The sequence below is a fragment of the Buchnera aphidicola (Hyperomyzus lactucae) genome (assembly GCF_005081705.1).
GTDB classification, from domain to species: Bacteria; Pseudomonadota; Gammaproteobacteria; order Enterobacterales; family Enterobacteriaceae; genus Buchnera; species Buchnera aphidicola_Y.
On the sequence record NZ_CP034876.1, the window covers coordinates 173,014 to 230,684 of the forward strand.

The following is a 57,671-nucleotide window of genomic DNA, read 5'->3' on the forward strand; positions in this document are numbered from 1 at the left end:
GCAGGTTTAGCTGTTTGCCATAGACATCCTTTTGATCAACCTGAATCTGAACAAGAATTAGCTGATGGTTATCATATTGAATATTCAGGGATGAAATTTGGTTTATTTTTTATTGGAGAATATATTTCTATTATTACAATTTCATCATTAATAGTAACATTTTTTTTTGGTGGTTGGCTCGGTCCTTGGTTGCCCGGTTTTATTTGGTTTTTTTTAAAAACATTTTTTTTTATTTTTATGTTTATTTTAATTCGAGCCTCTTTGCCAAGACCTAGATACGATCAAGTGTTATCATTTGGATGGAAATTTTGTTTACCATTAACATTATTTAATTTGTTTTTAACTGCTTTTTTTCTATTGTTATAATTTTTCTAAGAGATTTTTTATTTATGATTTTTAAAAATATTATTATTGGGTTTTTTACGCAAATAAGAAGCATTTTAATGATTGGTGCAAATATTTTTTCAAAAGTTGAAACTAAATCATACCCAGAAGAAAAAGTCAATCTTTCTCCTCGTTATCGAGGACGTATTATATTAACTCGTAATATAGATGGAAAAGAGCGCTGTGTGGCTTGTAATTTATGTGCAGCAGTTTGTCCTGTTGATTGTATTTCTTTGCAAAAATCTGAAAAAACTGATGGTCGTTGGTATCCAGAGTTTTTTAGAATTAATTTTTCTCGTTGTATATTTTGCGGTTTTTGTGAAGAAGCATGTCCTACAGCGGCTATTCAATTAATGCCTGATTTTGAATTAGCTGATTTTAAAAGAAAAGATTTAGTATATGAAAAGAAAGATTTATTAATTTCCGGTCCAGGTAAATATCCAGATTATGATTTTTATAATTTTTCTGGGGTAGTTCTTCAAGGTAAAAAAACGGGTCACTTAGATATAGAAGAAGAACCTGTTAATGTAAAAAATTTATTGCCATAAGGGGGGTTTTGTGGAATTGGTTTTTTATATATGTTCATGTGTAGCAGTAATTTCTACTTTATGTGTAGTTTTACAAAGAAATGCAGTATACGCGTTATTATATTTAATTATTTCTCTTTTATCAATAGCAGGTGTTTTTTTTTCTCTTGGTGCTTTTTTTGCTGGTTCTTTAGAAGTTATTATTTACGCTGGAGCCATTATAGTATTGTTTGTTTTTGTTATTATGATGCTTAATCTTAGTGATAAATATTATATACAAGAAAATAATTATTTAAAATCCATTTTTTGGATCGGTCCTATCATTTTATCATTAATATTATTCTTATCAATGACTTATGCAATATTTTTTTTAAAAGAAAAACAAATAGAAGGATTGTTAATAGATACAAAAATGATAGGAATTAATCTGTTTGGTCCTTATGTACTATTAGTTGAATTATCTTCAATGCTTTTATTATCTGCTTTAGTGGTTGTTTTTCATATTGGTACGGAAAAAAATATTACACATAAAAATAAATAATTATAAATAAAATTTATTAAGGATCATAATACATGGTTTCTTTATTTCACGGATTATTTCTATCGCTGATATTATTTATTTTAGGTTTAACATCTTTAATTATTAGACGTAACATATTATTTATATTAATTAGTTTAGAAATAATGATGAATGCTGCTGCATTGGCATTAATAGTAGTAGGTAGTTACTGGCATCAAGTCGATGGTCAAATCATGTATATATTTTCCATTACTTTAGCTGCATCAGAAGCGAGTATAGCCTTAGCATTATTACTTCAAATTTATAGACGCTATAAAACGTTAAATATTGATATATTAAGTGAGATGCATGGATGAACATTATTTTCTTGATCATTTTATCTCCACTAATTGGATTTTTGTTGTTATCTTTTACACAAGATTTTATTTCTAAAAAAAATATTTCAAAAATAGGTATTCTTTCAATATTTATATCATTTATTATAACTTCTTGGTATGGTCTAAGCTTTATAAAAAATACTAATCAAGTTTTTACTCAGAGACTATGGAACTGGTTATCTATTAATGAATTAAAAATTGATTTTACTGTTTTTTTAGATGGATTATCGTTAAGTATGTTATTTGTAGTAACAGGTATTGGATTACTAATACATGTTTTTTCTTCTTGGTATATGAAAGGTAAAGAAGGTTATTCACGTTTTTTTGGATATACTAATTTATTTATAGCAAGTATGTCTATTTTAGTATTAGCTGATAATTTTTTATTTATGTATTTAGGGTGGGAAGGAGTTAGTGTATGTTCTTATCTACTTATTAGTTTTTATTATACTGAAAATAAGAATTGTTATTCAGCTTTTAAAGCTTTTATTTTCACTAGAATTTCTGATGTTTTTTTGATAATCGGAATATTTTTAGTATACAAAGAATATGGCACTTTAAACTTTCAAGAAATTAAGTTTTTATCAACTTTTTTAAATGTAGAAAATTTTTACGATCTAAATTTTATTACTTTTTTTTTATTAGTAGGTGTTATTGGAAAGTCGGCGCAATTACCATTACAAACTTGGTTATCTGATGCGATGGTAGGCCCAACTCCTGTTTCAGCTTTGATACATGCAGCGACCATGGTAACAGCTGGAGTTTATTTAGTATCAAGAACATATTTTTTATTTTTATTGACTCCGGATATATTATATTTTATAGGTTTTATTGGTACATTCACAATATTAATTTCTAGTTTTTCTGCTTTAGTTCAAACAGATATAAAACGTATTTTAGCTTATTCTACTATGAGTCAAATAGGATATATGTTTTTAGCTTTAGGTGTACAAGCATGGACTGCAGCAATTACGCATTTAATTGTACATGCAATTTTTAAGGCATTATTATTTTTATCTGCAGGTTCATTAATTATATCATGTAAAAATGAAAAAAATATATTTAAAATGGGTGGTTTGCGTAAAAAATTACCTTTTTTATATATTAATTTTATAGTTGGAGGTGCATCATTAATCTCTTTTCCTGTAGTTACATCCGGATTTTATAGTAAAGGTAATATTTTATTTAGTGTTTTACAAAGTGGTTATATTAATTTATTTTTAATTGCATTATTTTGTTCTTTTTTAACAGCTCTATATACATTTAGAATGATTTTTGTTGTTTTTCATGGAAATAATGTGCATAAAGTAGTTTCTGCTAATCAATTAGCACATAATATTCCATTACTAGTTCTTTTGTTTTTTTCTACTGTATTCGGTTCATATATATCTCCGCCATTATTAAATATATTTCCTCCATCTAATCTATTGAATAATGATAAGTTTATATTTGAAATAATATGCAGTATATTATCTATCTCTGGAATATGTTTTTCTTATTATTTTTGGATTAAAAATTCGTATTGGATTGATGAAATATTTAAATTTAAACTAATAAGAGATATACATTATTTTTTTTTAACGGGATGGGGTTTTGATTGGTTTTACAATATATTTTTTATAAAATTTTATTTATTTTTATCTAAAATGATATCTCGTGATCCATTTAATAAAATTATTAATTATTTCTTACACATTATTCAAATAATGAATATTTATTTATTAAAAACTAGCAATGGCTATATAAGATGGTATGTGACTTCAATGATATTAGGTATTAATTCTATTTTTATTTTGATTTATTGGTTGAATGTAAAATAGTTTTTATATAATTCAATTTATCTTTTTCTAAATTTAAAAACATCATTTCATTGATTAAAATAGTTGTAGTAAATAATAGGAATATACATGCAATGTTACTTTCTTTATTAATTATCATTCCATTTTTTAGTGGTTTTTTTTCTTTTTTTTCTTGTAGATTTAATAAAAATTTTCCTCGTTGGATTGCATTAATAGGAATATTTTGCATATTATTAGTTGTCATGCAAATATTAATTCAAGATAATTATTATTTTTTTCAAACAGGATGTCATCCTAATTGGGATCGTCAATTAATTGTACCTTGGATACCAAGATTTGGTATTGAGTTCAACATTGCCGTAGATGGTTTTTCAATTGTTATGCTTATTTTTTCTTCTTTTTTATCTATTATAGCAGTTTTATGTTCGTGGAATGACATTAAAAAAAATACAGGTTTTTTTTATTTGAATTTTATGCTTGTTTTGAGTGGAGTAATAGGTGTTTTTATTTCAATTGATCTATTTTTGTTTTTTTGTTTTTGGGAATTAATGTTAGTTCCAATGTATTTTTTAATTACTTTATGGAGTGATCAATCTGAAAAAAAGAAAATTATTTTTGCTGCTAATAAATTTTTTATATATGCACAGACTTCTGGTTTAATATTATTATCTTCTATTTTATTATTAGTTTTTAGTTATTATCACGTTACTAACATATTAACGTTTAATTATAACTCATTACTTACGCAACCCATTAATAAACACATAGAATATGTTGTTATGATAGGTTTTTTTTTGGCATTTGCTATAAAAATGCCAATTGTTCCATTTCACGGTTGGTTACCAGATACTCATGCTCAATCTATATCTTGTGGTACTATTGAAATTATTGGTTTATTAATAAAAACTGCTCCTTATTCTCTTTTACGATATAATTTAGTTCTCTTTCCTTTTTCAACAAAAGATTTTGCGCCAATTGCTATTGTTTTAGGTGTTATAAGTATATTTTATGGGGCTTTTTTAGCTTTTTCTCAAACAAATATTAAAAAACTAATTGCCTATTCTTCTCTTTCTCATATGGGGCTAATTTTAATTGGTATTTATAGCAATAATGAAATAGCACTTCAAGGAGTAATCATTCAAATATTATCTAATAGTGTATCTACAACGGCTCTGTGTATTTTATCCGGACAACTTTATAGACGCTTTAAAACTCAAGATATGAATAAATTGGGGGGGTTGTGGTCTTGCGTTTATTGGATTCCGGGTTTTTCTTTATTTTTTTCTCTTGCAAATTTAGGTATTCCTGGTACAGGAAATTTTATTGGTGAGTTTTTAATTTTATTTGGTACTTTTCAACAGTTTCCTTTTATATGTATGTTGGTAACAACAGGTATCATTTTTTCTGCTATTTATTCTTTAAATATAATTCAAAAAATTTTCTATGGTGCATATAAGAAAAATTTTACGATTTTTTTTATTAATAAACAAGAACTATGGACAATACTGGCCTTAGTTTTTGTATTGATTTTTTTAGGAATTAATCCTCAGAAAATTATCGATCTTTCATATCCTTCTATACATAATTTTCAAAAATAATGTAAAAATTCTATTTTCAAGATAAGGTTTTAATTAATAATGACAATAAATTTACAACAATTAACAGCTTTGCTGCCTTTGTTGATAGTAATGTTCACTGCAATTACAGTCATATTATCTATTTCTTATAATCGAAATCATTTTTTTATTGCTGTTTTTAGCATATTAGGTTTTATATCTTCATTTTTTTCACTATACTTGTTAACTAGCATTGTTCCCATAGACATTACGGGTTTATTTCATATTGACAGTTATGCTATCTTATATATTGGAATGATTATAATTTCTAGTATTAGCACATGTATTTTTGCATATCCATGGTTAGTGAAATATCGTTTTAATAAAGAGGAATTTTATTTATTGATAATATTTTCAACTTTAGGTGCGATATCGTTAATTATTTCAAATCATATGGCATCATTTTTTATTAATATTGAACTAATATCTTTACCAATTTTTGGTTTAATTGCTTATTCTAATAATGAGAAATATTCCTTAGAAGCTTCATTTAAATATATTATCTTATCTGGTATTGCATCCAGTTTTTTTTTACTTGGTACTGCATGGGTTTATTCTGTTTCTGGAAATCTTGGTTTTATATCTTTAACTCAAATATTAAAAATAGCATCTGAAAATGAACAATTACTAGTATTATTTGGGATTATCATGATGCTCTTTTCTTTATTTTTTAAATTATCTATTGTACCTTTTCATTTATGGACTCCAGATATTTATCAAGGTACTCCTCTTCCAGTATTATCTTTTTTTTCTACTGTCGGTAAAATTTCTATTTTTACTGCATTGTTACATTTTTTATCACATATTGCTGATTCAAATAATAGAATATTGTACTTTATATTATCTGCAATGACTGTTCTTTCTATATTAATTGGTAATTTTATGGCTCTTTTCCAAGATAATATTAAAAGATTTTTTGGGTATTCATCTATATCTCAACTAGGATATGTTTTAATAGTATTACTTGCGTCAGATAAGAACTATACATTTTCTTTAGAAGCTTCAGGAATATATTTATCTAGCTATTTATTTAGTAATATAGCATTTTTTGGTATTATCCATTTGATTTCAAATACCAATAACAAAAAGTTTGATCATTCCATTTCTTCATATAAAGGATTGTTTTGGTTGCAACCAATTTTATCTAGTATATTGACGATTGTCTTTCTTTCTTTAGCAGGAATTCCAATGACTATGGGATTTATTGGAAAATTTTATATATTATCAATTATTATAAAAGAAAATTTATGGATAATGGGTATTACTTTTTTTATTGGAACTATATTAGGTTTTTATTCTTACTTAAGAATTATTTTGAACTTATATTTAAATCCATCACGATCTTTAAAAAAAGATTTGAATATACAAAATTATTGGTTTTACACTCCTTCTGGAATAGTTATATTTATTTCGGGAGTAATATTATTAATACTAGGTGTATATCCAAATCCTTTAATTACTTTAGTTAGATTATCTGAATTGTGTTAGCATTAAAAATTTGTTTATTTTTTACAATATTTGAAAAATAAATTTGTTAGGAAAACAATAAATTATATTATAGTTTTTTATAATTTTGAAATATCTAAAGTTTGTATAAAAATGTATGAGTAGATTTACTCTTAATAAAGATTTTTTTAATTTTTTCTTTTCAAAAAATTAAAATTTAATAGAACATTCTACCTTTAGAAAAATATTATTGCTATTTTTTATTTTTAAGTTTATCAAACTATCTTATTATTCAATATAAATGATAAGCTTTCTAATTTTTATTAAGTTTTAAAAAGTTTCTATTGCTTAAAATATTACTTTTTTAAAAATATTTATACTTTCTTTTTTTATATATCATTAATAGCGTTTAATGCTGTAAAAAACATTGAATGTAATTATTAAAAAATTCTTGAAAATTAACATAGTAAAATATATATAATTTTTATATTTTTTTATTTTAGACTATAACAATCTATTAATTGTAATTTTGCATATTACATTCTATTAAAAATTATAAAAGAGATATGATTAATACAAATTATTCTTTTTCTATGTGGCTTAAATATTTAGAAAATTTAGATAAAAAAATTATACTCAATTTGAATGAACTAAAATTTATTGCAAAAAAATTAGATTTATTAAATTTGGAAGCTTTTATTTTTACTGTCGGAGGAACTAATGGTAAAGGTACAACTTGTGCAATGTTAGAAAGATTATTATTAAATTCAGGTTATAAAGTAGGATTGTATACTTCTCCTCATCTTATTAATTATGTCGAAAGAGTTCGAATTAATGGTCATGTACTTGATGAAAATGAACATATTTTTGCTTTTCAGAATGTAGAATTAGCAAGAGATTCAATTTTTCTAACTTATTTTGAATTTATTACACTTTCAGCATTGATCTTGTTTAAAAAATATTCATTAGATGTAATAATACTAGAAGTCGGTTTGGGGGGAAGATTAGATGCTACTAATATTGTAAATTCTAATTTATCTATAATAACTAATATAGGTTTAGATCATACTTCTATATTAGGAAAAGATCGTCTAAGTATTGCACGTGAAAAATCTGGTATTTTTAGAAAAAATAGAATTGCCGTAATCGGAGATATAGATCTTCCAGACTCTATAAACCAGGTGGCTAGAGAAAAAAAAACGATATTAAAAAAAATTAATGTAGATTGGTCGTGGCAAAGAAAAGAAAATTATTGGAATTTTTTTCATTCAGATCTTCAATTATATAATTTACCTATAACTTACATACCATTATCTAATGCAGCTATTGCATTGGCTTCTTTATATTATACAAAATTTAAAATCAATGAAAATATTATAAGAAAATCTATTGCTAGTGTGCAATTACCAGGTAGATTTCAAATATTTTCTATTCATCCTTACGTTATTGTTGATGTAGCACATAATCTCGATTCATCTTTGTATTTGTCTAAAAAAATAAACGAAATAGATATACGAGGAAAAATATATGCAGTGGTGGGTGTACTAAAAGATAAAGATATTGAGGGAATAATTTATCCTTTAAAAGATAAAATCTATTATTGGTATGTTGCGCCTTTACAAACATCTCGAACTGCTAGTAAAGATCAATTGAAAAACGCTTTTCCAGCATCTAATACATCTTTATTAGATAATATTGAAAAAGCTTATGAAAAAGCATTTATGTCAGCAAAAAAAGAGGATGCCATTTTGATTTTTGGTTCTTTTTTTACTGTTTCAGAATTTCTTATTTCTAATATACAAAAAAAATGATAAGCATGTAAAAAAATATAATTCTGGTAAATTTATGTTTCTAATAGATTATATTATAATATTTACTATTATTACTTCAGTTTTATTAGGTTTATTACGTGGTTTTTATCAAGAATTAGTTTCAACTTGTTTTTGGTTTTTTAATTTTTATTTTTTTAATGAATATTATTATTTTAGTTCTTTTTATGTAGATGCTATGCCAAATTTTTTTTTAAAAAATAATATACTTATATTAGTTATGATCATTTTTTTTTTATTATAAAAAAAATATTGCATTTTTCTTTAGAAAAAATTATTAAAAAAATTAAACTTTCTTATTATAATATTATATTAGGAGGTTTATTTGGAATCTTTCGTAGTGTAATATTAGTCTTGTTGTTTCTTTTCGTTTTTAGTCTTATAAGCAAGAATAATTATAATTTTTATATAAGTCATTCAATATTAATTTCTATTTTTTTTAAAACAATTAAATATTTTTTATTGATTTTTGATGATTTTTAAAAAAACTAAGCACATTATTGATATTTTCATAAACAATTATAGTGTGCTTAGAATTACGGATTGAAAACTACAATAAAAAATATTTAATGTTCAAACATGGCAGAAATAGATTCTTCATTGCTAATTCTTCTTATAGCTTCTGATAACATACCAGCTAAAGTCAATGTACGTACATTAGGTAAAAGTTCAATTTTTTCTGATAGTGGAATGGTATCACATACAACTACTTCGTCAATTACGGAGTTTTTTAAATTAATTGCAGCATCTCCAGAAAAAATAGGATGTGTTGCGTATGCAAAAACTCTTTTAGCACCTCTTTCTTTAAGAGCTTCTGCAGCCTTACAAAGAGTACCTCCTGTATCTATCATATCATCAACTAAAATACAATCACGATTTGCTACATCTCCAATAATATGCATAATTTGAGATACATTAGCACGTGGTCTTCTTTTGTCAATAATAGCCATATCAGTATCATAAAGAAGTTTGGCAATAGCTCTTGCTCTTACTACTCCTCCAATATCAGGGGAAACTACAATTGGATTTTTTAGTTCTCTTTGCAACATGTCTTCTAACAGAATTAAACTTCCAAAAACATTATCAACAGGTACATCAAAAAAACCCTGAATCTGTTCTGCATGAAGATCTACTGTTAATACACGATCTACTCCAATGCTTGACAAAAAATCAGCTACAACTTTCGCCGTTATAGGAACACGTGCTGATCTAACTCGACGGTCTTGACGAGCATATCCAAAATATGGTATTACTGCAGTAATCCTACCTGCAGAAGCTCTTCTTAAAGCATCAACCATGACAACTAGTTCCATTATATTATCATTAGTGGGATAACAAGTGGACTGAATGATAAAAATATCACCACCTCTTACATTTTCATTAATTTGAACACTAATTTCACCATCACTAAATCGACCTACAGCTGCATTTCCTAAATTAATATACAATCTATTGGCAATAAATTTTGCTAATTTTGGAACAGAATTTCCAGCAAAAAGTTTCATATCAGGCATATAAAAACCTTTTTTTATTTATATTTTAAATTAAGAGTATTTTTTCTGTATGTAAGCATAATATTTCTTTATTATAAATTTTTTTAAAATATTTAAATAAATTGACATAAATATACTTGTTTTTTAATTAAGAAATAGATGTTGTCTTTTATAAAGAGTTTTATGTAATGGTGAAATATTAACACTTTTTGCTATAAATCCTTGCATATTTTTGGGTAGTAAAGAAAATATTTTTTGTGCAGAACGTTTATCATTAAATTCAGAAAAAACACAAGATCCTGTACCAGTCATCCGTGATGGTGCATGTGAAGAAAGCATTAAAATCAATTGTTTTATTTCAATAAACTTTTTTTTTGCTATTTTTTCAAAATCGTTAGTAAAAGGTAACATTAAAAGTTTTTTAAGAGATTTTTTGGAAGTATTACTCATTAAAAAAGGGCTTGAAAACATATTTTCTGTAGATATTTGTATATTAGGATATACAACTAAATACCATTTTTTATGTCTTTTTATGGGATGTAGTATATTTCCTATTCCTTCAATAACAGCTGTTTTTCCAAGAATAAAACCAGGTATATCTGTTCCTATTTTAAGACTAAATGAAGCCAGTTCTTGTAACGTAAATTGTGTATTCCATAACTTGTTTAAAACAACTAAAGTAGTTGCAGCATTAGAAGAACCTCCTCCCAATCCACTTCCTATTGGTATTTTTTTATTCAAAAATATCTTTGCTCCGTAATGAAATGTAGATATCTTACCATAAGATAGTGCTTTTTCTTTTAATAGTTCAGCGGAAGAAATAATACTATTATTTTCATTAATAAGAATCTTTTTTTTGGTAAATAATTGAATCTTACCTGTTTTATTGGGAATTATTTTTAATGTATCACCATAATTAAGAAATTGGAATAAAGTCTGTATCTCGTGATATTTATCTGGACGAATACCAGTAACATATAGAAATAGATTAATTTTTGCAGGAGATGGCCATGTATAAATCATTTTTATTTTTTCTATTTTAATTTAAATATTTTTATATTAGTGTTTATTAAAATTACAATGAAAACACTTAAAATGATATAATCATTGTAGTTAGATGTTATAAATTCATGATTTTTTTAAATAATTTAAAATATATTTTAATTTTTTTCATTATATTGATAATGCAATATTCTATACTAGAAAAATGTCTTTAAAAAATACTGATCAGTAGAAGGATTTTATGAATAATTCCATCTTAAATAAATTAAAATCTTTACGAAATCGCTATCAAGAAATAGAAATTATGCTTACTCAGAAAGATATTCTATCAAATCAAGACAATTTAAAAAAATTATCTCAAGAATATTTAAAACTTTCTAAAATTATTAAATTTTTTATAGAATGGGAACAATTAGAAATTGATATTAAAAATATTAATTCTTTATTGCATGACATAGAAATGCGAGATATGGTAGAAGAGGAATTACATCTTTTTAACAAAAAAAAGCAAAAATTAGAAAAAAAAATTCATCAATTATTATTACCTGAAGATCCTAATGATAAACATAGTTGCTTTATTGAAATCAGAGCTGCAACAGGTGGAGATGAATCTTCAATTTTTGCTGGTGAATTATTTAGAATGTATACGCGGTATGCTGAATCTCATTTGTGGAAAATGGAAGTAATGAATACTAGCGAAAGCGAAAAAGGAGGTTTTAAAGAAATAATTTCAAAAATTACGGGAAGAGGTGCTTGTGGTCGTTTAAAATTTGAATCTGGTGGACATCGTGTGCAACGAGTTCCGGAAACAGAATCACAAGGAAGAATTCATACATCTACTTGTACTGTTGCTGTTATGCCAGTTACCCCTGAAACTGAAAAAGAAGAAATTAATTTATCTGATTTAAAAATTGATACTTTTCGTTCTTCTGGTGCTGGTGGACAGCACGTGAATACTACCGATTCTGCTATTCGTATTACTCATATTCCCACTGGAAATGTAGTAGAATGTCAAGATGAAAGATCACAGCATAAAAATAAAGCTAAAGCTTTATCTATTTTATCAGCACGTGTTTATGCGGCTAAATTAGAAAAAAATCATCAAGAAAATTCTTCTATGAGAAGAATTTTATTAGGTAGTGGTCAACGATCAGATAGAATTAGAACGTATAATTTTCCCCAAAATAGAATTACAGATCATAGGATTAATCTTACTATATATAAATTAGATGAAGTATTAGAAGGAAAATTAGACTTACTTATTGATCCTATTACTCAAGAATATCAAGCAGATATGCTTTCTTCTTTATCTAAATCAGAACTATGAATATTCAACAGTGGATAAAAAGATCTATCAAAAAATTATCAAATGTAGATAATCCTCAATATGAAGCTGAGTTGTTGCTAAGTTATGTATCACGATGCGATCGTAGTTTTATTATAACATCTGATAATATTGAATTAAGTCATGAACAAAATGAACATTTAAATGATTTAATTTATCGTAGATCTTTAGGGGAACCTATAGCTTATATAATAGAAGAAAAAGAATTTTGGTCTTTGTCTTTACGTGTCTCATATGATACTCTTATTCCAAGGCCTGATACAGAAATTCTAGTAGAATGTGTATTATCTAAAATTCATAGTAAATCGACTTCTATCCTCGATTTAGGTACTGGATGTGGAGCTATTTCTCTAGCTTTAGCTAGCACTTGTTCTGATTGGAATATTATTGGCATTGATAAATCAGAAAAAGCTCTTAATATAGCCAATATTAATGCAATTAAGTTAAATTTAAAAAACGTTTCTTTCTTTTTTAGTAACTGGTTTTCACATATTAATCAAAAATTTAATATTATTGTCAGTAATCCACCTTATATTAGTAAAAAAGAATTGGATTTTTTAAAAAAAGATATTTTTTTTGAGCCATGGGATGCTTTAATTTCAAATAATAATGGATTATCAGATATTGAAAATATCATAAAACAATCAAATCACTATTTATTTATAGGGGGATGGTTATTAATCGAGCACGGATGGAAGCAAAAATCACAAGTACAATCTTTATTTAAGAAATATAATTTTTTTGAAATAGAATCTTATCAAGACTATGGAGGTAACGATCGTGTGACAGTTGGAAAAAAAATATAATATATATATAAAATTTATAATATTTTAATGATTTCTAGTAAACATAAAAAATATTATATTAAAAATAATTAAAAAATTTATATATTAATATAAAAAATATTAATCATATAACCACTCATATAATTTAAATTTTTAACTATTTAAAAATATTGCTATTACTAATAACATGAAATCTCTTTCTAATATTGATTTTTCTAAATTATCACTTTTTGAATCTATTATTATTGCTTTTCAAGCGATTCGAAAAGATTTTCCTACAAATCTTGTTCTATCTGAATTACAAAATAGAACAAAAGAAGCTAAATCTTATATTGCATCTGAACATGAACCAAAGAAAAAGCTAGAAAAATTATTAAAATTATTTTATACGCATTGGAATTTTGGTGGTGCAAGCGGTATTTATAATCTTTCAGATGCACTATGGATTGATAATGTATTAAAAACACATCAAGGTACTGCAGCATCTTTAGGAATTATTATTCTTCATATTGCTCAAGAATTAAAATTGCCATTAAATCCAGTAGTATTTCCTACTCAACTTATTTTAAGAGCAGATTGGATTAATAAAAAAAAATGGCTTATTAATCCCTTTAATGGAGATATACTAGATCGACATACATTAGAAGTCTGGATAAAAGGCAATATCAGTCCAACAGCAGAATTGTACGAAAATGATTTATATACAGCTGAACCTATTACTGTAATTCGAAAAATGTTAGATACTTTAAAATCTGCATTAATGGAAGAAAAGAAAATGGAATTAGCATTAAATGTCACTAATGTTATACTGCATATTGATCCTAATGATCCGTACGAAATTCGTGATAGAGGACTAATATATGCGCAATTAGAATGTAATCATGTTGCTCTAACAGATTTAATTTATTTTGTAGAACATTGTCCTGAAGATCCAATTAGTGAAATTATTAAAGTTCAAATTCATTCTATTGAACAAAAAAAAATTATTTTACATTAAAATATATTGTTTTATTGTGTAACTGGTAGATTTCGTTTATGTAATGTTTTTAAATATAATTGTTCAATAATTTTTTGACTTTTAATATCTATTTTTTCTCCTTCTAAATAAGCATCAATTATATTGTATGTTACGCCTAAAATAGATTCGTCTTCTTGTTGTGGTTTTTCGTCCTCTAGATCTGCCATGGGTTTTTTTAGATATAGATGTTTAGGACAATTTAATTTTTGTAATAATAATCGACCCTGTTTTTTGTTCAGTTTAGAAATGGGATTAATATCTGTTCCGTTATCTCCATATTTTGTAAAAAATCCAGTTATATTTTCCGCTGCATTTCCTGTTCCAACTACAAGACCGTTTTTTACAGCAGCAACACTATATTGTACTTTCATTCTTTCTCTGGCTTTTTCGTTACCTCTAATATAATCCGAAATAGTAATACCTGATTTTTTTAAAGATTCTTCGCTTTTTAAAATTGCCGGTTTGATATTAATATTAAAAACTTGATCTGGACGTATAAAATCAATAACATCTTGACAATCTTCTTCATCATATTGCACTCCATATGGTAGTCGTAATGCAATAAATTTGTAATTTTTTTCCTTTGTTTCATTTCTTATTTTTTCTGCAGTTATTTGACATAATTTTCCAGTTAATGTGGAGTCTTGTCCTCCACTAATCGCAACTATTAAAGTTTTTAAATGGAGATGATTTAGCAAATACGTTTTTAAAAAATCAATACAATTTTTAATTTCTACTTCTGGTATAATTACTGGTCTTACCCCCAATAACTTAATAATTTTTTTTTGCGTGCTCATATATTTTCCTGATTTTTTTTAAATTATAAATTTTTCATATATATTAGATGCTGAATGTATTTTGTATAATTAATTTTATAAGATATTATTGACTATAAAAAATGGATAAAAAATTGAATAATTTGATTCTTGTATTAAATTGTGGTAGTTCTTCTATAAAATTTGCGATATTAAATCCTGATAATGAAAAAAAATATTTATCGGGCTTAGTAGAATGTTTATTTTTATCAGAAACATATATTAAATGGGAGTGTTTAGGAATAAAGTATAAAAAGAAAATAGGTTCGCATATAGGCCATGAAAACGCTTTAAACTTTATTATAGATCAAGTATTATCGGAACAACAAGATATTTTAAAAAATGTAATAGGAATAGGACATAGAGTAGTTCATGGTGGAATAAAAATAAAAAAATCTATGTTAATTGATAAAAATGTTATTAAAAATATTCAAGATGCGGTTTCTTTTGCCCCGTTACATAATCCAGTAAATTTAATTGGGATTAAAATACTTATAGAAAACTATACTAGTTTATCTAAAAAAAATGTAGCAGTTTTTGATACATCTTTTTATCAAAAGATGCCTGAAACTTCTTTTTTATATGCAATACCATATAATTTTTATACAAAACATGGTATTAGACGTTACGGTGCTCATGGTACTAGTCATCAATATGTAGCACATAAGATTTCTGTTATTTTGAATAAAAAATTTAGCTCTTTAAATATAATAACATGTCATTTAGGAAATGGAGCATCTATTTCTGCAATCTGCAAAGGAATATGTGTAGATACTTCTATGGGATTGACTCCTTTAGAAGGACTCGTAATGGGCACAAGAAGTGGAGATATAGATCCTTCCATTATTTTTTTTATGAATAAACAACTCAATATGAGCATTGACGAAATTCAAATGATTTTAACAAAAAAATCTGGATTATTAGGTTTAAGTGGAATTAGCAGTGATTTTCGTTATTTTGAAAAAAATTATAATTTTAAAAATAATGCTAAAAGATCTGTAGATATTTTTTGCCATCGACTATCTAAATATATTGCAGCTTATACAACATTGATGGAAAATCGTCTAGATGCTTTGATTTTTACAGGAGGTATTGGTGAAAATGTACCTTTAATTAGAGAATTAACTCTTGATCGATTGTCTTTATTAAATTTTAAAATTAATATCGAATTGAATTTTTCAACTATAGGTGGTCGATCTGGATTGATTAGTACATGTACTTCTCGTCCAGTATTTGTTATTGCAACAGATGAAGAATTAGCGATAGCCAAAGAAACAATAAATATTATTAGAAAATAGTTATTTTAGTACATTACATTGATATATCATCATAATAAGGTAATTATGTCACGTATTATAATGTTGATTCCTTTAGATAAAGATGTTGGTTTAACTGCTATTAGTTTAAGTACGATTTATTTTTTTAATCAAAATAAATTTAAAAATAAATTTCCTCAATCTATACTATATTTTTCTTGTATAAAAAATTTTTTAGATGATACAGAGTTGATTATTAAAAAATATTTTTCAAAAGTAATTCATGTATTAGATAACATAGATTTTTCTAAAGTTTTTTTTAAGTCTCATGAATATTTTTCTTTATTAAATAAAGTGATTGAAGAATGTAATAATAAAAAGATTATACATGATTTAATTCTAATTGAAGGCATAAACAATCAGGATAGTATTAATTTTGAACAAATCAATTATGATATTTCTCAAAATTTAAGTGCAGAAGTAATATTTATAGCAAATTTAAAAAATAGTTCTTTGGAATTTTTTAAAAAAAAAGAAGAAAAAATAAAATTATTTTTAGAAAATAAACAATATAAAAACGTTTTAGGAGTAATTTTTAATCAAATTGATTCTCCTTTTATAGACAAAAAATATAATTTTACAAAAAAGCTAGATCTTTTAAAAAAGATACAAAAAAATACAAAAAAAGTCATTATTCGAAAAGAAATATTTAAAAATAATTTTTTTTCAATTATAGCCTGTATTCCTTGGAGTAAAAAAATTACTAAAACAAACACAGTTGATCTTTATAATTTTTTAAATATTAAATGTCTTGATTTAATAGAAAAAAAATCTCATTTTATAGAAAAAATTTTTATATTTGATGAAAGTTATTTGGATATGTTGAATAAAAATTATTTTAATAGTTTAATAATAGTGTCTTTTAGTCGTATAGATATTTTTGTAGAAACATTCAATTCAAATATTAGAATGAATAAAATTAAAGGTATTATATTTACTGGAGTGTTAAAATTAAGAAGCAATTTTATTCTTTTATGTCGTGTATTTTTAACAAAGTGCATTTCTGTTTTTTTTACAGAAAAAGATACAATAGAGATCTTATCAAAACTGCAAACTTTTAACTTTAATATTAATGTGAAAGATAAACGGTATATTAATAAAGTTCAGAAATATATTTCTAGTTTTTTTTGTTTTTCTTCTATGAAGGTTATAAAGAAAGATTGTAGTCATAGTATAAAATATTCTCCAAGAGAATTTTGTTATCATTTAAAATTATTATCAAGAAAAAAAAATAAGCGTATTATATTGCCGGAATCATATGAAAATAGAATATTAGAAGCTGCTTCTATATGTCATGCTGATAATATTGCTCAATGTGTATTATTGGGAGATCCAGTAAAAATTTATAAAATTGCACATAATTCAGGTATTAAATTAAGCGAAAATATTGAAATAATAAATCCTATTTTAATAAGAAAAAATTATATTTCTCGTCTTCTAGAGATTCGAAAAACAAAAGGTATGAACGAATTATCTGCTCGAAAACAATTAGAAGATAATATTGTTTTAGCTACTTTAATATTAGAATCAGGAAAAGTTGATGGATTAGTTTCTGGATCAGTCAATACTACTTCTGATACTATACGTCCAGCTTTGCAAATTATTAAAACTAATTCTCATAGTTTGTTAGTTTCATCTATTTTTTTTATGCTTTTACCTAATACAGTTTTAATTTACGGTGATTGTGCTATTAATATTAATCCTACTGCAGAAGAATTAGCAGAAATTGCAATTCAATCTGCAGATTCAGCAAAAACTTTTGGAATAGAACCACGTATTGCTATGTTATCTTATTCAACTGGTTATTCCGGTGTTGGATGTCAAGTAGAAAAAGTAAGAAGTGCTACTACCATTGTAAAAAAAAGAAGACCTGATTTAATTATTGATGGTCCCATTCAATACGATGCAGCAGTTTCGGAAATAGTGTGTAAATTAAAATCTCCTAACTCACCAATTTTAGGATCTGCTAGTATATTCATTTTTCCAGATTTGAATTCTGGTAATATTGCTTATAAAGCTGTTCAACGCTCTTCTAATAATATAGTTTCTATTGGTCCTATGTTGCAAGGATTAAAAAGACCAGTAAATGATTTATCTCGAGGTGCTTCAGTAGAAGATATAATTTATACTATTGCACTAACATCTATTCAATCTATATAAAAAATATATTTATTTCATAAAAAAATATTTTTTCTTAAATTTTTATTGTAATATTTCCATTCGGATGACAACAGCACGGGAAAATTTCTCCTTTTTTACACACAGCAGCCATGGGTTTTTTTTCTGGATAGAATATTTTTCCTTGAATTAGTTCGATACGACATATACCACAGTATCCAGATTGACATTGGTATTCTATATTAATATTATTTAGTTTCAATATAAGTAATAGTGAACATTGTTCTTGATAAATAATATTTTTTTTGATGTTGATTACTCTAATAATAGAAATGCTCATTTTACAGTTTAAATTTTTTAAATTCGTGATCAGATACTTCTGAATCAATTTGTCCAACTAAATAAGAGCTGATTTCTGTTTCTTGAGGTGCAGTTTGTATATTATCAGAAGTTAACCAGTTATTAATCCAAGGAATAGGATTAGACTGTTTTTTGAATGGCATTGTAAAACCTATTGCATGCATACGAGTATTAGTTATATATTCTATATATTGACAAATAATATCTTTATTTAATCCCAGCATTGAACCATTTTGGAATAAATATTCTGCCCACTTTTTTTCTTGTTCTGCAGCTAATATAAATATATTTATCGCTTCTTTTTTACATTCCCGAACTATATCTTCCATATTTTCATTGTTGTTTATATTACTTAAAAGATTTAAAATGTGTTGAGTGCCTGTTAAATGTAAAGATTCATCGCGTGCTATTAGTCTAATAATTTTTGCGTTACCTTCCATTAGTTCTCTTTCTGCAAATGCAAATGAGCAAGCAAAACTTACATAAAATCTAATTGCTTCTAAAACATTTACACTTATTAAACATAAATACAATCTTTTTTTTAATAAATTTAAATTAATGTTAATTTTATTTCCATTGACTACATGAACCCCTTCTCCTAGCAAATGCCAATAACTAGTCATTTTTATTAATTCATCATAGTATATTGAAATATTTTGAGCTCGAGCATTAATATGTTTATTTGAAATAATATCATCAAATATTAGTGATGGGGAATTAACAATATTTCTGATTATATGAGTATAAGAACGTGAATGAATAGTTTCTGAAAAAGACCATGTTTCAATCCAAGTTTCTAGTTCAGGAATAGAGATAATAGGCAAAAAGGCTATATTGGGACTTCTTCCTTGAATCGAATCAAGTAGTGTTTGATATTTTAAGTTGCTAATAAAGATATGTTTTTCATGATCCGGTAGATTTTGAAAATCTATTCGATCTCTAGAAAGATCTACTTCTTCAGGTCTCCAAAAAAATGATAATTGTTTTTCAATTAATTGTTCAAATATACTATATTTTTGTTGATCATATCGAGCAATATTTACAGATTGTCCAAAAAACATAGGTTCTTTAAGCTGATTATTTTTTTTTTTAGAAAATATTGTATAAGACATAATATTATACCTAATAATTAATGTAATATTTTAGTATATATTCTGTAAAAGATATATATATATTTTATATAATACATGAACCACTTTCACAAATGTTTTCTTCTATTACTTCAGATGTAAGATTTTGATGATCTTCAGAACCATCTCGAGTATTTTGATAATATAATGTTTTCAAACCAAGTTTATAAGATAGAAGAAGATCATATAAAAGTTGTTTCATCGGAATTTTATTTTGTAAAAATCTTTTAGGATCATAATGAGTATTTACTGAAATAGATTGATCAATAAACTTTTGCATGATACCAGCTAATTCTAGATATCCTTTATTGTTTGGTATATCCCAAAGCAATTCATATTGTGACTTTAATTTTTTATAGTCGGGGACTACTTGACGCAAGATTCCATCTTTTGAAACTTTGATACTAATAAAACCTCTTGGTGGTTCGATACCATTGGTTGCATTTGATATTTGAGAAGATGTTTCCGAAGGCATTAAAGCAGATAATGTTGAATTTCTCAATCCATATTTTTTAATTTTTTTCCGTAATAAATTCCAGTTTAAATGGAGTGGTTCATTACATATTTTATCAATATCTTTTTTATATGTATCTATAGGTAATTTTCCTAAATAGTAATTAGTATGATGAAATAAAGAGCATGCTCCTTTTTCTTGTGCTAATTCACACGATGCATATAATAAATAATATTGAATTGCTTCAAAAGTTCTATGTGTTAAGTTCTTAGCACTTCCATCTGAATAACGTACTTTGTTTTTAGCTAAATAATATGCAAAATTAATTACACCAATTCCTAAAGAACGTCTAGAGATAGCTGATTTTTCAGCAGCTAATATTGGATAATTTTGATATTCTAATATTTCGTCAAGGGCACGTACAGATAATATAGCTAATTCTTTAAGTTCATCAAGGTTATTAATAGCACCCAAATTAAAAGCGGATAATGTACAGAGTGCAATTTCTCCATTTTTATCAAAAATATCATTTAGAGCTTTAGTTGGTAATGTAATTTCTAAACATAAATTAGATTGTCTTATTGGAGATAACTTAGGATTAAATGAACTATGTGAATTACAATGATCTACATTTTGTATATAAATACGTCCAGTAGAAGTTCTCTCTTGCATCATTAATGAAAAAAGATCTAGTGCCTTAATTCTTTTTTTTCTTATGTTTTTATTTTTTTCATATTTAATATATATTTCTTCAAATTTTTTTTGATCTGAAAAAAACACTTCATATAATTGAGGGACATCTGAAGGACTAAATAATGTTATTTTTTCTCCTGATAACATTCTTTGATACATTAATTTGTTAATTTGAACTGCATAGTCGATATGACGTACTCTATTTTCTTCAACTCCTCTATTATTTTTTAAAACTAATAAACTTTCAATCTCAAAATGCCATATTGGGTAAAAAACAGTTGCAGCTCCACCTCTAACCCCCCCTTGAGAACAGGATTTTACGGCACTTTGAAAGTGTTTATAAAAAGGTATACAACCAGTATGAAATGCTTCACCGTTTCTAATAGGACTACCTAATGCGCGAATTTGTCCGGCATTGATGCCGATTCCAGCACGTTGAGATACGTATTTAACAATAGAGCTAGTAGTTGCATTAATAGAGTTTAAATTATCAGCACATTCAATTAGAACACAAGAACTAAACTGACGAGTAGGGGTTCGTACTCCAGACATAATTGGTGTTGGTAATGAAATCTTAAAAGTAGATATAGCATCATAAAAACGCTTAACATAACTCATTCGAATAGATTTCGAATATTGAGAAAATAAGCATGCAGATATTAGAACATATAAAAATTGTGCACTTTCATATATTTTTCCACTAATGCGATTTTGTATTAAATATTTTCCTTCTAATTGTTTTACAGCTGCATATGAAAAATTCATATCCCTCCAATGATTAATAAAACCATCCATTTGCAAGTATTCTTCAAAAGAATAATTTTTTAATAAATTTTCATCATATTTTCCTAAAATAACCATTTTTTTTACATGATCATAGAGTGCAGGTGGTTTAAATTTTCCATAAGCTTTTTTTCTAAGATGAAAAATAGCTAATCTTGCAGCCATATATTGATAATCTGGTGTTTCTTGTGAAATTAAATCAGCTGCAGCTTTAATAATAGTTTCATGAATGTTAATAGTAGTAATATTATTATAAAATTGAATCCGTGAGCATAATTCAACTTGAGAAACAGATACATCATCTAGTCCTTCTGCTGCCCAATTTAATACTTTGTGAATTTTATCTAAATTTATTTTCTCTTTTTGTCCATTTCGTTTTGTAACAAATAAACTATTTTTCATATTAATCTGACTTATTATAAAGAGTAAAAAAATGTATTTTTTTATTAAACATAAATAATATTTTTTATATTGGTTCAACAATTTTTTGTAAAGCAACAACTTTTTCATTCTTAGATGTTCTTATTAAAATTACACCTTGTGTATTTCTTCCTAATATTCCGACTTCAGAAACTCTAATTCTAACTAAAGTTCCTGCATTAGTAATCATCATTATTTGATCTTTTTCTACAACTTGTATTGCTCCAATAATTTTTCCATTTTTTTTTGTTATCTTTATAGAAATTACACCTTGAGTAGCACGTGATTTTATAGGAAAATCAGTAATTTTAGTACGTTTTCCGTATCCATTTTTCGTCGCTATTAAAATACTCCCTCTATTTTTAGGTACAATCAAAGAAACAACTTTATCGTTTTTTTTAATTTTGATACCTTTCACTCCAGATGCTGTTCTACCCATAGTTCGAACGCTATTTTCTAAAAACTGAACTACTTTTCCATTTTGTGTAAATAACATAATGTTATTATTTCCATCTGTTAAAGCAACTCCAATTAATTCATCATTTGCATGTAAGTTGATTGCAATAATTCCTGCAAATCTAGGTTTTTTAAATTGGCTTAAAGAACTTTTTTTGACTATCCCGTAAGAAGTAGTCATAAAAATGTTAAGATTATCTTTATATTCATGCACTGGCAATATGGCTGTAATTCTCTCTTTAGCACTTAAAGGTAACAAATTTACTATGGGTCTTCCTCGTGCATGTCTACTAGATTCTGGTAATTGATAAACTTTCATCCAATATAAAATTCCTCTACTGGAAAAGCATAATATCGTGTCATGTGTGTTGGCTATGACTAAACTTTCTATAAAATCTTCTTCTTTTATTTTTGCTGCTGATTTTCCTTTTCCTCCACGTCTTTGAGCATTATAATCAGAAAGTGGTTGATATTTTACATATCCTGAATGAGACAGTGTTACTACAACATCTTCTTGATTAATCAAATCTTCAATATTAATATTAGTATGATTTTCAATAATTTCAGTACGTCTTTTATCACTAAAACTATTTTTTATTGATAATAGTTCTTCTTTGATAACTTCAAACATACAATGCGGATTGTCAAGTATTTTTTGTAGTTCTTTAGTTTTTTTTATCAAATCATTCTTTTCTGTGATAATTTTATTTTGTTCTAAATTAGTTAGTTTTTGTAAACGTAAATCTAAAATAGCTTGTACTTGTTTTTCAGTAAAATAATATTCATTATTTTTTTGAAAGGGTATTTTTTTATTTTCTTTTTTATCAGTAATACTAAAGTTTTTGATATTTTTAGATGACCATTTTTTCTTAATTATTAAATTTTTTGCATCTGTTGAATTTCCTGAGTTTTTTATAAGAGTAATTATTAAATTAATATTTATTAGAGCAATATTTAATCCTTCAAGAATATGAATCCGATTACGCATTTTTTTTAATTCAAAGAGACTTCGTCTTGTTATTATTTCTTGTCTATGTGATAAAAAATTTTTTAATATTTCTTTCAGAGATAAAATTTTTGGTTGTCCTTGACATAAAGCAACCATGTTAATTCCAAAAGAAATTTGTAATTGGGTTAAAGAATAGAGTTGATTTAAAATTATTTCAGATATTGCTTCTTTTTTAATTTCAATAACAATTCTCATTCCATCTTTGTCAGACTCATCACGTAAAGCAGTAATTCCATCAATTCTTTTGTCTTTTACTAATTCTGCTATTTTTTCAATCAAACGTGACTTATTTACTTGATAAGGTATTTCATCGAAAATAATTGATTCTTTTTTATTTTTCTTATTTCTTTCGATTTTGTTACGTGCTCGAATATAAATTTTCCCTTTTCCTGTGCTATAAGCTTCTTCAATTCCTGATTTTCCGTTGATCAATCCAGCGGTAGGAAAATCTGGTCCTGGGATATGTTTAATTAGTTCTTGCAACGTAATATCATTGTTGTCAATATAAGCTAAACAACCATTAATTACTTCGTTTAAATTATGAGGGGGGATATTTGTTGCCATACCTACAGCTATACCTGATGAACCATTTATTAAAAGATTAGGTATTCTTGCCGGGAGTATTTCTGGGATCTCTTCAGTTCCATCATAATTCGGTAAAAATTCAACAGTATTTTTTTCTAAATCAGTTAGTAGTTCATGGGCTATTCGAGACATGCGAATTTCTGTATATCTCATTGCTGCAGCAGAATCCCCATCTACAGAGCCAAAGTTTCCTTGACCATCTATGAGCATATAACGTAATGAAAATTTTTGAGCCATGCGTACTATCGCATCATATACAGCCGAATCTCCATGAGGATGATATTTTCCTATAACATCACCTACTACTCGAGCAGATTTTTTGTATGTTTTGTTCCAATCATTATTTAATACATACATAGCAAAAAGTATTCTTCGATGAACAGGTTTTAATCCATCTCGAACATCCGGTAAAGCTCGGCCAACTATTACAGACATAGAATAGTCTAAGTAAGAGCTTTTTAACTCTTCTTCAATATTGACCTGTATAATTTCTCGTGCAGGGTCTTTCATGGGAACTATTATCTCTTTATCAAAACAATCAAATTAAGTAGAAAAGTATAACATAATTAAACTACTAGATGCATATAAAGAAAGCTATTCTTATTGATAAATCTTTGTATAAATAATATTTATATAATAAAAAATATTTTTTTATATTGTTTATTTGAAATGAAAGTATTATTATAAAATAATAATTGTTATTTTATGTTAAAAAATATTAATAACTAATTATTACTATAATAGTTTATTAATTTGACTTTAAGTTTATTAATTTGACTTTAAAATGAGATCTCAATATATGAAAGATGAAGAAAAAAATTTAATAGAAAATTTATTTCATCGTTTAAAAAGTACTGAATTAAATTCTTCTGAAAAAGATATTTCAGCCGATGAATTAATTCAAAAATTAGTCAAAAAGCAACCATCTTCTTCATATTATATGGCACAGACAATATTGATACAAGAAACAGCCATAAAAAAAATGAGTGCAAAAATTGAAGAATTAAAGAAAAGAATAAACATATTAAATAATATAGAAGGACAAAATAAAAAACCAAGTTTCTTATCAAATTTTTTTAAGAAAAATTCGGATACTCAAAAAGTATCTCATGATAATAATTTATGGAAATACAAAGAAAATCCTTCAAACTTAAATAATTCTATTCATCCACATACTATGTCTTCAACAACGCAAACACTTCCCGCAGCTAATAATAGTATTAGTAGTAGAAGTAGTGGGTTTCTTAGTAATGCTTTACAAACAGCAACAGGTGTAGCTGGGGGTATGATTTTAGGCAATATGTTAATGAATGTTTTTAATCATTCTAAACCAGAAGAAGAGATATTTGATACTATTCATCACGAATCTACAGACAATTTTACTAATGTAGAAGAAAATATGTTTAATCATTCTGCCAACAATAATTTAGTTGATTATGAATACAGTGAATCAGATATCAATTCAAATGAATTAAATTCAGATTATATAGATAATGATATTTATAATGCAGATAATGACGAAAGCAATGATGATAATTTTATTTAAAAATATATCATTATCGATAATCATATAATAGATGTTGAAATCATTACAAAATAAAGCCAGCATAATTTTTTTTGCTGACTTTAAATTTTTTTTTAGCAATTCTTACTTAAATATTCAGAAACACCTTCTAAAGAAGGTTTCATGCCTTTTTTTCCTTTTTCCCAATTAGCTGGACATACTTCTCCGTATTTATTATGAAAATTTATAGCATCTACCATACGTATCATTTCTTTTATATTGCGTCCAAATGGTAGATCATTTATGACTTGATGACGTATGATCCAATCAGAATCAATTAAAAATGAAGCTCGTAGTGCTACTCCAAGATCTGGATGTTCAATACCATAAGATTTTTGAATACTATGTTTTATATCAGATACCATGGGAAAATTTATTTTTCCAATACCACCATTTTTAGGCAAAGTTTTTTGCCATGCTTGATGAACAAAAACACTATCAATTGATACACCTACAATTTTTACATTTCTTTTTTGAAATTCTGAATAAAGTTTATTAAATTCTATGATTTCAGATGGACATACAAAAGTAAAATCCATCGGCCAGAAAAATAGTATAATTGATTGACCATTAGAATATTTTTTAAGATCAAATTTTTCAACAATTTTATTATTTTCTAAAACTGCTGGGGCTATAAAATTGGGTGCATTTTGAGTGACTAAAACCATTTTTTTTCCTATAATCGTATACTTAGTTATTTAATAAGAATAAAAAATTTTTATTCTTTATTGCAATTTTGTTAAAAATGGAAGTGGACAATGAATATAATTTTATCTTGGAAAGATGTTTTATCTCAAGAAAAAAAAAAGATATTTTATTAATATAATTAAATTTATTAAAAAAAGTCGCTTAAAAAAAACCATTTATCCTAATCAAAAAGATATATTTAATGCTTTTTTATTAACTAAGTTTAATGATATTAAAGTAGTTATTATCGGACAAGATCCATATTTTTCTAAAAATCAAGCGCATGGTTTGTCATTTTCTGTACCTAAAGGTGTTACTATACCACCTTCTTTAAAGAATATATATAAAGAGTTAAATGCTGATTTTAAAAAAAAATATAAATTTAATCATGGATGTCTTGAAAGTTGGGCTTGTCAAGGTGTTTTTTTATTAAATACTATTCTAACAGTAGAATCAGGAAAACCAAGATCACATAGTAGTATAGGATGGAACATTTTTACTGACAAAGTCATTTCTCTTATTGACTCATATAGACATGCAATTATTTTTTTATTGTGGGGAAATGATGCTAAAAAAAAATCTAATTTGATTAATATCAATAATCATTATATTTTACAAGCATCGCATCCTTCTCCATTATCAGCACATCGAGGGTTTTTTGGATGTAAACATTTTTCTTTAACTAATGAGATTTTACTTAAAAATAAAAAAAAACCAATTGATTGGTTTTTGATTTAAAAATAGAAAAAAATTTTCTATTTTTAAATACTATAAAACATAATTTCAATTAATATAATTATATTTAAGGGATATAAAAATATTATTCTTTAGGAATTGTAACAATTGCTTTTCTTAATAATATTTTATTAAAAGTAAATCCTTTTTTTATTACAGAAATAATATGATTGGGTGATGTTTTTTCAGATGATTCTGTGAAAATAGGAGTATGAGTTTCAGGATTAAAAATTTGATTTTTTTTACCTTCAATTTTTACTCCTAATTTAAATAAAATATTTAACAAAGATTGTAATGTTAGTTCAATTCCTTGTATTAGAGGTTGATCTTTTATATTCAATTCGTTAGATGATGTTAAGATATCTTCTAATGAATCTATTATTGGAATCGTTTTTTTTAAAAAGTTTTCAACTTCTATATTTTTTATTGTTTTTATTTTTTCTTCTGTATTTTTTTTTATATTTTCTATATTAGCTAATTTTCTTAATTCAATATCATGTATTCTTTTTTGATTGCGTAGTAATTGCAATTTTAAATCTTCTATTTTATTATTTTGAACTGTAATTAAATCATTTATATTTTCTGATTTTTCTTCTATATTATTTTTTTTTGAAAAGTTTTTATCACACATTTGGTTTTCTTGATTATTCATAAATTTTTCCATTTTACATATTAATTATTGAGTTATCATAAAGTTTTTCATTAATTTTTTAAGACTATTAATGATTATATAATATACATTATTTTTTAGGAGTTTTTATGCATGAAGCAACATTTCACTTGTATTGGTATTGTTGGACGTCCGCGTTATGAAAGTGCTTTGATAACACATAAGATACTTTATAAGTGGTTAATAAAAAATGGTTATAAGGTTTTCATTGAACACTCTATTGCTAGAGAATTAAAATTGAATAATCCCAATACTGCAACATTAATAGAAATTGGTCAATCTTGTGATCTAGCCATCGTTATAGGAGGAGATGGAAATTTGCTATGTACAGCTCGTATTTTATCGTTCTATAATGTTAAAATTATTGGAATTAATCGAGGCAACTTAGGTTTTTTAACTGATTTAAATCCTGATACTAGTTTAAAAAAATTATCAGAAGTTTTATCAGGACAATATTTATTAGAAAATCGTTTTTTATTAGATGCTCAAGTCTGTCAAAAAAAAATAATTTCTAGATCTAGCATAGCTATCAATGAAGTAGTTTTACATGCCAAACATTTAGCTCATATGATAGAATTTGAGGTATATATTGATAATAAATTCTCTTTTGCTCAGCGTGCAGATGGATTAATTGTATCAACTCCTACTGGTTCTACTGGTTATTCACTTTCAGCTGGTGGGCCAATTATAGCAACATCTTTAGATGCTATTGTACTAGTACCCATGTTTCCACACAGTTTATCTGCTCGCCCCTTAGTAATTCATAGCGATAGTATAATTTGTTTAAAATTTTCTAACATTCAAGATAACTTAAAAATAAGTTGTGACAGTCAAAAGGTTTTAAAAATCGAAAAAAATGAATGTGTATTTATCCGAAAGAGTTGTTATTATTTAAATCTTATTCATCCTAAAAGTTATAATTATTTTGAGACTTTAACTTCTAAACTTAATTGGTCAAAAAAATTTTTTTAGATGTTTAAAACATCACTAAATTAAAATATATTAAAAATAAAAACTTTCTCTTTAATAGAGGAAGATATTAGTAAAATTTATTCACTTTTACGTAAACTGTAATAGGGAAGTATAATGAATAATTATATAAAAATACTATTAATAGTGATTTTTTTTCCAATTGTTCATGTTTAGATAAAAAAACATATCGTTCTATTTCTTTACAAGAAATATATTTTAATCAAAATTTTTTTGAACAAAAATTATGTTGATATGACAAGAAAACAAATAATTTTTATTTTTGGCATGCCCATTATTGAGGATTTTTTTGATGATGTATATCATTACTATTTATATGATTATATAGGTAACGATTTTTCTCGAAAAAAATCTTAAACATATATTTTAAAAAAAATAAAGTTTCACGTTTTAATATCAAATAGTTTTTATAAAACTAATTTTTTTGGAGCTGGCGGGATTTGAACCCGCGTCCAAAATTTCTAGAAATAAAGTACTACATGCGTAGTTTTTTCTTTTTTTATTCATTTCCTAATTTGAAAAAACACATTTTAGGAACATAGTTTGAAAATTTATTCCGTGTCATCATCAAACTTGATTTTCACGTTTTTCTCTTTTTTAACCTTCCTGTATTCTCGTCCTAAGAGAAAAAGGCTAAGAAGGAAGGGCTTTATACAGTTTTTTAAGCTGCTAAAGCGTAGTTCTGTTTATTATTTGCAGCTATTTTTTTACGGCTTTTATCGAGGCAAACCGTTCCTCGGCATGCACTTTATTTTTTTGATAATTTTGTCAAATCCAAAAACAGCCCCTTTTTTATACTGAGATTCTAGTATACAAAAAAAAATAAAATTGTCTATTAATTATTTAAACATAAACTTTACACATGGAGATTCATTGTGAGTATTATTAAAAAAATAGAACAGCAAATTAAAAATAATATTATTTTAATTTACATGAAAGGTACGCCTCAGTCTCCTAGTTGTGGTTTTTCTGCACAGGCAGTACAAGCTTTATCTGTTTGTGGAGAAAAATTTGCTTATATAGATGTTTTAGAAAATATAGACATTAGAAATGAATTACCAAAATATGCAAATTGGCCAACATTCCCTCAATTGTGGATAGATGGTGAGTTGATCGGTGGTTGTAGTATTATACTTGAAATGTTAGAAAATGGTGAATTACAAAAATTAATATCTAATACAATGAAAAAATATAAATAGTTTTAAAAACTTTTAAACATAAATAATTTTTATAGAAAAATGGATATGACAGTTTATCTAAGAATATAAAATTCTTACTTTTTTTATTCTTAATGTCATATCTTTTTTCTTATATTTAATATAAATTTAAATGTGTTTTTTTTTTTTTATATTTACAGGCCATCCGCCCAAACGTTTCCATCGATTTACTAATTCACAAAAAAGATCAGCAGTTTGTAAACTATCATAAAGTGCGGAATGAGCTTGATTGTTGTCAAATGATAAACCAATGGCTTTGCACGCTTTAGCTAGCACCGTTTGACCAACTACTAATCCACTTAATGCTGCTGTATCAAATGTAACAAAGGGATGAAAGGGATTGTTTTGTATTTTTTCTCGTTGTATTAGAGCCATTAAAAAATTATGATCAAAATTAGCATTATGTGCTACAACAATTCCTCGACTACATCCTTTTATTTTAATTCCTTTACGTACCATATCTAATATTGATTCAATTGCTATTTTTTCACTAATAGCACCACGTAATGGATTAAAAGGATCTATTTTATTAAATGCTATTGCATCAGAGTTGATTATAGAACCTTTAAATGGTTCTACATGAAAATGTAATTTATCTTCTTTATGTAACCATCCTAATTCATCCATTTTTAATGTTATTATTGCAATTTCTAATACTGCATCAGTTTTTGGATTGAATCCCGCTGTTTCAATATCTATAACAACTGGATAAAAAGTACGAAACCGATCGCTTAATAAATTTAACTCTTGAGTTATAGACATCAAAATCTCATTTTTAAAACGCGTTGTGTTTGATTTAGTTAGTTTTTATTTTTTAATTTTAATATTTTATCAAAAATTAAAAGTAAATTAATATATAGAGAATTTTTTTATTGTGATATTTTTAGAAACATAAAATACTTATAAAAATAGAGTATTTTAATATAAAAAAAGACTACTTTTTATATTTATGATAATTTTAATTTTGAATACTTGTTGAATATATATTATGATTTTTCTTAATTATTTGACAAGTGTACTATAATTTATAAGAATATTTAAGATTAAATTATTAATTTAATCTCTTAACAACAATTTATACTACAATATTAGTATTATATTATATTAGGAAAATAAAATGAGTTATATTCTTCCTTCTTTACCTTATTCATATAATGCTTTAGAACCTTTTTTTGATGAAAAAACTATGATTATTCATCATACTAAACATCATCAAAATTACGTTAACAACACTAATGCTATTTTAAAAAATACTGCTTTTTCTTCATTATCTATTGAAGAATTAATGTCCATTTTTAATGAAATTATTTTAGAAAATAAAAATGCATTACGTAATAATGCAGGGGGACATATAAATCATAGTTTTTTTTGGAACAGTTTAAAATTAGGTACAATATTAACAAACGATATAAAAAGAGAAATAGAAAAACAATTTAGTACTATTGAACATTTCAAAGAAAAATTTGAAGAAGTAGCACTGAATCATTTTGGATCTGGTTGGGTATGGTTAGTCAATCAAAACGGTGTCTTATCTATAGTATCTACTGTTAATCAAGATAATCCTTTAATGGGAAAATCAATATCTAATACTTATGGTTATCCTATTATTGGTTTAGATATTTGGGAACATGCTTATTATTTAAAATATCAAAATAGAAGATTAGATTATATTAAATCTTTTTGGAATGTTGTAGATTGGGAAAAAGCAACTAATCGTTTACAAAAATAATTAATCATTAATTATATATGTAAAAATTTTTTATATTTTTAATTTTCATAAAAAAATACTTTCATTTTTAAAAACATATAATTTATATTATATGTTTTTAATATATTTTATTAAACTAGAATGATTATTTTAAGAACAAAGGATTTTGTTTGAATATAATTAAAATGATTGTCGGATTATCTAATCCTCAAAAAGAATATTATAATACTCGTCATAACGTGGGTTCTTGGTATATACATTCTTTAGCAAAACGTTTTTTTGTAACTTTAAAAGAAGAAAAAAAATTTTTTGGTTTTACCTCTTCTTTTATGAGAGATTCTCATTATATTAGATTACTTGTACCTAATATATTTATGAACATAAACGGTAATTCAGTACTAAAAATGGCATCTTTTTATAATATTCATTTAAGTGAAATATTAATAATTCATGATGATTTAGAACTAAAACCCGGAGTATCAAAATTAAAATATAGTTACGGACATAGCGGACATAATGGATTAAGAAATGTTATTAATGTATTTAATACAAAAATCAATTTTCATCGGTTTAGAATTGGTATTGGTCGTCCAATCAACAAAGATCAAGTATCTTCTTTTGTATTATCCCCTCCTACAAAAATAGAGAAAATTTTGATCAAAAAATCTATTTTAGATGCTATAGAGAAAACTTGTACGCTATATATTTTTAATCGTAATTAAGTAAAAAGTTCTTCTATTTCTCAAGGTATATAAGACATGAGTTTCAAATGTGGTATTATAGGATTGCCCAATGTTGGTAAATCTACTTTATTCAATATTTTAACTAAAGGAAATTCAGCAGTTGCTAATTTTCCTTTTTGCACTATTAAACCAAACGTAGGAATTGTTTCAGTTATTGATATACGTATCGATAATTTAGCTAAAATTATTTCTCCAAAAAAAATAATAAATGCATTTATAGAATTTATAGATATTGCAGGTTTGGTCAAAGGAGCATCTAAAGGTGAGGGATTAGGTAATCAATTTTTAAATAATATACGAGAAACAGATGCGATAGTCCATGTTGTTCGTTGTTTTAAAAATGATAATATTACTCATGTTTATAATCAAGTTCAACCCTCTTCAGATGTAGATATTATTAATACTGAACTTATATTATCTGATTTTGATCTTTGTGAAAAAACTATAGTACAATTACAAAAAAAAATGAAATTAACAGATGTAAAAGAAATAGAAAAAAAAATAGATGTTTTAAAAAAATGTATCAATCATTTAACACAGTGTTTAATGTTAAAAACTCTTTATTTAAATGCAGATGAGAAAAAAACCATTAGTTATTTACGTTTTTTGACTTTAAAACCAACAATGTATGTTGCAAATATTAACGATACAAAAGAATCTTATTATTTTTTAAATGAATTAAATAAAATTGCTGATAAAGAAGACTCTATAGTTGTGCCAATTGATGCAAATCTAGAATTAGATCTAGTAAAAATGAAAGATGAAGAACAAAAATCTTTCATGAAAGCTTTTAATATAAAAAATTTAGGTTTGCAGAGTATTATTTCTTCTGGATACAAGTTACTTAATTTGATAACTTTTTTTACTGTTGGTGTGAAAGAAATTCATGCTTGGCCGATTCCCCAAGGCAGTACTAGTATTCAAGCAGCTCATAAAATACATAGTGATTTTAGTAAAGGTTTTATTAGAGCTGAAATTATTACGTATAAAGACTTTATTAAGTATAAAAGTGAATCTAAAATTAAAGAAATGGGAAAACTTAGAATAGAAGGAAAAAATTATTGCATTCAAGACGGTGATATTGTTCATTTTTTATTTCACATTTAAAAAATAATTGATTTTTGAAAAATTATTATATATATTGTTTTTTTAGAGAGGAAAATACCGTTCATCCTCTCTAACTTTAATTTATCTTTCTAATAAAATTTGTTTTAATTTACTAAAAACAGGATTGATATTATAAGACAATAATGGCAAATCAATTCTTCTTTTTAGCTCATCAGGTAATGAAATATGATTTTTTAGTATTCTTTCTACAGTATTTTTAAACTTAGCCGGATGTGCTGTGCCTAAGAATAAACCAAATTCATCTTCTTGTAATTGATCTTTTAATAATCGATATGCTATTGCAGCATGTGGTTCAGAAACGTATCCTAATTTCAACAGTTCCTTAAGTGTTTCTTCGGTTGAGTAATCTGATACACTGCCAAATCTGAGTTCTTTCAAATTCCAACTTTTTCGATAAAATAATTCTTCAATACGACTCCAATTGTTAGGTTGACTAATATCCATAGCATTAGAAATTGTAGAAACAGTTTTTTTAGGATACCATTTTCCATTATCAAGAAATCTTGGAACTGTATCATTGGCATTAGTGCATGCTATAAATGATTTAATTGGTAAACCAAGAGATTTAGATAATAATCCGGCAGTTAGATTGCCAAAATTACCACATGGAACTGCTATAACTAAGTTTTTTCTTTGTTTTTCTGAAATCAAAGAAAAAGCCTCGAAATAATAACATATTTGTGCTAATAGTCTACTTATATTAATAGAATTGGCAGAATTTAATCCTATTGATTCTTTAAGAATTTTGTCATTAAAAGCTTCTTTTACTAATTTTTGACAATCATCAAAACTACCATTGATTGATACAGTTTTAATATTTTTACCTAAAGTACAAAATAGTTTTTCTTGTAATTCGCTAATTTTTCCTTTTGGATATAAAATAATTACTTGAACATTTTTCATTCCATAAAATGCATGCGCTACTGCAGCTCCTGTATCACCTGATGTGGCGGTTAAAATAGTAACAGATTCGTTTTTTTTGTTAAATAATAGTATCATTTGAGCCATGAAACGCGCTCCAAAATCTTTAAAAGCCAATGTCGGACCGTGAAATAGTTCGAAACAGTGTATATTTTCCGTAATTTTAACTGTTAACGGATGTTTAAAATAAAATGCTTTTTTAACATGTTCATGTAGTTTTTCTTTAGATATTTCATTATGAATAAATTTAGAGAGTATTTCAGTACTACGAGTAATAAAATCCATTTTTAATATTTTTGACAATTCTGTAGGTGTAATTACAGGTAATTCTACTGGAAAAAATAATCCTTGTTGTTTTCCTAAACCTAATTTTACAGCTGTTTCGAAGTTTACTTGTTCGCTATTATCTTTTAAGTTATAAAGTTTCATTGTTTTATCCTATTTTACGTGCACCTTGTAAATCTAAAAAACAAATATGAACAAATCCTGTTTTATTTTGTAAATAATTTTCTTTTAACCATAAAGATACTTTTTTAGCAATACTTATATTATCGGAAATAGCAAAAATAGCTGGTCCTGAACCAGATATTCCACAGCTTATAGCCCCCATTTTCTTAATTATTTCTTTAGCTTTTAAAAATTTAGGTAATAATTTAATACGATATGGTTCTGCAATAAAATCTTTCATTAATCTTGCTGCTAAATGAGGTTGTTGACTATATGAGGCATGAATAAAACCAGCTAAATAACGACTATGTTTAATACAAATTTCTTTCTTATATGTTTTCGGTAGTATATTTCTTGCTTCTGCAGTAGAAACTTTAATACCTGGCCAAGCTATTATCCAAAACCAATTTTTAAAAATAGGAATATTTTGGCTTATTACATCAGATTCTTCTAATATTAATTGCAATCCCCCAAGATATGAGGGAGCAACATTATCATAGTGTATACTTCCTGATATTTCGCCCTCTATTTCCCCCATAAGAAATAATAATTCTTTTTTATTAAAAGGTTTTTTACAAAATTCATTCATAGCAACTAAAGTGGCGACGACTGAACAAGCACTAGAACCTAATCCTGAACCAATAGGCATATTTTTTTCTAGAATAATAGAAACTGGAATATTTTTTTTTATAGCTTTACAAAACTTTAACCAACACTTCCAAATAATATTTTGTTCAGTGTTTTTAGGTAATTTATCCGCAAAAACACCTTTGTTGATCAATTCAAATTCTTTTGATAATTTTACTGTGACAAAATCTCCTAATAAGGTGCCATTTATAGGTATAATTGCCGCACCTAAAATATCAAATCCAACTCCAACGTTACCAATAGAAGCTGGTGCATAAATTTTAATCATTACTATGCTCCTGACGTTTATGATAGTGTGCGCAGCAAGTCAGAAAATACTCCAGACGCCGTAACATTGTTTCCGGCACCATAACCTCTTAATACAAGGGGAATTGGTTGATAATAATTAGTATAAAATGCTAGTGCATTTTCACCATTTTTAACTTTATACAATGGATCATTAATATTAACGTCTTCAAGTTTTATAAAACATTTTCCATCCCGTTCTATTGTCGCAATAAATCTTAGTACATTTCCTACATCACGTGCTTTATTAATTCTTTTTAAAAAATACGAATCTAATTCTTTTAGTTTTAATAAAAATATGTCAAAGTTTTTATATTGTTTAAATATTTCTGGTAATAAAGGTTCAATTTTAATATCTTTTAATTCTATATTATATCCCGATTCACGTGCCAAAATTAGTAATTTTCTAGCAACATCTATCCCGGATAGATCATCACAAGGATTGGGTTCCGTAAAACCTAATTCTTTAGCTTCTCTAGTAGCCTCTGATAATAAAATACCTTCTTCTAGTCTACCAAAAATAAAAGATAAAGAACCAGATAATATACCTTTAAAACGTAGCAAGGTATCACCTGTTCTAAATAGATTTTGTAGTGTTTCTATAACTGGTAATCCAGCTCCTACGTTAGTTTCATATAGAAATTTTTTATTTGTTTGAGAAATAGCACTTCTAATTTTTTTATAGTAAGTCCATTCACTAGTATTGGCTTTTTTATTTGAAGTGACTACATGAAAATCATGATAAAGAAAGTTTATATATTGATCTGATAATAGTTGATCAGATGTACAATCTACAATTACTGAATTTGAAAAACAATTTTTTTTGATTAAGTTGTTTAATATTTCATAATTGAATTCTTTACCTAATTTTTGAAAATTATTTTTCCAATTAGATAAATTAATAATTTCATTAAAAAATAGTATTTTTTTAGAATTAGCAATAGCACAAATTCTAATTTCTATGTTTTTTTTATCTAAAAATTCTTTTTGTCTTAATATTTGATTTAGTAGTGTAGTACCAACTCCACCTATTCCAATTAAAAAAACATGAATAATTTTTTTATTGCAAAATAATCTGTTATGAACATTGCGAACAGCTTGTAAAATATTTTTCGTATCTATAACTAGTGAAATAGAATGTTCTGAAGATCCTTGTGCTATAGCAAGAATATTAATTTTTGATCTACCTAAAGAAGAAAAAATTTTTGATGCTATATTATGTTTTTTATAAATATTGGAGCCAACTACTGAAAGAATAGATAAACGATTTGTTATTCTAAAGGGGTTTAATAACGAATCTTTTAATTCCAATTGAAATTCTTTATTCAATAAATATAGAATTTTTTCAATTTTATTTTCTAAAACACAAAAATTAATTTTGTTTTCTGAAGATGATTGAGTAATTAATAATATTTTAATATTATCTCTTGATAATACAGTAAATATGCGTGGAATTATATTGCCTACATCTTTTATATAATATCCGGATATATTAAACATTGCTATATTATCAAGATGAGTGACACCTTTTAAAAATTTTTTTTCAGAATTATTTTTTTGACAAATTAAAGTTCCGATGGATTGAATATTTTCAGTATTCTTAATAAAACACGGAATATTAAATTGAGAAATGGGTTCTATAGTGCGAGGGTGTAAAACTTTAGCTCCAAAATAAGATAGTTCCATAGCTTCTTGATATGATATCGATTTTAATAAATGAGCATTAGAAACTTGTCTTGGATCACAAGTAAAAACTCCATCAACATCTGTCCAAATTTCACAGCAATTTGCATTTAAACAAGCAGCTAATACTGCAGCAGAATAGTCAGAACCATTACGTCCTAACACTACTAATTCTTTTTCTTCGTTACCACAAATAAAACCAGCCATTAAAATAATAGAATCTTTATCAAAATGTATATTATTAATGCGTTTTTTAGATGCGGATATATCAACACTAGAATCTAGGTAATTGTCACCTATGGATAAAAAAGTTTCAACGGGATTAATAACAGTAACTTTATGATTTTTTGATTGTAAAATACTTTTCATTATAAAAACTGAAAGTATTTCTCCACGAGAAATTATAATGGCACGGATACTATCCGGACATTGTTTTAATAATGCTATTCCATGTACTATATTTTTCAATTCATCAAACTCTGTTTTTATTTTTTTTTCTATTTTTTGATAAGGAAAATTAGATTGTATATTTGAAAGATCGTTTATTAATTGAATGAATATAGTTTCTGCAATTTTTATTGTTTCTAAAATTTCATCGTTTTTAATTGTTTTTTCTATAATAGTAACTAAATAATTAGTAATTTTAGCAGGTGCAGAAAGTACTACTGCAATTTGATCAGTTTGAATATTTTTTTCTATAATATTTGATACGTGCAAAAATTTTTCTGCATTAGCTAGTGAAGTACCACCAAACTTTAATAGTTTCATACTTTATAATTCCTCATATTTATGTCATAAAAAACCCGCCCTAAGTTTATGAGCGGGTTTTTTTAAAAAAAATAATTTTTGCCCACATCATGACTAGTTATAATAATTAGAATAGCTATTCTAGTGAAGAGGCTATAAATAGACATTAATATTTTTTATCAAAATACTTTAAAGTAATAATTTTGTTGATTTTATCATAAATTAGGTATATTTATATTTCTCAAAATGATTATTAATTTTCAATCAATTAATTTTTATAACATAATGATCATTATTAGTGCAATAGCAAAAAAAATAAATATTTTTTTTATTGTATATTAGAATGTAGTTCTTAACTATACTGTATATTTTTAAAAAAGATCAGTTTATTATTTTAAATTTTAATATTGTTTAATTAACATGAAGCATCTAGATAATATTATGAATCATACTATTAAAGCTATCATTTCTGAACAAGAACTTGATACCCGTGTTCGAGAATTAGGTCAAGAAATTACTCAAAAATATAAAAACAGTAAAAATAAAATGATATTAGTTGCTTTACTACGTGGTTCTTTTGTTTTTATAGCAGATTTATGTCGTAGAATTGAAATTAAACATGAAGTAGATTTTATGACTACTTCGAGTTATGGAAGGGGTATAATATCTAGTGGTGATGTAAAAATTATAAAAGATTTAGATGTAGATATTTATAATAAAAATGTTTTAATCGTAGAAGATATCATTGATTCAGGGAAAACCTTAAGTAAGGTATTGGGGATTTTAAAACTTAGAAACCCAAAGTCATTATCAATTTGTACTCTTCTAGATAAACCAGAGTGTCGTGAAGTTGATATTAGTGTTGATTTTATAGGATTTTCTATTTCAGATGATTTTTTTATAGTAGGTTATGGTATTGATTATGCTCAATCTTATCGATATTTACCATATATAGGAAAAGTGATTTTTAAGAAATAAAATGTTTTATATGGTTGAAAATATTTTTTTATTATCAAGTAAACGAGTTTTTCCTAACCATACAGATGCAATAAGAATTATGTTTTTACTATTTTTAGATGGAGTTTTTAATGTACGACAATCATATATATTAAATATGTCAATAGAAAATCCTTTTTTTATTAATAAATTTTTAGATAAATTAATAATTTCTTGTCTAATACTATTATCTTCTTTAATCAGGTTTTCACATGTTTTTTTTATAATTTTATATAAATAAGGTGCTATTTTCTTTTCTTTAGAATTTAAATTGTTATTTCTTGAACTTAGAGCAAGTCCATTTTTTAGTCTTATTGTAGGTAAACTGATTATTTGTATCATATAATTTAATTCTTTCACAAGAATTTTGATTATTAATAGTTGTTGATAATCTTTTTCTCCAAAAAAAGAAAAATCTGGTTGTATTAAGTTAAATAATTTCGAAATAATTGTTGTAACACCTTTAAAATGTCCAGGTCTTGCTGCTCCTTCTAAAATATTGGATAATTTTGGTACTTCAACAAATGTTTGATTTTTTATATCGTTCGGATAAATATCATTAATATTAGGAGAAAAAACAATATCTACATTATATTGTTTTAATATTTCACAATCTTCCTTGAAAGTTCTAGGGTATTTTTTTAGATCCAATAAGCAATTAAATTGCATTGGATTAACAAAAATACTTACTATGACGATATCTGAATATTTTTGTGCTAATAAAATTAGTTTTATATGGCCATCATGTAAATTCCCCATTGTTGGTACTAGCCCTATTTTTTTATCAGTTTTTTTGATAAGTATTATTTCTTTTCGTAAAATATGAATTTTGTTAATTATATACACCATCACTCCAATAATTTTAAAAACAATGTTTCATGTGAGGATAAATACCTTGTTTAACCTCATTTATGTATTTTTGAACAGCTTCTTGAATACTATTGCTTTCAGCAAGAAAGTTTTTTACAAAAGTGGGTTTTTCTCCTTCGGTAATACCCAATAAATCTTGCATAACAAGAATTTGTCCATCAGTGTATTTACCTGCTCCTATTCCAATAACTGGAATAGATAAATTTTCAGTTATTTTTTTTGCTAATTTTTCTGGGATACATTCTACTACAAGCATTTTAATCCCGGCTTCTTCTAATAACAATGCTTCATCTATTAATTTATTTGCTTCATTATCATTCTTTCCTTGAATTTTGTAACCGCTTAAATAATTAACAGATTGAGGCGTCAAACCTATATGACCACACACTAGTATAGATCTGCTAGATAATTCTTTAATAATGGGAATCAACCATTTACCACCTTCTAATTTTACCATATTTGCACCAGATCTCATAACTTTTGCTGTATTTTTAAGCGTTGTTATAGTGTCAAAATAAGACATAAAAGGTAAATCAGATACTAAAAAGGTATTTGGAGCTCCTTTTCTAACTGATTTAGTGTGATATTCAATATCTTTAATTTTTACTGGTATTGTAGAGCTATGACCTTGTATAGTCATACCAAGAGAATCCCCTACAAGAATAACAGGAATACCTTGATTGAAAAATAGTCTAGCAAAGCTAAAATCATAAGCTGTAATAGCTGCGATTTTTTTTTTGTTTTTTTTCCAATCTTCTAATTGAGCAATAGTTATATCTGGCATATTTACCTCAAGTAATTTTACTATTAAAATAATATATTAAAATAAGAAAGGATACTCGAAGTAATTTTTTTGAATTCATCGAATATCCTTATTTAAGAATTTTAATCTATAAAACTAACCAGTCATTTGTTTTTCTCTAATTTCTGCTAACGTTTTACAATCAATACAGAGATTAGCAGTAGGTCTAGCTTCTAGACGACGAATCCCAATTTCAATCCCACAAGAATTACAGTAACCAAATTTTTTTTCTTGAATTTTTTTTAAAGTTATTTCAATTTTTTTAATTAATTTACGACTTCTATCACGATTTCTTAATTCTAAACTAAATTCCTCTTCTTGAGTGGCTCTATCAATAGGATCTGGAAAATTAGTAGCTTTCTCTTGCATATAGAGTAAAGTATGATTGATTTCATTTTTTAATTGATTCTTCCATGTCTTGAGAATTTTGTGAAAATGTAATATTTGATCGTGATTCATGTATTTTTCATCTATTTTCTTTTGATAAGGTTTTAGACCGGCAATAGCAAGAACGTTTAAAGATGAAGTTTTTTTATTTTTTTCCTTTTCCATATATATCTCCAAAATCACATTATGTCTAAATCTTTAATAAAAAGACATTTATTATGTTTTTGTATAATTGTAAATTTAGAAAAATATTTTAAGATAAATTATATTAATATTTTTAAAAAATTTTTATACTTAAATAAAAAATTTTAGATAATTTTTATCAAGAATAATTTATATATATATATATATCATATATGTGATGTTTTTTTATTTCAAACACAAGGCAATTATTATAGTAAATAATTTTAACATAAACTATAGTTAAATATATTTTTTATCAATATCTACAATAGGATTCTTATGAAATGGTAAAAAAAGACATTAAAAGATTTGCTTTAGGAATTGAATACGATGGAAGTTTTTATCATGGATGGCAACGTCAAAAAAAAGTACCTAGTATTCAAGAGGAAATAGAAAAAGCTTTATCTATAATTGCAAATCATAGTATTAATATAACATGTGCAGGTCGAACTGATGCTGGAGTGCATAGTATAGGACAAGTAGTTCATTTTAATACTACAGCAGTACGAACAAAATTATCTTGGACAATGGGAACTAATAGTTATTTGTCTCAATATATTTCTGTAATATGGGTAAAAAAAGTTCCGCAATCTTTTCATGCTCGATACAGCGCTATAGCTCGTTCTTATCGTTATATTATATATAATAATAGTATTCGTTCTGCTATTTTTCAGAACAAAACAAATCATGTTTATAAAAAATTAGACGTGAGTAAAATGCAATTTGAAGCTCAATTTCTATTAGGAGAACATGATTTTACATCCTTTCGAGCGCTTGGTTGTCAATCTCATTCTCCTTGGAGAAAAATTACAAAATTGAATATTTTTCGTTTCAAGCATTGGGTAATAATTGATATTGTTGCTAACTCTTTTTTACATCATATGGTCAGAAATATTGTTGGATCTTTAATTGAAATTGGGGTTTCTAAAAAAAAAGAATTTTGGATTCAAGAATTATTACAAAAAAAAGATAGAAATTATGCAGGGGCTACTGCTCCAGCTAAAGGTTTGTATTTAATATTTGTAGAATATCCCTTGCACTTTAATTTACCTAATAAAAATATAGTTCTTTTTTCAAAAAACAGTAAAAATTAAATTGTTTTTTATAAGTCAAATTGATTAAAAAAATTATAGGTTTTTAAATATATATAAACATAAAAAACAATATTTATAAAAATATTTTTTTAATTCTTTTTTATAGACTTTATTTATATATTAAGATAGATCAGTTAATTGATGGTAAAGTATGCAATTTTCCTACTTCAATATATAGACGTATAATAAACTTAGAACTAGGTAATTTGTATTCCCCGAAAAAAATGTCAAGACTTTTAGAAAATACAATGTGTAAAAAATTAGATACTATCATGTTAATTAGAGAATCTAATATAAAAGATAATAGTATAGAGTTTGCAGGACGTTCTTTTGATTTTTCTGATATTAAAGAAAGTGAATTTTATACACGATTATTTTTTAAGAAAAATATTTTAAGAGAAATTAAAAATATTGAAAATAATCGCAATTTTAGTTTTTTTCGTTTAAAACCTAAATTAATTACTATATTAAAATCTCCTGAAGGAAAAAACGTTTGTTTGTTTTTCGTAATAGATATTCAGAAATTTTAGTCAAAACACTATTAGCAATTGAAGACAAGTATTTTTATCAACATAATGGTATTAATATATCTTCTATATGTAGAGATTTTTTAAAAAATATAATAGCTGGTCGCACAATTCAAGGTGGGAGTATCCTTGCTCAGCAATTAGTAAAAAATCTTTTTTTAACACAGACTTGTTCAATTTTAAGAAAAATTTATGAAATATACATCGCTTTAATTTTGAATTGGTTTTATATAAAAGATCGTATTCTAGAATTATATTTAAATGAAGTTTATTTAAGACAAGATAGTAATAAACAAACTCGAGGATTTCCACTTGCTAGTATTTATTATTTTTGTCGACCAATAGATGAATTAAATTTAGAACAATACGCTTTATTAGTTAGAATGGTAAAGGGAGCGTTTTTATATAATTCTTGGACATATCCTATAACTGCATTAAAAAGAAGAAATATAGTTTTATGGTCACTATACCATCAAAAATATATTACAGAAAAAACATATCAAGATTTATACAATTGTTTTTTAAATATACTACCCAAAGGTAATTTTATTACATCTCATCCTTCCTTTGTAGAACTTGTATGTAAAGAATTAAAAAAAATAGTTAGTAATAAAATGAAATACTTTTCAGGTATAAAGGTATTTACAACTCTTAATCCTATCTCAGAAAAATCAGTAGAAAAAGCTGTAGAAATAAGTATATCTATATCAAAAAAACAAAAAATATTTAGAAATTTCTATGATAGTAGTAGATAGATCTACTGGGGAGATTCGAGCTCTTATTGGAAGTGCTAAAACTAAATTTAATAGTGATAATCGTTCTTTAAAAGTTTGTCGTTCTATTGATTCTTTATCTAAACCAGTAACATATTTAACTGCTTTATCACAACCAAATCAATATTATTTAAATACGTGGATTTCTGATGAACCTATTTCAACTAAATTAAATAATGGTAAATATTGGATAACTCAGAATAACAATTATCATTTTAGCGGAAAAGCAGTGTTATTAGATTCTTCAATGCAATTAATTAATATATCAACAGTTAATTTAAGCATGAAAATAGGTATAAAAAAACTAGTTAATATTTGGAAACATTTCGATATATATAAAAATCAGCTTGCTCTTTTTCTATCAATCTCTTTAGGAGATATTAATTTAATACAGATTAAAACGGTAGAAGTATTTCAAACTATTGCTAGCAGTGGTTATAAAACATTATTAAAGTCAGTTAGATCAATGGTTTCTAATAAAGGTAAGATTTTGCATCAAAACGTGCCTCAATCACAATATTTAGAATCCCTAAAAGCTTCTTATTTCACATTATATGTCATGTAAAAACTAGTAAATTGTGGAATAGTAAAATCATTAGGAGAAATTTTTAAAAATTTTTATTTGGCTAGCAAGATTGGCACAATAAATAATTTAGTTAATAATTGGTTCGTAGGTATTGATAGTAAACAAATTATTATTATTTGGATAGGAAGAGATAGTAATCAAACAACTAAGTTATACACTGCTTCTGGTGCCATGCAAATATATCGAAGATATCTTGAATGTAATAATCCTACACCGCTATTATTAATGCCTCCAAAAAATATTAATATATTTTATGCCGATAAAGTAGGAAGATTATTTTGTGAAAAAACGATAAATATAATCGAGTATTACTAAAATAGTCTATAAAAAATCAAAAAATTTGCAATTATATTAGATTACGGAGATATAATTTAGCATTACTTAAAAAAAATAAAAAAGCTTTTTTATTTTGTTTGAGAAAAATTTTTAAAATAAAAAATTAATTTTAATTATATATTATTAAGACTAATTATAGAAAATTTGTTTTATATGAATTTTATATTTTGACATTTAAGATTAACCTAATAAAAATATATTCATAATATTTTATCAATTCATTCAAATAATATAAAAATTTTAAATGTGAGAATTATACTATGTTAATTAAATTTTTAACTAAAATATTTGGCAATCGTAATAGTCGTATTTTAAATAATCTAAAAAAAATAGTGTGTTCTATTAACCAATTAGAAGAACGTTTTGAACAATTATCAGATAAAAATTTAAAGGAACAAAAAAACCTTTTTCGTTCAAGATTGAGAAATGGTGAAACTTTAGATAATTTATTACCAGAAGCTTTTGCCACAGTTAGAGAAGCAAGTAAACGTGTTTTTAGCATGCGTCATTTTGATGTTCAAATTCTAGGGGGGATAGTTTTAAACAAACAATGTATTGCAGAAATGCGTACAGGTGAAGGAAAAACCTTAACATCGACTTTACCGGCTTATTTGAATGCATTAAGTGGAAAAGGTGTTCATATAGTAACTATGAATGATTATTTAGCTCGTAGAGATGCAGAGAAAAATACTCCATTGTTTGAATTTCTTGGTTTAACAGTAGGTTTAAATTTACCGGAAATGTCTTTTTTATCTAAACAAGAAGCTTATTTGGCTGATATTACTTATGGTACAAACAACGAATATGGATTTGATTATTTACGTGATAACATGGTTTCTTCTCCTAAAGAAAGAGTTCAAAGAGAATTAAATTATGCTCTAGTAGATGAAGTAGATTCTATTTTAATCGATGAAGCCAGAACACCTTTAATTATTTCAGGACCTTCAGAAGATAGTTCTGAATTATATAAAGAAATTAATAAAATTGTTCCGTTTTTAATTTCCCAAAAAAAAGAAGATTCAGATGTTTTTCGTGGAACAGGACATTTTTCTATTGATGAAAAATCTAAACAGGTGTATTTAACAGAAAGAGGATTGATTACAGTTGAAAAAATATTGTTTGATAAAAAATTAATGAATACAGGAGAATCTTTATATTCTTCAAATAACATTATTTTAATGCATCATATTCTATCCGCTCTTCGTGCTCACACTTTGTTTATGCGAGATGTGGATTATATTGTTAAGGATAATAGTGTAATTATTGTTGATGAACACACAGGTCGAACTATGCCCGGACGGAGATGGTCTGATGGATTACACCAAGCCATTGAAGCAAAAGAGAATGTTACAATAAAAAATGAAAATCAAACGCTAGCATCTATTACTTTTCAAAATTATTTTCGTTTATATAACAAAATAGCAGGTATGACAGGTACTGCTATAACTGAATCATTTGAATTTAGTTCTATCTACAACCTTGATACTGTTGTAATCCCAACAAATAGACCAATGATCCGAAAGGATATGTCTGATTTAGTATATATTACTAAAAAAGAAAAATTTAATGCTATTATCAAAGATATACAAGAATGTCTAAAATTAAATCAACCCGTTTTAGTTGGTACAGTTTCTATTGAAAAATCAGAGATCATTTCGAAAAAATTAGTACAATTAAATATTAATCATAGTGTTTTAAATGCTAAATTTCATGCTAAAGAAGCTGAAATTATAGCCCAGGCAGGAAAGTCTCGATCAATTACAATTGCGACTAATATGGCCGGTCGTGGTACAGATATAGTATTGGGTGGTAACTTAGAGGTAGAATTAAATAGAAGTAAAAATTTAACTTTAAAAGAACTCGAAAAAATTAAAAAAAAATGGCAAAAAGAACATGATTTTGTCGTTTCTATTGGAGGATTACACATAATTGGTACTGAACGTCATGAATCACGTCGTATTGATAATCAATTGAGAGGACGTGCCGGTCGTCAAGGAGATAGCGGTTCTTCACGTTTTTATCTTTCGATGGAAGATTCTTTAATGCGAATTTTTGCCTCTGATAAAATAATCAATATCATGAGGAAATTAGGACTTTCTTCAAATCAAGCGATTGAGCATCCTTGGGTAACAAAAGCTATAGAAAACGCTCAAAAAAAAGTAGAAAATCGAAACTTTGATATTAGAAAACAGTTATTAGAATATGATGACGTTATTGATGAACAGCGTCGTGCAATTTATTTTCAAAGAAATAAAATACTTGATGCAAAAAATATTAAAATAATCATTGATGAAATATTAAAAGATGTTGTAACAAAAACTATTTTGTTATATATACCTAAGGGTACAATCAAAGATAAGTGGAATATTATTGATTTAGAAAAAAAATTAAATCTTGATTTTTATTTAAACATACCTATTTTACATTGGTTAAACAAAGAACCTAATTTAAAGGATACAGAACTTATAAAAAAAATTATTAAGTTCACAGAAATTAATTATGAAAGTAAAGAACGTTTGATTGGTGTAAATAACATGCGGGTAATTGAAAAATCAATTATGTTGCAAACATTAGATTCTCTATGGAAAGAACATTTATCTTCTATAGACTATTTAAGACAAGGTATTCATTTAAGAGGTTATGCTCAAAAAGATCCTAAACAAGAATATAAACGAGAATCTTTTAATATGTTTTCTAACATGTTAGAATTACTGAAATATGAAGTGATATCATTCCTGAGTAAGATTAATTTATCTTATGCAAAAAAATATATAGATTTTAATAAAAACTCAATACTTGCACATAGTAATATTAAAATAAGTCGGAATCAAGTTTGTATATGTGGTTCAGGAAAAAAATACAAGCACTGTCATGGTAGTTTCTAACAAGTTTTTATTAGGAGTTGTTTTCATGAATTATAAAGCAGCTATTGGGATTCTAATAAAAAAAAATGAAGTTTATATCACTAGAGGAAAATATAAAACAAATACATGGGAATTTCCAGGTGGAAAGGTTAAAAAAAATGAAACCATAGTAGAAGCATTGAAAAGAGAATTATTAGAAGAAGTTGGGATTATAGTCTTAAAATGTATATTTTTCAAATATGTTGAACATATTGATTGTAATAAAAAAATAAAATTATATTTTTTTTTGATAAAAAAATGGAAAGGTCGACCTTATAGCAAAGAGGGATATTTTTATGTTTGGAAATTTTTATATGATTTGAAATCATCCGACTTTCCATCTGCGAATTTAAATATTATAAATGATCTTAAAAAGATCAGTTTAAAAATGTGAGTTTTAGGAAAATTTTAAAATGAAAAATGAATTAAACATAGAGTTTATATTAATAAAATTTTGTTAAATAGTTCTTTTTCATATTCTTTATTTTTTTCTTTTGATGTTCTTTTGCTAAAAATGAATAAAAAATATTGAAATAATGAACGTATAAATCTATTTTTTTTATTTCTTTTTTATTATAAATGATATCATCTGATATAGAAATTCTTTTTTCTCTAGTGGCTTGTAATGTAATAATCTTGCTAGCTTCTTCGAAGTTAATTTGATCTCTTTTGATGATTCTTTGAATTTGATTTTTTACAGGTGTATCAATTAGAAGAATACGATTTGCGTGTTTTTCTAATTTTTTTTCAACGAGTAATGGTACTACCCATATACACCAAGAAGATTTTATTAGTTTGATATGATTTATAGTTTCTTTGTGAATTTTAGGATGTAATAAATTTTCCAACCATAAACGGTATTCCCTGTTGTTAAAAATATATTTTCGCAGTAACGGTAGATTAATTGATTTGTCTATATTGAATATTTTTTCTCCAAATTTTTTTTTAATAGAAAATGATATTCGATCATCATACTTGATTATTTTTTTTGCGATTATATCACTATCAATAACATTAATACCTATTTTTTTGAAACCATTAGAAACAGTAGTTTTTCCACTACCAATGCCACCAGTAAGCGCTACAATATAAGTCATCATGTTTATTTTTTATACTATTTTTTCAGTAATATTTCAATGAAATATAAAATACTATTTTTTTGAATTTCTATATCTGTATTATATATTTAAAACAGGATAATAACTTCATGCGAATTGAAGAAGACATTAAATTAGGTTTTAAAGATGTATTAATTAGACCAAAACGTTCTACATTAAAAAGTCGTTCTCAAGTTGATCTTATTCGTAGTTTTTCTTTTAAACATTCTTCTAGTTTTTGGTCTGGCATTCCTATTATTGCAGCAAACATGGATACAATAGGAACATTTCGAATGGTACAGTCTTTATCAACATTTAATATACTTACAGCAGTTCATAAATATTATTCTTTTCAAGAATGGAAAAGTTTTATTAATTCATCTTCTCAAGATGTATTAAATCATGTAATTGTATCAATTGGAACTTCTAATGCAGATTTTTTGAAGATTAAAAAGATTTTTTCATTATCTTCTGATCTAAAATTTATTTGTATTGATGTTGCAAATGGTTATTCTGAACACGTTGTTTCTTTTTTAAAGTCAGTAAGATTTTTTTTTCCAGACAAAATCATTTGTACTGGTAATGTGGTAACCGGAGAAATGGTTGAGGAATTAATACTAGCCGGAGCAGATATAGTTAAAGTTGGTATTGGACCAGGATCAGTATGTACTACACGAGTTAAAACTGGAGTTGGTTATCCTCAACTGTCAGCTATCATAGAGTGTGCCGATGCAGCACATGGATTAGGTGGACAGATTATCAGTGATGGAGGATGCACCGTTTCAGGAGATATTGCAAAAGCTTTTGGGGGGGGAGCAGACTTTGTTATGTTAGGGGGGATGCTTTCAGGTCATAATGAGTGTGAAGGAGAGATAATAGAAGAAAAATCAAAAAAGTACATGTTGTTTTATGGAATGAGTTCTATTTCTGCAATGAATCGTTATACGGGGCACATTGCAAGGTATCGTGCATCTGAAGGAAAGACAGTTAAAATACCTTTTCGTGGAAGTATAGATGCCACTATACGTGATATTTTAGGGGGATTGCGTTCTTCATGTACGTATGTGGGAGCGGAAAAATTAAAAGAGTTAACTAAAAGAACTACATTTATTCGTGTGACTGAACAAGAAAACTGTATCTTTAATACCTTTAAATAATAGACAATTATTATATTTTTTTTGATAAAATCAATAAAATTAAGTATATATACTTAATTTTATTGATTTTTTTTAGATGTTTATGATTAATATTTTAATACTGACTATAATATATATATTTATTAAAAAATAAATAAATTATAAAAATTTTTTCAGGTTGAATGTTAATTTAATCATTAAATACTTATAATATATAAGGAATTTTTGCCATGTCAGAACGCTCATATGATGACGTGGATCCAATTGAAACTAGTGATTGGATGCAAGCTATTGAATCTGTTATTCTTAAAGAAGGTCGTGAAAGAGCTTATTTTTTAATCGAACAAATTTTAAAAAAATCTAAAATAAATAAAGTAGAATTTTTTAGGTGTTTTTTTTCTAGTGATTATATTAATACTATTTGCAGTGAAGATGAGGTTGAATATCCTGGAAATCTTGTTTTAGAAAAACGCATACGTTCAGCTATTCGTTGGAATGCTATAATGATGGTATTACGTGCGTCAAAAAAAAATCTAGAATTAGGGGGTCATTTATCATCTTTCCAATCATCTGCCACAATATACGAAGTTTGTTTTAATCATTTTTTTCGAGCTAGTAATAATCAAGATGGAGGTGATTTAGTTTATTTTCAAGGTCATATTTCTCCAGGTATTTATGCTAGATCTTTTTTGGAAGGGCGCTTATCTGAAGAACAGATTGATAATTTTAGACAAGAAGTTGATGGAAAAGGTTTATCTTCTTATCCTCATCCTAAATTAATGCCAAATTTTTGGCAGTTTCCGACTGTATCTATGGGTCTCGGTCCTCTTTGTGCTATTTACCAAGCAAAATTTTTAAAATATTTACAAAATAGAGAATTAAAAAATACTTCAAAACAAATAGTTTATGCTTTTTTAGGTGATGGTGAAATGGATGAACCCGAATCGAAAGGTGCAATTTCTATAGCTGTACGTGAAAAACTAGATAATTTAATATTTGTTATTAACTGTAATTTACAAAGATTAGATGGACCAGTAGTAGGAAATGGGAAAATTGTAAATGAATTAGAAAGCTTTTTTTATGGTGCGGGATGGAAAGTAATCAAAGTAATATGGGGAAGTAGATGGGATTATTTATTGAAAAAAGATAAAACTGGAAAATTAATTCAGTTGATGAATGAAACAATTGATGGTGATTATCAAACGTTTAAGTCTAAAGATGGTGCATATGTTCGTAAATATTTTTTTGGTAAATATCAAGAAACATTAGAATTAGTAAAAAATATGACAGATGAAGAAATATGGCAATTAAATAGAGGAGGACACGATCCAAAAAAAATGTTTAATGCTTTAAAAAAAGCAAAAGAAACAAAAGATAAACCTACAGTTATTTTGGCACACACCGTTAAAGGATACGGGATGGGGATTATTGCAGAAGGTAAAAATATTGCTCATCAAATAAAAAAAATTAACATTAATGGCATAATACATATTCGAGATCGTTTTAATATTCCTGTATCAGATGATGATATACACAAATTACCATATGTTACTTTTAAAAAAAATTCTGAAGAATATTGCTATATACATTCACAACGAAAAAAATTAGGTGGTTATATTCCTTTCCGGTTATCTAATTTTACTGATAAATTAACTTTACCGAAGTTAATAGATTTTAAATCACTTTTAGAAAAGCAAAGTAAAGAAATTTCTACAACTATGGCTTTTGTGCGTGTTTTAAATATAATTTTAAAAAATAATTCCATAAAAAGATTGATAGTTCCTATCATTGCAGATGAAGCGCGTACTTTTGGAATGGAAGGATTATTTAGAAAAATAGGCATTTATAGTTCTAGTGGTCAAAAATATATTCCTCAGGATCGAGAACAATTAGCATATTATAAAGAAGAAAAAAGTGGTCAAATATTACAAGAGGGAATCAATGAACTTGGTGCAGCTTCATCTTGGTTAGCTGCTGCTACATCCTATAGTACTAATAATTTTCCAATGATTCCTTTTTATATTTATTATTCAATATTTGGTTTTCAAAGAATAGGAGATTTATTTTGGGCGGCCGGTGATCAGCAAGCAAGAGGTTTTTTAATCGGGGGGACTTCTGGAAGAACTACTTTAAATGGTGAAGGATTACAGCATGAGGATGGACATAGTCATATACAATCTTTAACCGTTCCTAACTGTATATCTTATGATCCTTCTTTTGCATATGAGGTGGCTGTAATTATACAAGATGGATTGAGACGCATGTATGGTCCATCTCAAGAAAACATATATTATTATATTACTACAATTAATGAAAATTATCATATGCCTTCTATGCCTCAAGGTGTAGAAGAAGGTATTTGCAAAGGCATTTACAAATTAAAAACCTTGCATAGTTCTGGACCTAAAGTACAATTAATGGGTTCTGGTGCCATTTTACGTTCTATTTGTGAAGCAGCAGAAATTTTGCTAAAAGATTATTTTATTACAACAGATATATATAGTGTTACTTCTTTTACAGAGTTAGCTAGAAATGGTGAAGATTGTGAACGTTGGAATATGCTAAATCCTAATAAAAAAAATAAAATAGCATATATCAAACAAGTCATGAATAGCAATCCTGCTGTTGCTGCTACTGATTATATGAAATTATTTGCAGAACAAATTCGTCATTACATTCCATCGAAAGAATATTATGTATTAGGAACAGATGGTTTTGGTCGGTCAGATAGTCGTGATAAACTACGTAATCATTTTGAAGTAAGTGCTCATTATATTGTGATAGCCACTTTAAGCTTATTAGTAAAATTAAATCATATTAAGACAAAAGTAGTAGAAGATGCAATTATTAAATTTAATATAAATGTTGATAAAATTAATCCGCGCTTAGCTTGAGAGGTAAAAAAAAAAGTGGATATTGAAGTAAAAATGCCTGATATTGGTTTAGATGAAGTAGAAGTAATAGAAATATTAGTAAAAGTTAATCAGAAAGTAGATTCAGAACAAGAACTAATAACTGTAGAAGGAGATAAAGCTTCTATGGAAATACCATCACCTATATCAGGTACTGTAAAAGATATTTATATAAAAATTGGTGATAAGATTAAATCTTTTAGTTTAATCATGCTTTTAGAAGCAGAGAAAAATTTTTTAAAAGAAGAAACTAAAAATATAGATAATATTAATTTCGAACAAGATTGTAAAAAAAATATTCTTGTTCATGCGACCCCACTTGTAAGACGTTTAGCAAGAAAACTAAATATTGATTTATCTAAAGTTATAGGTACTGGTCGTAAAAATAGAATTTTAAAAGAAGATTTAGAATTGCATCAAAGTACTAATACAATATGTGTTCTAGAAGAAACTGATAAAATTAACATACGTTCTTCTAATAAAGAAAAAGTAGAAGAAATGAAATTAAGTACTCTTCAAAAAATTACTGGTAATAATTTATATCAAAATTGGATCAATATACCTCATGTTACACAGTTCGATGAAGTAGATATTACTATATTAGAAAAATTTCGTCAAAAATACAATCGCGAAAACAAAAATCAAACAAACACAAGTAATAATATTACAATATTAATTTTTGTAATAAAAGTAGTTGCGTATGCATTAGAAAAATTTCCTATTTTTAATAGTTCATTAAGCCTTGACAAGAAAAAAATCATTTTAAAAAATTATATTAATATAGGATTTGCCGTAGATGTACACAATGCTTTATTTGTACCTGTATTAAAAAATGTAAATAAAAAAAATATTGAACAATTATCTTCTGAATTAATATTACTATCAGAAAAAGCACGAAAAAAGAAGCTCAATGCATTAGATATGACAGATGGATGTTTTACAATATCTAATCTAGGTGGAATTGGAGGTAGTTGGTTTTCTCCAATTATTAATTCACCTGAAGTTGCAATTCTTGGTATCTCAAAATCTCAGGTAAAACCATTATGGAATGGAAAAGAATTTATTCCATCTCTTATGTTACCACTATCTTTATCTTATGATCATAGAGTAATTAATGGCGCTGATGGAGCACGTTTTATTACATTAATTAAAAAATTACTATCAGATATACATTTTTTAATTATGTAATTTTTATATATTCAATGTTAATTATGCAAATACATTTTTATTTAAGTGGAGTTTACTAGAGGTTATAATGTATCAAAAAATTCATGCACAAGTTGTAATTATTGGATCAGGTCCAGCAGGTTATTCCGCAGCTTTTCGTTCCGCCGATCTAGGTTTAGATACTGTTTTAATAGAACGTTATGATAAATTAGGTGGTGTTTGTTTAAATGTAGGTTGTATTCCTTCAAAAGCATTGTTACACATAGCGAAAGTAATTAAAGAAGCAAAAGAATTAGATATAACAGGTGTTTCATTCAATCAACCACTGATTGATATAGAAAAAATTAAACTTTGGAAAGAAAATATCATAAATAAACTAACTAATAGTTTATCTAATATGAGAAAAAAAAGAAAAATAAGAATTTTCCAAGGAAATGCTATTTTTGATACTGATAAAAGTATTATAGTTCAGAGTAAAGAAGATAAATTTACTGTTTTTTTCGACAACGCAATTATTGCAACGGGTTCTAAACCAATTAAAATCCCTTCTATACCTTATGATGATCAAAGAATTTGGGATTCAAGTGATGCTTTATCATTAAGAATGATACCAAATCGCTTTTTAATTGTTGGAGGTGGTATTATTGGTTTAGAAATGGCAACAATATATAGTGCTTTAGGTTCTAAAGTAGATATCATTGATCGATTTAAACATTTCATGCCTGCATTAGATAAAGATATTACTGATCTATACATAAAATCTATTAATCAAAGATTTAATTTAATGTTAAATACTCATATAGATAATATTGAATCAAGAGAAACTGGATTACTAGTAAACATGATAACAAATGATTTTGATAAAAAAAATATATCTTATGATGCCATATTAGTAGCAATAGGAAGAACTCCTAACCTTGATTTATTAGGATTGGAAAAAATAGGATTAAAAATAAATAATTTTGGTTTTATTCAAGTAGATGATCAGTTGAGAACTAATATTCCTCATATTTATGCTATTGGTGATGTTACTGGGACTCCTATGTTAGCTCATAAAGGTGTACATGAAGGTCACATTGCAGCAGAAGTTATATTTGGTAAAAAACACTATTTTGAACCTAAGGTAATTCCGTCAATAGCATACACTGAACCGGAAATTGCTTGGGTTGGTTTAAATGAAAAACAAGCTAAGAAAGAAAAAATAGATTATGAAATAGCTATTTTCCCTTGGAGCGCATCTGGTAGAGCCATTGTTTCAAATTGTCAAATAGGAATGACAAAGTTACTTTTTAATAAAAAAGATAGTAAGATTATTGGTGGTTCTATAATAGGAACAAATGCTGGTGAGTTAATTGGTGAAGTTGCACTTGCGATTGAAATGGGATGCGACGCTGAAGATCTTGCACTAACTATTCATGCTCATCCTACTTTGTATGAATCAATTGGTCTATCTGCAGAAATTTTTCAAGGTACAGTAACAGATTTATTAAATGTTAAATGTAATAAATAATTTTGGATTGTTTTAAAAAATGTTGTTTTAATTCAATTAATAAAATATTCTTAGAACNNGTTCTAAGAATATTTTATTAATCAGTCTAAATAGTTTAATAAATATATGACATTTAATTAAAAAATTATTAAGCACTTGTTTTAATTAAATACCTATGAACTAGAATCTATCATAGACATATTCTTGCCGTAGTATATTTCTCGCATTTCTCTCCATAGTAAATTAATAATATAAGTATGTTCTTCTTTTTTTAAATCTTCTAAATGAATATTAAATAAATAATTTTTTAAATTAAATTCTTTTAATAACATTCGAGTATGAAAAATATTTTCTTGATAAACATTAACATCAACCATATCATACATTGTTTTTATATCATTAGACATAAAATTTTGAATAGAATTAATTTTATGATCAATGAAATGTTTAATACCATGAATATCTCGAGTAAATCCTCTAACACGATATTCAATAGTTACAATATCAGATTCTAATTGATGTATAAGATAATTTAATGCATTCAACGGTGATATAATTCCACATGTTGAAACTTCAATATCAGCACGAAAAGTGCAAATTCCACTTTGAGGATGACTTTCTGGATATGTATGGACACAAATATGACTTTTATCTAAATGAGCTAGTACAGAAGACGACACGATATTACTTTTTAAAACATTAATTTTATCTAGATTCATCGGTTCTTCACATACTAAAATAGTTACACTTGCACCCTGGGGTTCATAATCTTGATGAAATATATTTAACACATTAGCGCCAATAATTGAACAAGTTTTTTTTAAAATTTTAGTCAATCGAACAGCGTTATATTGTTCATCAATATAAGAAATATAACTATTTCGTGAATCATTAGTATTCGCATAGCAAATATCATAGATACAAAAACTTAGGCTTTTAGTTAAATTATTAAAGCCATATAATTTTAGTTTTTGCAATTTAATTACTCTCCTATAAAAGGATTTTTAACTTTTATCTAATGCGTTAAGAATATATTGAGGCAAATAAAAACTACTTACATGAATTTTAGCATTATAGTAATTTAAAGCTAGTTTTGTATTTTTTATGTTTGATTGGAGAATTTTCAGATCTTTTTTTCGAGATTTTATATTGTCAGTTCCCCATGCAAAAATCATCATACCACCATAATAAGTGGGAATATTTGCATGATAAAATTTTACATCATGAAAATATTTTTTTAAATTTTTATAAGTAAGAATAGTTTCATTTTTTTGAAGAAAAAAAACACCATTTTGCGCTACAAAAATACCATTTTTATTAAGACAATTTTTACAGTTAAAGTAAAATTCTGATCGAAATAAATTTTTTCCACAACCAATAGGATCTGTAGAATCTGATATTATTAAATCAAATTTTTCTCTTGTTTTTTTTACAAAATTCAAACCATCATCAATAATCAATTTTAAACGAGAATCATAATAAGCATTACAACTATGATTAGGGAAATATTTTTTACATAAGTTAATAATATTAATATCGATTTCAACCATCGTAATATTTTCAATATTTCTATGTTTACATACTTCGCGAAGGATACCTCCATCCCCTCCTCCTATAATTAATACATTTTTTATCTCTCCATGTGCGAATATCGGTACATGAGCAAGCATTTCATGGTATATAAATTCATCGTATTCAGTTGTTTGAACAATGTCATCAATTGCCATAACTTTTCCGAAAATAGAATTTTGAAAAATTACTACTTTGTGATATGTGGTTCGTTCTTCATATAGAAATTCATCAATTAAAAAGTATTGTCCAAGATGACAATAAAGTTTTTCATGCCATGTTTTTTTTTGATCCATGGTTATATTTATATATCCTATAAAATTTAATAATCTAGATTATTTTGGGATTAATAAAAATCACGAGTATTATGAAATAACAGATTTTATTTTTA

Annotated in this window: 53 protein-coding genes, 1 other RNA gene and 1 pseudogene (1 of these 55 running past the window's edge); 35 read left to right on the plus strand and 20 right to left on the minus strand. The window is 25.9% G+C overall.

Annotated elements, in window-relative coordinates; all coding sequences use genetic code 11:
- From nuoH to D9V68_RS00850, 10 genes are all read left to right on the plus strand, one after another.
- A protein-coding gene (gene nuoH, locus D9V68_RS00805; RefSeq protein WP_158357411.1) for an NADH-quinone oxidoreductase subunit NuoH crosses the window boundary here: on the plus strand, positions 1-366 show its 3' end. 603 nt of this gene lie to the left of the window's left edge; only the last 366 of its 969 coding nucleotides appear in the window; its start codon lies off the left edge, out of view; it ends in the stop codon at positions 364-366.
- 23 nt (positions 367-389) lie between these two features.
- Complete coding sequence (nuoI, locus tag D9V68_RS00810; protein ID WP_158357413.1) at positions 390-932, plus strand: NADH-quinone oxidoreductase subunit NuoI; 543 nt, start codon at positions 390-392, stop codon at positions 930-932.
- Between the two features lie 10 nt (positions 933-942).
- Positions 943-1,452 carry an NADH-quinone oxidoreductase subunit J gene (gene nuoJ / locus D9V68_RS00815; protein WP_158357415.1) on the plus strand — a complete coding sequence of 170 codons (510 nt, stop codon included), beginning with the start codon at positions 943-945 and terminating at the stop codon, positions 1,450-1,452.
- A 32-nt stretch (positions 1,453-1,484) separates the two neighbouring features.
- Positions 1,485-1,787, plus strand: a complete 303-nt coding sequence (gene nuoK / locus D9V68_RS00820) for an NADH-quinone oxidoreductase subunit NuoK (protein WP_158357416.1) — start codon at positions 1,485-1,487, stop codon at positions 1,785-1,787.
- Entirely contained in the window at positions 1,784-3,628 is a 1,845-nt protein-coding gene (nuoL, locus tag D9V68_RS00825) for an NADH-quinone oxidoreductase subunit L (RefSeq protein WP_158357418.1), read from the plus strand. The genes nuoK and nuoL overlap by 4 nt, the downstream gene beginning before the upstream one ends.
- A 92-nt stretch (positions 3,629-3,720) precedes the next feature.
- The gene (gene nuoM, locus D9V68_RS00830; RefSeq protein WP_158357420.1) at positions 3,721-5,205 is read left to right on the plus strand and encodes an NADH-quinone oxidoreductase subunit M; all 1,485 of its coding nucleotides are present in this window, start codon (positions 3,721-3,723) and stop codon (positions 5,203-5,205) included.
- 39 nt (positions 5,206-5,244) lie between these two features.
- Positions 5,245-6,711: an NADH-quinone oxidoreductase subunit N gene (locus D9V68_RS00835; protein WP_158357422.1), complete on the plus strand. Its 1,467-nt coding sequence runs from the start codon at positions 5,245-5,247 to the stop codon at positions 6,709-6,711.
- A gap of 524 nt (positions 6,712-7,235) precedes the next feature.
- A complete protein-coding gene (gene folC, locus D9V68_RS00840; protein ID WP_158357424.1) occupies positions 7,236-8,480 on the plus strand; it encodes a bifunctional tetrahydrofolate synthase/dihydrofolate synthase in 1,245 nt (414 codons plus the stop codon).
- A 34-nt stretch (positions 8,481-8,514) separates the two neighbouring features.
- On the plus strand, positions 8,515-8,742 hold the full coding sequence (locus D9V68_RS00845) for a hypothetical protein (RefSeq protein WP_158357426.1): 228 nt from the start codon (positions 8,515-8,517) through the stop codon (positions 8,740-8,742).
- Positions 8,743-8,750: 8 nt separating this feature from the next.
- Positions 8,751-8,981, plus strand: a complete 231-nt coding sequence (locus D9V68_RS00850; RefSeq protein WP_261979590.1) for a CvpA family protein — start codon at positions 8,751-8,753, stop codon at positions 8,979-8,981.
- A gap of 83 nt (positions 8,982-9,064) precedes the next feature.
- Here D9V68_RS00850 and D9V68_RS00855 read toward each other — a convergent pair whose 3' ends face one another.
- Both D9V68_RS00855 and ispE read right to left on the minus strand, forming a co-directional pair.
- Positions 9,065-10,012: a ribose-phosphate pyrophosphokinase gene (locus D9V68_RS00855; RefSeq protein WP_158357428.1), complete on the minus strand. Its 948-nt coding sequence runs from the start codon at positions 10,010-10,012 to the stop codon at positions 9,065-9,067.
- Between the two features lie 123 nt (positions 10,013-10,135).
- Positions 10,136-11,014 (minus strand): 4-(cytidine 5'-diphospho)-2-C-methyl-D-erythritol kinase, encoded by an 879-nt coding sequence (ispE, locus tag D9V68_RS00860; RefSeq protein WP_158357430.1) that lies wholly within the window; start codon positions 11,012-11,014, stop codon positions 10,136-10,138.
- A 220-nt stretch (positions 11,015-11,234) separates the two neighbouring features.
- Here ispE and prfA point away from each other — a divergent pair, with 220 nt between their 5' ends.
- The 3 genes from prfA to sirB1 all read left to right on the plus strand — a co-directional run bounded on the left by prfA (position 11,235) and on the right by sirB1 (position 14,120).
- Positions 11,235-12,320, plus strand: coding sequence for a peptide chain release factor 1 (gene prfA, locus D9V68_RS00865; protein WP_158357432.1), 1,086 nt, complete (start codon positions 11,235-11,237; stop codon positions 12,318-12,320).
- Positions 12,317-13,144, plus strand: coding sequence for a peptide chain release factor N(5)-glutamine methyltransferase (gene prmC / locus D9V68_RS00870; protein WP_158357434.1), 828 nt, complete (start codon positions 12,317-12,319; stop codon positions 13,142-13,144). The genes prfA and prmC overlap by 4 nt, the downstream gene beginning before the upstream one ends.
- A gap of 166 nt (positions 13,145-13,310) precedes the next feature.
- Positions 13,311-14,120 carry an invasion regulator SirB1 gene (gene sirB1 / locus D9V68_RS00875; protein ID WP_158357436.1) on the plus strand — a complete coding sequence of 270 codons (810 nt, stop codon included), beginning with the start codon at positions 13,311-13,313 and terminating at the stop codon, positions 14,118-14,120.
- 11 nt (positions 14,121-14,131) lie between these two features.
- Here the strand turns inward: sirB1 and nadE are convergent, their stop codons facing one another.
- The gene (gene nadE / locus D9V68_RS00880) at positions 14,132-14,938 is read right to left on the minus strand and encodes an ammonia-dependent NAD(+) synthetase (RefSeq protein ID WP_158357438.1); all 807 of its coding nucleotides are present in this window, start codon (positions 14,936-14,938) and stop codon (positions 14,132-14,134) included.
- A gap of 101 nt (positions 14,939-15,039) precedes the next feature.
- Here nadE and D9V68_RS00885 point away from each other — a divergent pair, with 101 nt between their 5' ends.
- Positions 15,040-16,254 carry an acetate kinase gene (locus tag D9V68_RS00885; protein WP_158357440.1) on the plus strand — a complete coding sequence of 405 codons (1,215 nt, stop codon included), beginning with the start codon at positions 15,040-15,042 and terminating at the stop codon, positions 16,252-16,254.
- A gap of 45 nt (positions 16,255-16,299) precedes the next feature.
- Positions 16,300-18,432 carry a phosphate acetyltransferase gene (gene pta, locus D9V68_RS00890; RefSeq protein ID WP_158357442.1) on the plus strand — a complete coding sequence of 711 codons (2,133 nt, stop codon included), beginning with the start codon at positions 16,300-16,302 and terminating at the stop codon, positions 18,430-18,432.
- 34 nt (positions 18,433-18,466) lie between these two features.
- Here the strand turns inward: pta and yfaE are convergent, their stop codons facing one another.
- The 4 genes from yfaE to gyrA all read right to left on the minus strand — a co-directional run bounded on the left by yfaE (position 18,467) and on the right by gyrA (position 24,790).
- Complete coding sequence (yfaE, locus tag D9V68_RS00895) at positions 18,467-18,730, minus strand: class I ribonucleotide reductase maintenance protein YfaE (RefSeq protein ID WP_158357444.1); 264 nt, start codon at positions 18,728-18,730, stop codon at positions 18,467-18,469.
- A gap of 1 nt (position 18,731) precedes the next feature.
- Entirely contained in the window at positions 18,732-19,862 is a 1,131-nt protein-coding gene (gene nrdB / locus D9V68_RS00900) for a class Ia ribonucleoside-diphosphate reductase subunit beta (RefSeq protein WP_158357446.1), read from the minus strand.
- Positions 19,863-19,926: 64 nt separating this feature from the next.
- Entirely contained in the window at positions 19,927-22,212 is a 2,286-nt protein-coding gene (gene nrdA, locus D9V68_RS00905; RefSeq protein WP_158357448.1) for a class 1a ribonucleoside-diphosphate reductase subunit alpha, read from the minus strand.
- A 64-nt stretch (positions 22,213-22,276) separates the two neighbouring features.
- Positions 22,277-24,790, minus strand: a complete 2,514-nt coding sequence (gene gyrA, locus D9V68_RS00910; protein ID WP_158357450.1) for a DNA topoisomerase (ATP-hydrolyzing) subunit A — start codon at positions 24,788-24,790, stop codon at positions 22,277-22,279.
- 289 nt (positions 24,791-25,079) lie between these two features.
- Between gyrA and D9V68_RS00915 the strand changes: the two genes are divergently transcribed.
- A complete protein-coding gene (locus D9V68_RS00915) occupies positions 25,080-25,826 on the plus strand; it encodes a DUF2076 domain-containing protein (RefSeq protein WP_158357452.1) in 747 nt (248 codons plus the stop codon).
- A 92-nt stretch (positions 25,827-25,918) separates the two neighbouring features.
- Here the strand turns inward: D9V68_RS00915 and D9V68_RS00920 are convergent, their stop codons facing one another.
- Complete coding sequence (locus tag D9V68_RS00920; protein WP_158357454.1) at positions 25,919-26,512, minus strand: peroxiredoxin; 594 nt, start codon at positions 26,510-26,512, stop codon at positions 25,919-25,921.
- 90 nt (positions 26,513-26,602) lie between these two features.
- On the opposite strand from D9V68_RS00920, the pseudogene ung reads away from it, so the two are divergent.
- A pseudogene (ung, locus tag D9V68_RS00925) lies at positions 26,603-27,269 on the plus strand (uracil-DNA glycosylase).
- An 82-nt stretch (positions 27,270-27,351) separates the two neighbouring features.
- On the opposite strand, the gene grpE reads toward ung, so the two are convergent.
- A complete protein-coding gene (gene grpE / locus D9V68_RS00930; protein ID WP_158357458.1) occupies positions 27,352-27,918 on the minus strand; it encodes a nucleotide exchange factor GrpE in 567 nt (188 codons plus the stop codon).
- Between the two features lie 111 nt (positions 27,919-28,029).
- On the opposite strand from grpE, the gene nadK reads away from it, so the two are divergent.
- Together nadK and D9V68_RS03185 are read left to right on the plus strand one after the other, a co-directional pair.
- Positions 28,030-28,908, plus strand: coding sequence for an NAD(+) kinase (gene nadK, locus D9V68_RS00935; protein WP_158357460.1), 879 nt, complete (start codon positions 28,030-28,032; stop codon positions 28,906-28,908).
- 285 nt (positions 28,909-29,193) lie between these two features.
- Positions 29,194-29,283: a hypothetical protein gene (locus D9V68_RS03185; RefSeq protein ID WP_261979603.1), complete on the plus strand. Its 90-nt coding sequence runs from the start codon at positions 29,194-29,196 to the stop codon at positions 29,281-29,283.
- Positions 29,284-29,350: 67 nt separating this feature from the next.
- On the opposite strand, the gene ssrA is transcribed toward D9V68_RS03185, so the two are convergent.
- Positions 29,351-29,714: a transfer-messenger RNA gene (gene ssrA, locus D9V68_RS00945) on the minus strand.
- An 87-nt stretch (positions 29,715-29,801) separates the two neighbouring features.
- On the opposite strand from ssrA, the gene grxD reads away from it, so the two are divergent.
- Positions 29,802-30,125 carry a Grx4 family monothiol glutaredoxin gene (grxD, locus tag D9V68_RS00950; protein ID WP_158357462.1) on the plus strand — a complete coding sequence of 108 codons (324 nt, stop codon included), beginning with the start codon at positions 29,802-29,804 and terminating at the stop codon, positions 30,123-30,125.
- Between the two features lie 126 nt (positions 30,126-30,251).
- Here the strand turns inward: grxD and rnt are convergent, their stop codons facing one another.
- On the minus strand, positions 30,252-30,905 hold the full coding sequence (gene rnt / locus D9V68_RS00955; protein WP_158357464.1) for a ribonuclease T: 654 nt from the start codon (positions 30,903-30,905) through the stop codon (positions 30,252-30,254).
- A 355-nt stretch (positions 30,906-31,260) separates the two neighbouring features.
- On the opposite strand from rnt, the gene D9V68_RS00960 reads away from it, so the two are divergent.
- The 3 genes from D9V68_RS00960 to ychF all read left to right on the plus strand — a co-directional run bounded on the left by D9V68_RS00960 (position 31,261) and on the right by ychF (position 33,701).
- Complete coding sequence (locus tag D9V68_RS00960; RefSeq protein ID WP_158357466.1) at positions 31,261-31,872, plus strand: Fe-Mn family superoxide dismutase; 612 nt, start codon at positions 31,261-31,263, stop codon at positions 31,870-31,872.
- A gap of 164 nt (positions 31,873-32,036) precedes the next feature.
- Complete coding sequence (pth, locus tag D9V68_RS00965) at positions 32,037-32,573, plus strand: aminoacyl-tRNA hydrolase (RefSeq protein WP_158358244.1); 537 nt, start codon at positions 32,037-32,039, stop codon at positions 32,571-32,573.
- Between the two features lie 36 nt (positions 32,574-32,609).
- Entirely contained in the window at positions 32,610-33,701 is a 1,092-nt protein-coding gene (ychF, locus tag D9V68_RS00970; protein WP_158357468.1) for a redox-regulated ATPase YchF, read from the plus strand.
- 81 nt (positions 33,702-33,782) lie between these two features.
- Here ychF and thrC read toward each other — a convergent pair whose 3' ends face one another.
- The 3 genes from thrC to thrA are packed head-to-tail and all read right to left on the minus strand — an operon-like array spanning position 33,783 to position 38,474.
- Positions 33,783-35,072, minus strand: a complete 1,290-nt coding sequence (gene thrC, locus D9V68_RS00975; RefSeq protein ID WP_158357470.1) for a threonine synthase — start codon at positions 35,070-35,072, stop codon at positions 33,783-33,785.
- Between the two features lie 4 nt (positions 35,073-35,076).
- A complete protein-coding gene (gene thrB, locus D9V68_RS00980) occupies positions 35,077-36,006 on the minus strand; it encodes a homoserine kinase (RefSeq protein ID WP_158357472.1) in 930 nt (309 codons plus the stop codon).
- A 17-nt stretch (positions 36,007-36,023) separates the two neighbouring features.
- The gene (gene thrA / locus D9V68_RS00985; protein ID WP_158357474.1) at positions 36,024-38,474 is read right to left on the minus strand and encodes a bifunctional aspartate kinase/homoserine dehydrogenase I; all 2,451 of its coding nucleotides are present in this window, start codon (positions 38,472-38,474) and stop codon (positions 36,024-36,026) included.
- A 420-nt stretch (positions 38,475-38,894) separates the two neighbouring features.
- On the opposite strand from thrA, the gene hpt reads away from it, so the two are divergent.
- Positions 38,895-39,431, plus strand: coding sequence for a hypoxanthine phosphoribosyltransferase (hpt, locus tag D9V68_RS00990; RefSeq protein ID WP_158357476.1), 537 nt, complete (start codon positions 38,895-38,897; stop codon positions 39,429-39,431).
- Positions 39,432-39,437: 6 nt separating this feature from the next.
- Here the strand turns inward: hpt and panC are convergent, their stop codons facing one another.
- The 3 genes from panC to dksA all read right to left on the minus strand — a co-directional run bounded on the left by panC (position 39,438) and on the right by dksA (position 41,673).
- The gene (gene panC / locus D9V68_RS00995; protein WP_158358246.1) at positions 39,438-40,295 is read right to left on the minus strand and encodes a pantoate--beta-alanine ligase; all 858 of its coding nucleotides are present in this window, start codon (positions 40,293-40,295) and stop codon (positions 39,438-39,440) included.
- 16 nt (positions 40,296-40,311) lie between these two features.
- Positions 40,312-41,103, minus strand: a complete 792-nt coding sequence (gene panB / locus D9V68_RS01000; RefSeq protein WP_158357478.1) for a 3-methyl-2-oxobutanoate hydroxymethyltransferase — start codon at positions 41,101-41,103, stop codon at positions 40,312-40,314.
- A 114-nt stretch (positions 41,104-41,217) separates the two neighbouring features.
- The gene (dksA, locus tag D9V68_RS01005) at positions 41,218-41,673 is read right to left on the minus strand and encodes an RNA polymerase-binding protein DksA (RefSeq protein WP_158357480.1); all 456 of its coding nucleotides are present in this window, start codon (positions 41,671-41,673) and stop codon (positions 41,218-41,220) included.
- 302 nt (positions 41,674-41,975) lie between these two features.
- Between dksA and truA the strand changes: the two genes are divergently transcribed.
- The 7 genes from truA to D9V68_RS01025 all read left to right on the plus strand — a co-directional run bounded on the left by truA (position 41,976) and on the right by D9V68_RS01025 (position 48,304).
- Positions 41,976-42,785, plus strand: a complete 810-nt coding sequence (truA, locus tag D9V68_RS01010; RefSeq protein WP_158357482.1) for a tRNA pseudouridine(38-40) synthase TruA — start codon at positions 41,976-41,978, stop codon at positions 42,783-42,785.
- Between the two features lie 248 nt (positions 42,786-43,033).
- On the plus strand, positions 43,034-43,315 hold the full coding sequence (locus tag D9V68_RS03190) for a hypothetical protein (RefSeq protein ID WP_261979591.1): 282 nt from the start codon (positions 43,034-43,036) through the stop codon (positions 43,313-43,315).
- Complete coding sequence (locus tag D9V68_RS03195) at positions 43,279-44,067, plus strand: transglycosylase domain-containing protein (protein ID WP_261979592.1); 789 nt, start codon at positions 43,279-43,281, stop codon at positions 44,065-44,067. The genes D9V68_RS03190 and D9V68_RS03195 overlap by 37 nt, the downstream gene beginning before the upstream one ends.
- Positions 44,051-44,650, plus strand: coding sequence for a hypothetical protein (locus D9V68_RS03200; protein ID WP_261979593.1), 600 nt, complete (start codon positions 44,051-44,053; stop codon positions 44,648-44,650). The genes D9V68_RS03195 and D9V68_RS03200 overlap by 17 nt, the downstream gene beginning before the upstream one ends.
- Before the next feature lie 57 nt (positions 44,651-44,707).
- Complete coding sequence (locus tag D9V68_RS03205) at positions 44,708-44,986, plus strand: hypothetical protein (protein WP_261979594.1); 279 nt, start codon at positions 44,708-44,710, stop codon at positions 44,984-44,986.
- A 281-nt stretch (positions 44,987-45,267) separates the two neighbouring features.
- The gene (gene secA / locus D9V68_RS01020) at positions 45,268-47,892 is read left to right on the plus strand and encodes a preprotein translocase subunit SecA (RefSeq protein ID WP_158357484.1); all 2,625 of its coding nucleotides are present in this window, start codon (positions 45,268-45,270) and stop codon (positions 47,890-47,892) included.
- Between the two features lie 25 nt (positions 47,893-47,917).
- Entirely contained in the window at positions 47,918-48,304 is a 387-nt protein-coding gene (locus D9V68_RS01025; RefSeq protein WP_158357486.1) for an NUDIX domain-containing protein, read from the plus strand.
- 49 nt (positions 48,305-48,353) lie between these two features.
- Here D9V68_RS01025 and coaE read toward each other — a convergent pair whose 3' ends face one another.
- Complete coding sequence (coaE, locus tag D9V68_RS01030) at positions 48,354-49,007, minus strand: dephospho-CoA kinase (protein WP_158358248.1); 654 nt, start codon at positions 49,005-49,007, stop codon at positions 48,354-48,356.
- Between the two features lie 110 nt (positions 49,008-49,117).
- Here coaE and D9V68_RS01035 point away from each other — a divergent pair, with 110 nt between their 5' ends.
- The 4 genes from D9V68_RS01035 to lpdA all read left to right on the plus strand — a co-directional run bounded on the left by D9V68_RS01035 (position 49,118) and on the right by lpdA (position 55,732).
- Positions 49,118-50,164, plus strand: coding sequence for a GMP reductase (locus D9V68_RS01035; RefSeq protein ID WP_158357488.1), 1,047 nt, complete (start codon positions 49,118-49,120; stop codon positions 50,162-50,164).
- 209 nt (positions 50,165-50,373) lie between these two features.
- Positions 50,374-53,037 (plus strand): pyruvate dehydrogenase (acetyl-transferring), homodimeric type, encoded by a 2,664-nt coding sequence (gene aceE / locus D9V68_RS01040; protein WP_158357490.1) that lies wholly within the window; start codon positions 50,374-50,376, stop codon positions 53,035-53,037.
- Positions 53,038-53,052: 15 nt separating this feature from the next.
- A complete protein-coding gene (locus D9V68_RS01045) occupies positions 53,053-54,243 on the plus strand; it encodes a 2-oxo acid dehydrogenase subunit E2 (protein ID WP_261979595.1) in 1,191 nt (396 codons plus the stop codon).
- A 67-nt stretch (positions 54,244-54,310) separates the two neighbouring features.
- On the plus strand, positions 54,311-55,732 hold the full coding sequence (lpdA, locus tag D9V68_RS01050; RefSeq protein WP_158357492.1) for a dihydrolipoyl dehydrogenase: 1,422 nt from the start codon (positions 54,311-54,313) through the stop codon (positions 55,730-55,732).
- Positions 55,733-55,884: 152 nt separating this feature from the next.
- Here the strand turns inward: lpdA and speD are convergent, their stop codons facing one another.
- Both speD and speE read right to left on the minus strand, forming a co-directional pair.
- Positions 55,885-56,688, minus strand: a complete 804-nt coding sequence (gene speD / locus D9V68_RS01055) for an adenosylmethionine decarboxylase (RefSeq protein ID WP_158357494.1) — start codon at positions 56,686-56,688, stop codon at positions 55,885-55,887.
- Between the two features lie 27 nt (positions 56,689-56,715).
- A complete protein-coding gene (speE, locus tag D9V68_RS01060) occupies positions 56,716-57,576 on the minus strand; it encodes a polyamine aminopropyltransferase (RefSeq protein WP_158357496.1) in 861 nt (286 codons plus the stop codon).
- Positions 57,577-57,671 lie beyond the last annotated feature (95 nt).

Coding starts and splice junctions, on each gene's coding strand:
- D9V68_RS00920 (WP_158357454.1), bottom strand. CDS start 26,512: ATGGTTTTAGTCACTCAAAATGCACCCAATTTTATAGCCCCAGCAGTT.
- D9V68_RS03185 (WP_261979603.1), top strand. CDS start 29,194: ATGCCCATTATTGAGGATTTTTTTGATGATGTATATCATTACTATTTA.
- nuoI (WP_158357413.1), top strand. CDS start 390: ATGATTTTTAAAAATATTATTATTGGGTTTTTTACGCAAATAAGAAGC.
- D9V68_RS00845 (WP_158357426.1), top strand. CDS start 8,515: ATGTTTCTAATAGATTATATTATAATATTTACTATTATTACTTCAGTT.
- hpt (WP_158357476.1), top strand. CDS start 38,895: ATGAATCATACTATTAAAGCTATCATTTCTGAACAAGAACTTGATACC.
- sirB1 (WP_158357436.1), top strand. CDS start 13,311: ATGAAATCTCTTTCTAATATTGATTTTTCTAAATTATCACTTTTTGAA.
- D9V68_RS01035 (WP_158357488.1), top strand. CDS start 49,118: ATGCGAATTGAAGAAGACATTAAATTAGGTTTTAAAGATGTATTAATT.
- prfA (WP_158357432.1), top strand. CDS start 11,235: ATGAATAATTCCATCTTAAATAAATTAAAATCTTTACGAAATCGCTAT.
- pth (WP_158358244.1), top strand. CDS start 32,037: ATGATTGTCGGATTATCTAATCCTCAAAAAGAATATTATAATACTCGT.
- nrdA (WP_158357448.1), bottom strand. CDS start 22,212: ATGAAAAATAGTTTATTTGTTACAAAACGAAATGGACAAAAAGAGAAA.
- ispE (WP_158357430.1), bottom strand. CDS start 11,014: ATGATTTATACATGGCCATCTCCTGCAAAAATTAATCTATTTCTATAT.
- dksA (WP_158357480.1), bottom strand. CDS start 41,673: ATGGAAAAGGAAAAAAATAAAAAAACTTCATCTTTAAACGTTCTTGCT.
- D9V68_RS00885 (WP_158357440.1), top strand. CDS start 15,040: ATGGATAAAAAATTGAATAATTTGATTCTTGTATTAAATTGTGGTAGT.
- nadK (WP_158357460.1), top strand. CDS start 28,030: ATGAAGCAACATTTCACTTGTATTGGTATTGTTGGACGTCCGCGTTAT.
- truA (WP_158357482.1), top strand. CDS start 41,976: ATGGTAAAAAAAGACATTAAAAGATTTGCTTTAGGAATTGAATACGAT.
- D9V68_RS03190 (WP_261979591.1), top strand. CDS start 43,034: ATGTGTAAAAAATTAGATACTATCATGTTAATTAGAGAATCTAATATA.
- nuoK (WP_158357416.1), top strand. CDS start 1,485: ATGGTTTCTTTATTTCACGGATTATTTCTATCGCTGATATTATTTATT.
- grpE (WP_158357458.1), bottom strand. CDS start 27,918: ATGAATAATCAAGAAAACCAAATGTGTGATAAAAACTTTTCAAAAAAA.
- thrC (WP_158357470.1), bottom strand. CDS start 35,072: ATGAAACTTTATAACTTAAAAGATAATAGCGAACAAGTAAACTTCGAA.
- D9V68_RS03200 (WP_261979593.1), top strand. CDS start 44,051: ATGATAGTAGTAGATAGATCTACTGGGGAGATTCGAGCTCTTATTGGA.
- aceE (WP_158357490.1), top strand. CDS start 50,374: ATGTCAGAACGCTCATATGATGACGTGGATCCAATTGAAACTAGTGAT.
- thrB (WP_158357472.1), bottom strand. CDS start 36,006: ATGATTAAAATTTATGCACCAGCTTCTATTGGTAACGTTGGAGTTGGA.
- folC (WP_158357424.1), top strand. CDS start 7,236: ATGATTAATACAAATTATTCTTTTTCTATGTGGCTTAAATATTTAGAA.
- speE (WP_158357496.1), bottom strand. CDS start 57,576: ATGGATCAAAAAAAAACATGGCATGAAAAACTTTATTGTCATCTTGGA.
- thrA (WP_158357474.1), bottom strand. CDS start 38,474: ATGAAACTATTAAAGTTTGGTGGTACTTCACTAGCTAATGCAGAAAAA.
- D9V68_RS01025 (WP_158357486.1), top strand. CDS start 47,918: ATGAATTATAAAGCAGCTATTGGGATTCTAATAAAAAAAAATGAAGTT.
- nuoL (WP_158357418.1), top strand. CDS start 1,784: ATGAACATTATTTTCTTGATCATTTTATCTCCACTAATTGGATTTTTG.
- secA (WP_158357484.1), top strand. CDS start 45,268: ATGTTAATTAAATTTTTAACTAAAATATTTGGCAATCGTAATAGTCGT.
- gyrA (WP_158357450.1), bottom strand. CDS start 24,790: ATGAAAGACCCTGCACGAGAAATTATACAGGTCAATATTGAAGAAGAG.
- D9V68_RS00855 (WP_158357428.1), bottom strand. CDS start 10,012: ATGCCTGATATGAAACTTTTTGCTGGAAATTCTGTTCCAAAATTAGCA.
- rnt (WP_158357464.1), bottom strand. CDS start 30,905: ATGTCTATAACTCAAGAGTTAAATTTATTAAGCGATCGGTTTCGTACT.
- pta (WP_158357442.1), top strand. CDS start 16,300: ATGTCACGTATTATAATGTTGATTCCTTTAGATAAAGATGTTGGTTTA.
- coaE (WP_158358248.1), bottom strand. CDS start 49,007: ATGACTTATATTGTAGCGCTTACTGGTGGCATTGGTAGTGGAAAAACT.
- panB (WP_158357478.1), bottom strand. CDS start 41,103: ATGCCAGATATAACTATTGCTCAATTAGAAGATTGGAAAAAAAACAAA.
- nadE (WP_158357438.1), bottom strand. CDS start 14,938: ATGAGCACGCAAAAAAAAATTATTAAGTTATTGGGGGTAAGACCAGTA.
- yfaE (WP_158357444.1), bottom strand. CDS start 18,730: ATGAGCATTTCTATTATTAGAGTAATCAACATCAAAAAAAATATTATT.
- nrdB (WP_158357446.1), bottom strand. CDS start 19,862: ATGTCTTATACAATATTTTCTAAAAAAAAAAATAATCAGCTTAAAGAA.
- D9V68_RS00835 (WP_158357422.1), top strand. CDS start 5,245: ATGACAATAAATTTACAACAATTAACAGCTTTGCTGCCTTTGTTGATA.
- nuoM (WP_158357420.1), top strand. CDS start 3,721: ATGTTACTTTCTTTATTAATTATCATTCCATTTTTTAGTGGTTTTTTT.
- ychF (WP_158357468.1), top strand. CDS start 32,610: ATGAGTTTCAAATGTGGTATTATAGGATTGCCCAATGTTGGTAAATCT.
- D9V68_RS00960 (WP_158357466.1), top strand. CDS start 31,261: ATGAGTTATATTCTTCCTTCTTTACCTTATTCATATAATGCTTTAGAA.
- prmC (WP_158357434.1), top strand. CDS start 12,317: ATGAATATTCAACAGTGGATAAAAAGATCTATCAAAAAATTATCAAAT.
- lpdA (WP_158357492.1), top strand. CDS start 54,311: ATGTATCAAAAAATTCATGCACAAGTTGTAATTATTGGATCAGGTCCA.
- D9V68_RS00915 (WP_158357452.1), top strand. CDS start 25,080: ATGAAAGATGAAGAAAAAAATTTAATAGAAAATTTATTTCATCGTTTA.